This is a genomic window from Janthinobacterium algoris, assembly GCF_051380935.1.
In the GTDB taxonomy this organism is placed as follows: Bacteria; Pseudomonadota; Gammaproteobacteria; order Burkholderiales; family Burkholderiaceae_D; genus Janthinobacterium.
The window spans coordinates 1-56401 of sequence record NZ_JBNYXZ010000028.1 but is presented as its reverse complement, the minus strand read 5'-3'; the positions used below and the strand labels follow the sequence as shown (position 1 = coordinate 56401).

Below are 56401 nucleotides of genomic sequence, written 5' to 3'. Positions count from 1 at the left end.
CCAGTCGCGCTGGTAGTGTTCGTCCACGGGGCGCTGCAGGTTGCGTTGGGCGGCGCCCGCATATACGTCGCAGTTACGGCAATGCACGTTGGCTGGCAGCTTGGGGCAGCTCTGGTCGCCGACCACGCCGATGTGGTTCCAGCAGTCGTCGATGGTGGCGGGGGACTCGGTGGCGCTGAGGTTTGTCATGCTTGCCCCTTAGTTGGACGCCTGGCGGCGCTGGTAGATGCGCGCCGCGCGCGCCTTCAGGGTGGCGGCGGCCGTGTGGTTGCCATTGCGTTCGGCCAGCAGCGAGAGGTGGCACAGCGCCTCGTAATGGTCCGGCTGCAGGTAGATGCAGCGGCGCCAGTAATCGTCGGCCAGGTCCATCTTGCCGGCCAGTTCATTGATGATGCCCAGCATGAAATACGCTTCCGCCGCCTCGGGCACGCGGGCCAGGTGGGCGTGGCATTTTTCACCGGCCTCGCGCAACTGGCCACGGTCGGCCAGCAGGCGCGCCTCGGCCAGTAAATCGGCTTGCGCGGCCGGTGCCGGCGGGGGCGATGGCACGGACACGGGACGCGTGCGCAAGGCCGCCGGCGCAATGGGAGTGGCTGGAGCGGCAGTGCGCCTTGGCGCGGGCGGCACGCTGCGCAAGGCCGGCAACGGTGCTACTTGCACGGTGCTGGCCGGCGCCGCCGTTTCCTTTTTCAGGGCAAAGGCCTGGCGGAACTGCAGCGTCGCAAAGCCGTTCTGGCAGAACGAGGGCACTTCCGCATAGCCGGCCAGCAGCATGCCGTCGTCGGCCAGCAGGGCGGATAGGTTATCGATAGCAGCGCGCGTGGTCGGCTTGTCGAAGTAAATCAGCAGGTTGCGGCAAAAGATGACGTCGTAGTGGCGGCTGAAGGTGGCGGTATCGAACTGCAGCAAATTGCCCTGCCTGAAAGTCACCTGTTCGCGCAAGGCGTCGATGATGCGGTAGGCGTCGTCGGCCACGTGCGTGAAATAGCGTTCGCGGAAGGCCACGTCCTGCGCGCGGAAGGCGTTGCGGCCATAGATGCCGGCCTGCGCCCGCTCGATGCAGCCGGGGCTCAGGTCATACGCGTCGATGTTGAACGCCTGTTTCGGCACACCGCCGTCGCGCAGCGCCATGGCCATCGAATACGGTTCCTCGCCGCCCGCGCACGGGATCGACAAGATGCGCGTGGCGCGCCCGCGCGCCCAGCGTTCCTGCACCAGTTCGACGGTGGCGTAGAACGCCTGCGGGTCGCGGAACAGCCACGATTCCGGCACCACCACCAGTTCGATCAGCTGCGTCATTTCGGCCGCCGTGAGCGCCTGCAGATAGGCTGCACTATCGGTAAAGCCAGTCTGCTCCATGCGCTGGCCGACGGCCCGCTCGGCCACGGCTTTGGAGACGGACAGGCCGGTCGCGCGGCGCAGCAGGGCTTGTGCCGTCATGCTGCGCTCGCGTCTTGAAACAGCAGCGCGCGCACGTCGGACGTCAGCAGGTGCTGCAGTTCGACCAGTTGCACGATGCCGTCGGCGTCGCTGGCCACCTGGCCCAGGAAGGGCGCCGTCGCCACGCCGCTGTCTTCAAGCTGCTGCAGGTCGATGTCGGCGATGCCGCGCACCTGCGAGGCGAGCAGCCCCAGCGCATGCGTGGCGCCGCCTGCTGTGCGGTAGTCGACGATGACGATGCGCGTGTCGAACTGCGCGGCGGCGGCTGGCAGCCCGGCCAGGCGCGACAGGTCGATCACGGGCACGGGCGTGCCGTGCAAGTCCATCAGGCCGGCCACATAGTCTGGCGTGAGAGGCAACTGCTTCAGTTCCAGCAGCGGCAGCACGCGCACGATGCCGGCCAGGGGCAGTCCATAGCGGTCGCGTCCGATGTGAAAGAGCAGCACTTTCATGGCATCAGATGTTCACGGCGAAGGTCGAGACGCTCGACTGCAGGTCGCCCGCCGCATATTGCAGCTGGTGCACCGCCTCGCTGGTGGCTTTCAAGGATTCCACCGTTTGCTGGGTGGCGTCGTTGAGCTGCATCATGGTGTCGGAGATTTGCGACGCGCCTATCGCTTGCGACTGCATGCCTTGCAGCACGGCGTCAAATTGCGGCGTGAGCTTTTGCACCTGGTCCATCACGGACGACAACTGCTCGGCCACTTGCCGCACTTCGCCCACGCTGCGGCGAATTTCCTCCGAGAATTTGTCCATGCCCATCACGCTGGCCGAGACCGCCGACTGCATTTCCTTGAGCATTTGCTCGATATCCCAGGTGGAGACGGAGGTCTGGTCGGCCAGGCGGCGAATTTCCGTGGCCACCACGGAAAAGCCGCGGCCTGCCTCGCCCGCTTTTTCCGCCTCGATGGCGGCGTTCAGCGAGAGGATATTGGTCTGGTCGGCCACCTTGGTGATGGTGATCAGTACGCTATTGATATTGCTGGCTTTTTCCGACAGGGCGGCCAGCTTGGCGTTGATGGAATCGGTGGCCGAGACCATGTGCTGCATGGTGGAATCCATGCGCTTGAGGTTGTTTTGCGCTTCGGCTGTCGCATTCGTCGTGTAGTCGGCCACGGCGGTGGCGTCTTCCATGGTTTTCAGCAACTGGCTCGTGTTGGCCGAGATTTCCTTGGTGGTGCTGAGAATTTCCACGCTGGTTTGCGCCTGTTCGATGCCCGTGGCTTCCTGCTGGCGTGCCGAGGCGGCGATTTCCGTGGCGGACGTCGTCACCTGGATGCCGGCCTTTTGCACATTGTTGAGCAGGCTGCGCAGGTTTTCGAACATCTTCGACAGGCCATTGCCCAGCTGGCCGATGGCGTCGCTGCCCGTGATGCCGACCTTGCCCGTCAGGTCGCCCGAGGCCGCTTTCGACACCACTTCCAGCAAGGAATCGACCTTGGCCCGCAGGCTATTCGTGGCGGCCAGTTCATTGGCCTGGTTGTCCTGGATGGTTTGCGCCATGCGGTTGAACTCTTCCGTCACCTTGCCCAGCTCATCGCGCGAGAGGATGGCGGCGCGCGCGCTTTGCTCACCCCCAGCGATGCGCCCGACGGCATCCGTCAGGTTGTTCAGCGGGCCGAGGATGGAACGGCCCAGCAGGTAGGAAATGCCCAGCGCCAGCACCACGCACAGCAAGCCGCCCAGGGCCAGGATCAGCAGCATGGTTTCCTGCAATTTTATCGAAGTGGCCGTGCGTTCGGCCAACAAACGGGTTTCTTCGGCGGCCGCATCCTCGAGCATCTTGTTGGCTTGCTTGACGGCCGGGTAGCCAGTCGGCGGCATGGTGCGCGCCACCGATTCCGTGGCCCCAGGCGCATTGCCCAGCGCGCGGCGCTTCTCGATCAGGGGGGTGATCCATTCCTTGACCCAGGTGGTGGTCAACTGGTCGATCTTGCGGAAGCGTTCCGACTGCGGTTTGTTATCGGCCGTCATGCTGATGGCTTTTTGCATATGCTGCGTCATCACCGCCATCTCGTCCGTTTCCGGGTTCAGCGATGCTTCGTTGCCGGTCAGGATGTAACCGCGCGTTTCCACCTGGATTTGCAGGATGGAACTGTGAATCTTGTCGATCTCGATCAGTACTTCCATGGTGTGCCGATCCCATGCATTGGCTTCCGACAGGCGCGAAAAGCTGTTGTAGGCCACGCCCAGCAGAATCAGGATGATGGCCACGATGGAGCCGAAGCCCAGGTACAGTTTATTCTTGATACTCAGGTCTTTGAACATGGGAGGGCTCCGGAAGCGGGGAAGTCAGCATAATTGCACTGTAGCATTTTGCCATGCCGACAGCAAAATGGGGGTGATCTGGGCGCGCGCAGGGGCGTAAATCGCTGACTTGTGCGTTTCAGACGTAAAAAAAGCCGCCCGTGGGCGGCTTGGGCTGGCGCGGGAAGCAGTGCCTCCCTGTCACGAATTACTTCTGGCCGCGCTTTTCGCGGGCGATGGCGGCGATGCGCATGCGCAAGGCGTTCAGCTTGATGAAGCCGCCGGCATCGGCCTGGTTGTAGGCGCCGCCATCTTCGTCGAAGGTGGCGATGTTCATGTCGAACAGCGAGTCCGTTTTCGAATCGCGCGAGACGACGATGACATTGCCCTTGTACAGCTTGATGCGTACCCAGCCGTTTACGGTTTCCTGCGTATGGTCGATCAGGGTTTGCAGGGCAACGCGCTCGGGCGCCCACCAGTAGCCGTTGTAGATCATCGACGCGTAGCGCGGCATCAAATCATCTTTCAGATGGGCCACTTCGCGGTCCAGGGTGATCGATTCGATGGCGCGGTGGGCTTTCAACATGATGGTGCCGCCCGGGGTTTCATAGCAGCCGCGCGATTTCATGCCGACGTAGCGGTTTTCCACCAGGTCCAGGCGTCCCACGCCATGCTTGCCGCCCACCTTGTTCAGTTCGGCCAGCACGGTGGCGGGCGACATGCGCACGCCGTTGATGGCGACGATATCGCCTTTTTCGTATTCGATGTCCAGGTATTGCGCTTCGTCCGGCGCCTTTTCAGGGCTGACGGTCCAGCGCCACATGCTTTCTTCCGCCTCGGCGCTGGGGTTTTCCAGGTGGCGGCCTTCAAAGCTGATGTGCAGCAAGTTGGCGTCCATCGAGTACGGCGCGCCGCCGTTCTTGTGCTTCATGTCGATGTCGATGCCGGCGTCTTCCGCGTATTTCAGCAGTTTTTCGCGCGACAGCAGATCCCACTCGCGCCATGGAGCGATGATTTTCACGCCTGGCTTCAGGGCATAGGCGCCCAGTTCGAAGCGCACCTGGTCGTTGCCCTTGCCGGTCGCGCCGTGCGAGATGGCGTCGGCGCCCGTGGCGTTGGCGATTTCGATCAGGCGCTTGGCGATCAGCGGACGGGCGATCGAGGTGCCCAGCAGGTATTCGCCTTCATATACGGTGTTGGCGCGGAACATCGGGAAGACGAAATCGCGCACGAATTCTTCGCGTACGTCTTCGATATGGATGTTTTCCGGCTTGATGCCGAATTTGATGGCCTTGGCGCGCGCTGGTTCCAGTTCTTCGCCCTGGCCCAGGTCGGCCGTGAAGGTGACGATTTCACACTGGTAGTTATCTTGCAGCCACTTCAGGATGACGGAGGTGTCGAGTCCGCCGGAATAGGCCAGGACTACTTTTTTAATGTCGCTCATATTGCTTCCAGTTGTCGTTGTCGATGTATGTGTTGCGATGCTGCCAGAATGGTTGCAGTACCCGGCGAATTATTGGATTTTACCGAGTAACAGGTATTCGATTAAAGCTTTTTGTACGTGCAGACGGTTTTCCGCTTCGTCCCACACCACCGATTGCGGGCCGTCGATCACTTCGGCGGCCACTTCCTCGCCGCGGTGGGCGGGCAGGCAGTGCATGAACAGCGCGTCGGGCGCGGCGCGGGCCATCTTCGCGCCATCGACGATCCAGCCGTCGAAGGCGGCAATGCGGGCCGCGTTTTCCGCTTCGTAACCCATGCTGGTCCACACGTCCGTGTTGACCAGGTGCGCGCCCTCGCAGGCGTCGGACGGGTTGGCGAAGCAAGTATAGCGCTGCGTCTTGACTTGCGAAAGGTCGATGTCGTAGCCCTGCGGCGTCGACACGTTGACGTGGAAACCGAACACTTCGGCCGCCTGCAGCCACGAGTACAGCATGTTGTTGGCGTCGCCGATCCAGGCAACGACCTTTCCGGCGATCGAGCCGCGGTGTTCGATGTAGGTGAAGATGTCGGCAAACACCTGGCACGGGTGGTGTTCATTGGTCAGGCCGTTGATCACCGGCACGCGCGAGTTGGCGGCGAAACGCTCGATGATCTCCTGGCCGAAGGTACGCACCATGATGATGTCGCACATGCGCGACATGACCTGGCCCGCGTCTTCCACCGGCTCACCGCGGCCCAATTGGGAATCGCGCGTGTTCAGGTAGATGGCGGCACCGCCCAGCTGGTGCATGCCGGCTTCGAACGACAAGCGCGTGCGGGTGGAGTTCTTTTCAAAGACCATCACCAGGGTGCGGTCGATCAGTGGATGGTAGATTTCGTAATTTTTGAACTTGCGCTTGATCAGATGGGCGCGTTCGATCACATATTCATACTCTTCCAATGTGAAATCGGAGAACTGGAGGTAGTGCTTGATCGGTTTTTTTGTCGACATAATGACCACTTGAAGATGCGCAGGCCGCCGGCGGCGTGCCTTTCCCGCCGGGTTGCATCAGCGTACAACATCTCGTCTGATGACTGCCTCGCCCGGCGCGCTGCTGTGTTGATCGGTGCCCGTGCCTGTTTGTCGCACGGGTCGATGCGGTTTGCCAAGTTATAAATCATGCAATGGCAGGGACTTCAGCTATTCAATTATAAGGGTTTTGCTTTTAGATTGGAAAGACTGGCCGGACGGGTACTTGTGTAGACAAGTGGCGCGTCCAGCCAGGGTCTTGCCGGCTCAATAGATGTTGGCCGGGGTGCTTGCATCGATCTGCGGCGCCACCAGCGGCAGATCGAGCGTGAAACGCGTACCGGCGGGGCTGCTGGCCACCTGGATGGTGCCGCCCAGCAGGGCCGTGACGATGTTGTAGCTGATTGACAAACCCAAGCCGCTGCCGCCCTGGCCCAGCTTGGTAGTAAAGAAGGGGTCGAAGATGCGCGACAAATGCTGTTCGGCGATGCCGCCGCCATTGTCGGCGAAGACGACCTGCACGCGCGCCCCATCGAGCGTTGCCGACAGGCGCATACAGCCCGTGCCGGCACTGCCATCATTGGGCGCGGTGGTAAACGCGTGCAGCAGGACGTTGTTGATCAGATTGGTGATCACCTGGCCGAACGGGCCAGGATAGCTGTCCATGGCGATGCCGAAATCGATGTCCATCTCGATGCCATGGCCTGAGCTGCGGATGCGGTTCATGACGGTGGCGATGATTTCATTGCTCACCTGTTGCAAGTCAAACTGGCGCCGCTGTTCGGTGGTGCGGTCAACGGCCACCTGCTTGAAGCTGTTGACCAGGTCGGCCGCGCTATGCAGGCCGCGCATCACCAGCGCCGAGGCCTTGCCCGCATCCTCGATGTAGGCGGCCAGGTCCGAGCGGCGCAGGCCGGGACCGTTCATCAGGCGCTCCACGTCTTCCGTCTTTTGCTGCATGGTGCTGGCGATCAACAGGCTGTTGCCGATGGGGGTATTGAGTTCATGCGCCACGCCCGCCATCAGCGAGCCGAGGGCGGCCAGTTTTTCCTGCGACACAAGTTGTGCCTGGGCATCTTGCAATTGCCGGTAGGCGTTGGCATTGTCGAGCGCGATGGCGCCATACGCGCACAGGGTGCGGAAGATAAGGCGCTCGCGCTCGCCGTAGGCATGGGCATGGCAAGCCTGCACCGTCATCACGCCCAGCACGCGCTCGCCCACCATCAGCGGTACGTACAGCACGCTCTGGTTATGCAGGGTGCCCGGCACGGTGTAGGCGTGGCGCTTGGGCGGCACCTGGTCGATATACACTTCGCGCCGGCCCAGCAGGCAGCGCACGGAGTAAGCGCGTGGATTGCTCAGAGGAATGGCGTTGTCGGACAGGGGCCGGCCCGCTTCCATGCCATGCGCGCGGCGCAGCGCCGTGCCTGCCGCATCGAGCATGTAGACGGCGAAGGTGTTGACTGGCAGCAAGGCATGCACATGGCGGTCGAGCACCTGGAACACGGCACTGGCGTCGAGGTGGGTGGTGATTTCCTGGCCGATGGCCGACAGCCGTTCCAGGGTGTCGCTGGTTTGTTGCAGCACTTCGGCGCGGCGCGCTTCGGAGGCGGCCAGTTCGCGGTGGTGATAGCCTTCCGAGCGCGCATGTTCCGTCTGGTGGTAGACCTGCATGGCTGTGGCGCGGTTGCTCGCTTGCTGGGTGTGGCTTTTTTCGCGCGCCATGCCTGCGTCGAGGGCAATATCGTAGGCGCGCGCATAGTCGCCCGCATGCGCGTATTCGCGCGCCAACGCATCGAGCAGTTCGCCGGGCGGCGAATAGCCTTCGATGGAAGCGGCTACCTGCAGCGCCTGGTGCAGGAAATGCAGGGACGGATTGCGTTCCAGCATGCCTGCTGGCGGCGGCAGCTCGTGGCGTGCATGCAGCATGGACAAGACGCGCAACGCCGCCACCTGGTGCATGGCGTCGCCCCGCGCGGTGGCCAGCTGGCAAGCCCGCTCGGCCGCCTGCAGCGCCTCGTCCGGGCGGTCCAGGTAGGAGAGCGCGTGGGCGCTGCCGCGCTGCGCCATGCTGCGGAAATCGGCCTGGCCCAACGCTTCGGCGCGCTGCGCCAGGCGGCTGAAGGCATCGAGCGCCGTGTCGTAATCGCCCTTGTCCAGGCTCAGTTCGCCCAGGTGGAACAGCGCGTTGGCATAGGTGCGCGCACCCGCCACGGGGGCCAGGATGTGCAGGGCTTCGCGCAGCAAGTCTTCGGCATCGGCCAGGCGTCCCAGCTTGCGCATGGTTTCAGCCGTATGCGTCTGGCAGGCGCCGATGCTGCGCGGCCAGCCGGTGGGGCGCGCCAGGTCCAGCGCGCACTGCATCCATTCGAGGGCGGATTCGTTGTCGTTGAGGCTGGCGAAACAGTCGCCGATATTGATCGCGGCCGTGATGGCGCCGCGCAGCTGGCCGCTTTCCAGCGCCGCTTCATAGCTTTGCATGTAGTGGCCGGCGGCCGTGCCCAGGTCGCGCGAGGTGTGCGCCAGCAAGCCGCGAAAGTCATGCACCCAGGTGGCCAGCGGCGCGGGCAGCTTGCCGCTGGCGCTGTCGGTCTGGAAGTGCTTGCCCCAGCGCGCCTGGGCGGCTGGCGCATCGCGCAAGACGGCCCAGCGCGCCATGGCCGCGTCGGCCAGGCTGGCGCGCATCGCGTCGCCGGCGCCGCGCGCTTGCTCCGCCGCGGCCAGCAGCTCGGCATCGCAACGCGCATGGTCGCCCCGGTCGACGGCAATCGACGACAGCAGCCAGTGGGCGTCGGCGCAGCCGGCGCCGTCGCCGTACGCGCACACGATGGCGTGCGCCGCCATGGCCAGGCTTTCCGCGGAGTCGAGCGCACCCTGCAGCCAGGCCAGTTCCGCCTGCACCAGTTGCAAACGTGCGCGCGCCTGTTCCAGTGCTGCCGCTTCCAGGCCGGCCAGCGGCAGCAGCAGATGCGCTTCCTCGCTCAGCTGAATTGCTCTGGTGCAATCACGCTGGCGCAAATGCCAGGACAGCAACAGCAGCAACGGTACGCGCCCGGCGCCGCGCAACGGCAGCAATGCGCTTTCCCACTGCGCTACCTCATGTTCGAGCGCGAACATTTTCATTCAAGCATTCTCCCCCGCAAACAGTGGCGCCAGCCTGCGACCGCACAGGCCATGCGTCATCGCATTGTAAGCTGCATTCAGGGGAATTGTTCAGTGCGCCGGTCAGAATTATTCATCCGGCATGGCGCCACAGGCGGGGGGCATTTGCCCCCGGCGCTCTTTGGTGGGACGGCGATTAGCGCGACACCAGGCGGATGCTGGCGCTGCCGTTCACGGTGCTGGCGTTGCGCATGTCGGCAGGCATGCGCAAGCCGGGCAGGAACTGGGCGTCATCGATTACCACATGTCCGCCCTCATTGCTGAAGACGAAAGTCGAGCCCCGTTTGGTGATAAATTGGCCGGGACCGGTGGGGTAGATTTCCACGCTGGGTTTTTCCTGCCATTCGCGGTCATCGATCAGGCGGCCAAAAAAATGGTTCTCCTGCTGGTGGACTTCCAGGCGTTGTCCATTCGATAGGCGGTATTGCTGTTCGATGTCGAAGGCTTGCTGTGCCGTGACGTGATAGTAGGCGCCAGAGGTGACGCGCACGCTGTCTGTGCTGTGCGGTGCAATGGCAGTCTGGGCCTGGGCGGTGCCGCCGGCAAGCGCGAAGAGGGCAAGGAGGATGGGGAGGGGGAGGAAGCGTTTGGTATGCATGGCATTCACCTTCGATCAGGATGACAGGATTGGTTAGCGTTAGATCGTGTGGTCGCTGGCAGGTTTCCGGCAGGGACTGGTGTCAAGTTAGCAAACGCGCCTGGCCATCGCCAGCGACAGGCGATGGAATACAGGTTTTACGCGACGAAGTGCATAAAACGGCAGATGAACGGTTTTGGGATTAAAGTCGGAATGCAAGCTCGGCAGCGAAATTAAATTTCGTCTGCCGCTTGTCTTTCGGTGCTATATCTGAATGAAAGAAAGATTTTTCAATACAGCGTTTGCGCCGATTCGTGCAGCAACTGGCCATACAGGGTATGGCGCATCTTGGCGATCTTGCCTTCAGACATGGCTTGCAGGATGGCACATTGCGGCTCGATCAGGTGGCGGCAGTTATAAAACTTGCAGCCGCCCAGGTAGGGCTGGAATTCGCGGAAGGCGCGCTCCAGCATGCCTTCGCTCAGATGGTACAGGCCGAATTCCTGGAAGCCGGGCGAATCGATAATGGAGCTGTTCGCGCCCAGTTCGTCGAGTTTGTACAGGCGCGTAAAAGTCGTCGTGTGCTTGCCCGTGTCGAGTGCGGCCGAGATTTCGCGCACGGCGATGTCGGCGTCCGGCACCAGCAGGTTGATCAGCGACGACTTGCCCATGCCCGACTGACCGATCAGGATCGACGACTGGCCCGCCAGCAGCGGCGCCAGGGTGGCCACGGCGTGTTCCGGCTCGGCGCGCGCCGACACTTCATCGACGGGATAACCCATCGAGGAATACGGCAGCAGGCGTTCGCGGGCGCGCTCCAGCGAGGCGGTCACGTCCGTCTTGTTGAGGATGATGCGCGCTTCGATGCCGGCCGCGTCGGCCGCCACCAGCGAGCGCGAAATCAGGTCGTCGGCGAAGCCCGGTTCCGTCGCCACGACGATGAACAGCTGCGTCAAATTGGCCGCCAGCAGCTTCGATTTATACTGGTCCGAGCGGTACAGCAGGGTCTTGCGTTCCTCGATGCGGTCGATGACGGCCTGGTCGTTGGACGTGCGCGTCAGGTGCACGATGTCGCCCACGGCCACATTGGTTTTCTTGCCGCGCGTCACGCATTGCAGCTTGGCGCCTTCCACGTCGGCCAGGTAATGGCGGCCGTGGGCGGCGATGATGACGCCCGTCAACTTGCCTTCGCTCATGGCGTCACCTGGCTGCTCTGGAAGATGAGGTCTGCCTTGGCGGCGCAGATGAAGTCGTTTTCGGACAGGCCGCCGGCGCCCTGGTTGACCGAGTGCGTGTCGTAGCGCACGGCGCAGGTTTGGTAAGTAATGATGAGCTCCGGATGGTGGTCTTGCGTATGGGTCATATAGGCCAGGGCGTTCACGAACGCCAGGGTCTGGTAGTAATTCTTGAAGCCGAAGTCGCGGCACAGTTTGCCATTTTGCAAGCTCCACTGGGGCAGCAAGGCGTGCAGGATGGCGATGTCAGTGTCGCCGAGCGCCTGCTGGCGTGGTGCGCAGGACAGTTGGGACAGGTTTTGCGAAGTCGATGGCGTATTCATGTGGCAGCCCCTTTCAGGTGGCGGATGCGCACGCTGGCCGGTGGATGCGAGTCATAGAAGGCCGAGTGCAGCGGGTCGGGCGTCAGGGTCGACGCATTGTCTTCATACATTTTGACGAGCGCCGAGACCAGGTCGTCCGCTTGCGTGTGCGTGGCGGCAAAGGCGTCGGCCTCGAATTCGTGCTTGCGTGAGCTGAGCGAGGTCAACGGTCCCAGCAGGAAAGTAAAGACCGGCAACACCAGCATGAACAGCAGCAGTGCCAGCGCGTCCGTCGGCTGGCCCGTCAGCGCCAGGGCGACAGGATCGACGCCCAGGCCCGCGTAAAACCATGGCTGCGTCTTCAGGAAGCCCAGCAGCGCCAGAAAGCCCAGCGAGATGACGAACATCATGGCGATGCGCTTGACGATGTGCTTGAGCTTGAAATGGCCCAGTTCATGCGCCAGCACGGCTTCTATTTCCTGCGGCGCCAGGCGCGACAGCAGGGTGTCGAAGAAGACGATGCGCTTGTTGGCGCCAAAACCCGAGAAATAGGCATTGCCGTGGGCGCTGCGCTTCGAGCCATCCATGACGAACAAGCCTTTCGAGGCGAAACCGACGCGCTGCATCAAGCCTTCGATGCGGCTTTTCAAGGATTCGTCGGCCAGCGGCGTGAATTTGTTGAACAGGGGTTGAATAAAGTTCGGGAAGATGATCATCATCAGCAAGGAGAATGCGCTCCAGACGATCCAGGCGTAGAACCACCACAGGTCGCCACTTTTCGCCATCAAGACAAGAATGACCCAGAGTAATGGCAGTCCCAGCACCGCCGTGATGCCTATGTTCTTGAGCAAGTCCGTGAAAAACAAGTCCTTGCTCATCATGTTGAAGCCGAAGCGCTGTTCCAGCACGAACTGCTGGTAGTACTCGAAGGGCAGGTCGATCAGGCCGGAAATGGCGGCAAAGGCGGCGATCAGGCCGATCTGGTACAGCATGGGCGAGCCCGCTCCCATCCATTCATGCAAGTACAACGCCAGCCATTGCAAGCCGCCCAGCAAAGTAAAACCGATCAGCACGGCATAGTTGATCAACAGGGTCAGCAAGCCGAACTTGGTCTTGGCTACCGTGTAGTCGGCCGCCTTCTGATGCGCGGCCAGCGGGATCTTTTCCACGAATTCGGGCGGGACCGCGGCGCGGTGTGCCAGCACGTGGCGGATCTGCCGCGAAGCGAGCCAGAAGCGCACGGCGAGGGTCAAAACGAGGACGGATACAAACAAAATCGAAAACGCGAGTGAATACATTCTGTGCCTGTGAGAAAATGGCCGACTATTTAGTTTGATTAGGCCAAGAGAGAATTATGTCACAAGCGACCGACTTAACTGCAGCCACCTCTGCACCCACCTCCGCATCCACCGCTGCACCCGTTGTTCCGGCACGTCCAAATGAGATGAACCTGGTCTGGGTCGACATGGAAATGACGGGCCTGGAACCCGATACCGACCGCATCATCGAGGTGGCGGTAGTGGTGACGGATATGCATTTGAACCTGCTGGCCGAAGGCCCCGTGTTTGTGATCCATCAATCGGATGAAACGCTGAACAAGATGGATGCCTGGAACAAGGGCACGCATGGCCGCTCCGGCCTGATCGACAAGGTTAAAGCGTCGACGGTGACGGAAGCGCAGGCGGAAGCGGAATTGATCGCGTTCCTGAAGAAATACGTACCAGCAGGCAAATCGCCCATGTGCGGCAATACCATCGGCCAGGACCGCCGCTTCATGGTGCGTGGCATGCCGAAGCTGGAAGCGTTCTTCCACTATCGCAATGTTGATGTATCGACATTGAAAGAGCTGTGCAAGCGCTGGAAGCCGGAAATCGCCACCGGTTTCAAGAAACACCAGAAACACACGGCCCTGGCCGACATCCTGGAATCGATTGAAGAGCTGAAATACTACCGCGAGCATTTTATTAAATTATAAAATCCTCGCCTGTGTTGAAGGCGAGGGCGGACCAAACGCCATCCTCGCCTTGCCATTCCAGCGCAAACGGCCCCGTTTGCCGCAAGTCCGTGATCCACACTGTTTCGCCTGGCTGGCGGAAATATTCCGCACACCGTCCGAACGGCTGACCCAGCCGACACAGCACCAATCCCTCGCCCGCCACCGCGCACCATTGTTCATTGATGTCGATCAAGGCCACGGTCGGGTCGCCATAGAATTCGCCAAGCTCTTGCCGCCATCCATCGGCCGCCGTCATGCTGGCCTGTTCATATTCATGTTGGACTATATATTCGGCGCTGCGCGCCAGTTCGCGGCGACTCATGCTGTCTCCACGGTGGGCCAGACGGTTTCCTGGTCGGCGCGCGCCTCGGCGATCAGCCATTCGCAGAACGCATGCACGAGCGGGCGCGTTTCCGCCTGGGGTGAGCGCAGCAAATAATAGCAGTGGGGGCCGCGCACCGCGTGTTCGAATACGCGCACCAGGCGGCCCGAGCGCAGGTCGTCGCCGATCAGGGGGCTGGCGGCGATGGCCACGCCCTGGCCGCTGGCGGCCGCGTCCAGGCATAAATACGTGTGCGAAAAGCGCGCGCCGCTGTTGCCGCTATTGCCGCTGTAATGCACGCCGCAGCTGTGCAGCCAGCGCGTCCAGTCGATTTCGCCGGGCAGGTGCACTTCCGGTTCGTCGTGCAGCAGCGGGTAGCGCAGCAGGTCGGCGGGCTGGCGCAGGCTGGCCGCGTTGGCGCGAAAGCCGGGACTGCAGACGGCGGAAAACCATTCTTCCATCAATAAATCGACTTTCAAGCCCGGATAACGGCCCGGCCCCAGGCGGATGGCCACGTCCACGCCATCGCGTGCCAGGTCGACCGGATGCATCGAGGCCAGCACGCGCAATTCGATCTGCGGATAACGGTCGCGCAGCCGGCCCAGGCGCGGCATCAGCCAGCGCGAGACGAGCGAGCTGGTGGCCGTTACCGTCACCACCTTGTCATCGCCTTGGCGCCGTGCTTGCTCGGACACCTCGGCCAGCTGGTTGAGGATGGGCCCCAGCGAGGCCGCATAGCGCTGGCCGGCGCTGGTGAGCACCACGCCTCGCGGCAGGCGCTGGAAGAGCACGACGCCCAGCCACGCTTCCAACTGTTTCACGTGGTGGCCGATGGCGCCGGCCGAAACATGCAATTCTTCGCCCGCGCGCTGGAAGCCTTCATGGCGGGCAGCCGCCTCAAAGGCATGCAGGGCGGCGAGTGGGGGCAAGGGACGTGACATGGCACTCTTCAAGAGAATTGAGCCTCAGTATTATTTGGCCTATCCGTGAAGAATATTGGTTTGTTTCATTTTGCGCAAGCGAATATGATGCCGTCTATGCGTGAAGTGACCCGCAATATGATTAATGCAGGATTTTTCGCGCAAGCATCCCAAGCCAGGAACGAGATCGCCCGCAGAGGCGCTCCGGACAGCCCGCCTTGTTCTTCGTTCTACCCGATTTATTTGAAGAGGTTAGTCATGTCTGATCGCCGCGCTGTTGCGCTGGTGTTGCTGTCGGCCGCCGGTTTCGGCAGTTCCGCAGTGTTTGCCAAGGCGGCATATGCGTCCGGGGTCAACCCGTCGACCATGCTGGCCTTGCGTTTCGTCATCGCCGCCATGTTGCTGCTGCCGCTTGTGTGGCTGGGCGGCTGGCGTTTGCCGCGCGGCCGCCTGCTGGCCGGCTACATGTTGATGGGTCTGATGTATACGGCCCAGTCGCAAGGCTATTTCAATGCCCTGCTGTATGCCAGCAGCGGCCTGTGCGGCATGCTGCTGTATGTGTATCCCGTGCTGGTGACGATATTGGCACTGGCGCTGGGCTGGGAAAAGCTGGACCGGCGCATGCTGGTGCTGATGGCGCTGGCGATTGCCGGCATGGGCATCACCCTGGGCGGCAAGCTGCAGGGCCAGCCCATCGGTATCGCGCTGGCATTGATGGCCGCCGGCGTGTACGCCGTGTACATCCTGTTTGGCAACAGCCTGTCAAAAAGCCGCGAGAATATTCACCCATTGGCCGCTTGCGTGGTGATCCTGGGCACGGCCGGCTTGTCGAATAGCGCGATAGCCTTGTGGCAAGGTGTGTCCTTGCCGGGCACGGCAACGGGCTGGCTGGCCGTCAGCGCCATCGCCCTGTTTTCGACGGCCATCGCCATTGCCGCCTTCTTTGCCGGCGTGGCGCAAATCGGTGCGGCCAAGGCGTCCATCATTTCCACGTTTGAACCTGTCATCACGATGGCTTTCGGCGTGACCTTGCTGAAAGAATCCGTCAGCGGCACGCAATTGCTGGGCGGTGCCATGGTGCTGGCCGCCGTGGTCTTGCTGGCGCAGCGCCCCGCGCCTAAGGCGGCAGCCATGCCGGCCGTGCAGGCCAGCGCCTGACCTTTTTTCCTGAACTGATCGGCAATACCGATCGGTCTCCTTTGCGCCGCGACGGGTTTCCTGTCGCGGCGCTTTTTTTTCGCGTAATTTTTTTCACATAAATAAGCCTTGATTGCGAATGATTCTCATTTATAATTGACGTCAAGATTCCCCCACCACCAGCCAGCCCATGCCAGCCAGTGTTCGCCTTGAAAGGAGACACCGTGTTGAGCACGTTCCCCATTTGCAATACCCAGCTGGTCGCCAGCGAATTTGCCCGCCTGCGCCGCGAGAAAAAAGCCCGCCACCGTGACATCGCCGAGGAACTGGGCATTGCCGAAGGCGAGCTGATTGCCGCGCACGCCGGCTTGTCGCTGGACGATGGCGCCTTGCTGGGCGCCGAGCGCCTGCAGGCTGACTGGCCCGCCATCATCGCCGCGCTGGAACCGCTGGGCGAAGTCATGGCGTTGACGCGCAACGCCTCGTGCGTGCATGAAAAGACGGGCGTCTATCGAAAAGCCAGCCACAACAACCATGTCGGCCTGGTGCTCGGTGGCGAAATCGACCTGCGCGTGTTTTACCGCCAGTGGGCGCATGGCTTTGCCGTACGCGAGGTGAACGAAAAAGGGGGCGAGCACGAAGTGCAGCGCAGCCTGCAATTTTTCGATGCGGCCGGCCATGCCGTGCACAAGATTTTCCTCAAGCCGCAAAGCGACATTGCCGCCTACGACGCGCTGGTGAGGCATTTTGCCGACGCGAACCAGGCGGCCGGCATCGCCGTGACGGCGCCGGTGGCCCCGCCAGCGGAACTGCCCGACGCGCAGATCGATGTGGCCGGCTTTCGCGCCGCCTGGGCCGACTTGCGCGACACGCATGAATTTTTCACCGTGCTGAAAAAATATTCGGTCTCGCGCCTGCAAGGCCTGCGCCTGGCCGAGGCACGCTTCGTGCAGCAGCTCGACAAATCCTGCGTGCTCGACCTGCTCAACAGCGCCGCCCTTGAAAAAGTGTCCATCATGGCCTTCGTCGGCAATGCCGGCATGATCCAGATCCATTCTGGCCCCGTGCACAAGATCGCCGTAATGGGGCCATGGATCAATGTCCTCGACACGCGCTTCAACCTGCACTTGCGCGAAGACCATATCGCCAGCGCCTGGGTGGTCAGAAAGCCCACCGTCGATGGCTTGGTGACGTCCGTGGAACTGTTCGACGCCAGGGGCGACACCATCGTCATGTTCTTCGGCGAACGCAAGCCGGGCGTGCATGAGTTGTGCGAATGGCGCCACATCGTCGAGCGCGTGGTGCAGGAGGGCGAACTATGCGCCGCATGATCGCCGCCAGCGTGGCGCGCCGCATCGCGCTGAAAAAAATGGGGGCGGGAGCCTTGGCGCTGGCTGCGCCGATGCAGGTGCTGGCCGCCGTCAGCGAGGCCGGCAAGCCGGTGGTCAAGGCGCGGCGCATCGTCAGCGTGGGTGGCGCCCTGACGGAAATCGTCTATGCGCTCGAGGCGCAGGGCGAACTGGTGGGCGTCGATACCACCTCGCTGTATCCGATCGTGGCGCAACAGCTGCCGCAGGTGGGCTATGCGCGCACCTTGTCGGCCGAGGGCGTGCTGTCGCTGGCGCCCACGCAGCTGATCGCCACCGAGGAAGCGGGGCCGCAAGCGGTGCTGCGCCAGGTGCGCGACGCGGGCGTGCCGGTGGCGGTGCTGAACGCGAGTAACAAATTCGAAGGCTTGCTTGAACGCGTGAAACAGGTGGGCCAGATCACGGGCCGGCCCGATCCTGCCGCGCGTCTGGCGCACGTCTTGCAGCAGCAGTGGGACGGCGCCCTGGCCAGGGTGCGCCAGCGCAGCCGATCACCGGTACAATCAGCCGTGCGCGTGCTCTTCATCCTGGCGCATGCGCCGAACCAGGTGATGGTGGGCGGGCGCGAGACGGGTGCCGACGCCATGCTCGCGTATGCGGGCGCCGTCAATGTGATGGGCGGACAGGGTGGAGTTTCCGGTTACAAACCCCTTACGCCGGAAGCCGTGATCGCCGCGCGACCCGATATCGTGCTCGTCACGGACCAGGGCTTGAAGGCTTCGGGCGGCGTGGACGGCATCCTCAAATTGCCAGGCCTGGCGCAGACGCCGGCCGGGCGCAGGCACCGCATCGTGTCGCAGGAAGCCATGCTGCTGCTGGGCTTTGGCCCGCGCATGCCGCAGGCGCTGGCCGAACTCGATGCCGCCTTCGCCAAAGCCATGGCGGCATGAACGCGCGCGTGATGACGCCGGCAGTGTCCTGGCGCTGGCCACGCTGGAGCGCCGGCGGGCTGCTGGCCGCGGCACTGGCTTGCGGCTTGCTCATCGCCGTGCAGGCGGGCGCCGTGCCGGTGAGCCTGGCCGACTGGCTGGCGCCTTGGCAAGCGGGCGATGAGTCGCTGTCCGGCGGCGCGTATGTGCTGTGGCATATCCGTTTGCCGCGTGCCCTGTTCTCCATCCTGATCGGCGCCGCGCTGGCGCTGGCCGGCGGCCTGACGCAAGGGCTGTTTCGCAATCCGCTGGCCGACCCGGGGCTGCTGGGCGTGAGCAGCGGCGCCGCCTGCGCGGGGGCGGCCACCATCGTCTTTGCCGCCAGCCTGCACGTGGCGCCCGAGCTGCGCGTGTGGCTGCTGCCGGGGGCCGCGTTCGCCGGCGCCATGCTCATTTGCGTGCTGCTCGACCGCGTCGCCCGCTGGGCCACGCCCGGCTCCATCGTCGGCCTGCTGCTGACGGGCGTGGCGCTGAACGCCATCACGGTGGCCGTCATGGGCTTGTGCATCTACCTGGCCAGCGACGACCAGTTACGCACCCTGACCTTCTGGACCCTCGGTTCGCTGTCGGCCGGCAGTTGGCGCCAGGTGGCGGCTTTGCTGCTGGTGCTGGCCGGCGCGCTGTGGGCCACGCGTTTCCTGATGCGCTCATTGAACGCGCTGGCGCTGGGCGAGGCGCAAGCGTTGCACGTGGGCATCGACGTGGGCCGGCTGCGCACGCAGGTCATCGTATTGGTGGCCGTGCTGACGGGCTTTGCCGTCGCCTGGTGCGGCGGCATCGGTTTCATCGGCTTGATCGCGCCGCACCTGGTGCGCACCTGGCTGGGGGCCGATCAGCGCCGCGTGCTGCCGCTGGCGATGCTGATGGGCGGCTTGCTGCTGCTGTTGGCCGACACCCTGGCGCGCACGGTCGCCATCCCGGCGGAAGTCCCCGTCGGTATCTTCACGGCCTTGCTGGGCGGACCCTTCTTCCTGATGCTGTTGCGGCGTTTTCGCCACGCCACCGCCTAGAGATGAACATGACACCCTTGCTGGAACTCTCCTTCGCCACCACCAAGTTGGGCCAGCAGTATTTCGGCCCCTTCAACGTGCAGGTGCGTCCGGGCGAACGCATCGCCATGCTTGGCCCCAGCGGCGCGGGCAAGTCGACCCTGCTCAAACTGATGGCGCGCGAACTGCATCCGCAGGCGGGCAAGGTGGTATTTGCCGGCCGGCCGCTGGCGCAGTGGCCGGTGGCCGAACTGGCCCTGCGGCGCGCCGTCCTGCCACAGGCATCGAGCGTGGCCTTCGGACTGCAGTGCGCGCTGGTGATCGGCCTGGGGCGGGTGGCGCGCCTGGTCGACCCGCAACTGGAGCAGATCGTGCAGGAGGCGGCCACCCTGGCGCATGCCGCGCATCTGCTGGGCCGTCGTTTGGACACCCTGTCCGGCGGCGAACAGGCCAGGGTGCAGCTGGCACGCATCTTCGCGCAGATGTGGGACGTACAGGATGGACTGATACTCGTCGACGAACCGCTGGCGGCGCTCGATCCCGGCCTGCAGTTCGATTTGCTCGATAGCCTGCAGCAGTTTTGCGCCGCGCGCGGCCACGCCGTCATCGCCATCCTGCACGACATCAATCACGCCTTGCTGGGCTTCGAGCGGCTGCTGCTGGTGCGCTCCGGCCAGCTGGTCGCCGATATCGCCAGCGATGCCGGCGCCGTGCCCGCGCTGGCCGCGCTGTACTGCATCGCCCTGACGACGGCGACCAACAGCGACGGCGACGTGTGCGTCATCCCTGCCAGAAGTGCGGTCCGCAAGGCAGCCTGACGGACTCACTCACCAGACGTCCGCCGCGCGCGGCCGCGCCATCTGGCCGCTGCCCAGCAGCCACACCATCAGGGCCTCGGCTTGTTCACGCGTGGCGGCCACTTCCTGCACGATGCCAAAGGCCTTCATGGCGCCGGCCGCCATCGCCTGCAGGCGCGCGCGCTGTTCCGCGTCCGCCTCGACCGATACCAGGCCCCGGCAAAGGGCGGCCAGCGCTACCTTGTTGTGCTTGAGCCACAGGCCGCGCCGCTTGCGGTCGATGTGGGCTTCATCGCTGCGCTCCTCTTCGAACAGCATGACGAACGGTTCGCCATGGCGCAGCAGGGCGTCCATGTCGTTTTCCCACAGCGGGGCATAGCCGTCGACGGCCGTTTCAGGGCGAAAGCGCACGATGGGAAAGTCGTTGACGTCGTGGATGGAGAAGTGTGCGGGATGCGGTTTCATGGTGTGTTTCCTTGCGATGTGGTTGAAAATGCTTGCCAGCCGCCGCCCAGCGCCTTGTAGACCTGGACCAGCGACAGCGAAGCGGTGGCGCGGCTGTCGACCAGCGCCGCTTCGTTGTTCAATAAAGTGTTTTGCACATGCAGCACATTGATCAAGTCCGTGCCGCCCTGGCGGTATTGCAGTTCCGCGCTGCCCAGCGCCCGCCGACCCTGTTTGACGGCTTCATCGAGGCTGGCCTGGCGGCGGGCGTTGGCCTGGTAGCCCGAGAGCGCGTCTTCCACCTCGTGCCAGGCGGCCAGCACCGTCTGGCGGTAGGCGATGGCCGCTTCCTGCTGCTGCGCCTCGCGCAATTGCAGATTGCCGCGCAGGCGGCCGCCGTCGAACAGGGGCATGCTGAAGCCGGGGCCGAAGGCAAAGCGTTTGGCGTCCCAGCCGATGTCGGACAGTTGCATCGCCTGCAGGCCGACGCTGCCCGAGAGCATGATGCGTGGATAAAAATCGCCTTGCGCCACGCCGACGCTGGCCGTGGCCGTGTGCAGCTGCGCTTCGGCGCGGCGGATGTCGGGACGCCGTTCTGCCAGGCTGCTCGGCACGCCCAGTTGCACCTGCATGGCCACGGCCGGAATATCCTTGCCGACCGCCAGTTCCGCCTGCAGGGACTGCGGCGGCAGCGCCAGCAAGAGGGCGAGGGCATTGCCCAGGCGCGCTTCGCGCTGCTGCAGCGGCGGCAGGCGCGCTTCGATGCTGGCCACGTGGGCGGCCGCTTCAGCCTCGTCGAGCTGCGTCGCCGCGCCTTCGCGCAGGCGAATGCGGGTCAGGTCCAGGGTATGGCGGGCGATATCGAGCAGTTGCTGCGTGATGGCCAGCGTTTGCTGCGCGCCGCGCAATTCGATGTAGTCGCGCGCCGTTTCGGCCAGCACGGCCAGCAGCACGCCGCGCTGCGTTTCCAGGGCCACGTCGACCCGCGCGTCAGCCGCTTCCACCTCGCGTCGCACGCGGCCCCACAGGTCCAGCTCCCAGGCCGCATCGAGATTGCCTTGCCACAGGCTGTAGGCCGACTGGCCGTTGTTGCGCGACGGGTCGCTCAAGCCTTGTTCGCTGTTGCGTGCGCGGCCATAGCCGCCATTTGCGCCCAGGGACGGGCCTTGCGCGGCGCCGGCCACGCCGCGCGCGGCGCGGCTTTGTTGCAGGCGGCTGCTTGCCGCCTGCACGTCGAGGTTGGCGCCGGCGGCGCGCTGCAGCAAGGACGACAGGGTCGCGTCGCCAAAGCTGTCCCACCAGCGCTGCTCGATGGCGCCATCCTGTGCCGCCGCAAAACGGGCATCCTCCGCCTGGCGCCATTGCTGTCCCAGATCGTTGGCCGGGTGCTGGAAATCGCTGCCGACGCTGCCGCAGCCGGCCAGGCCCAGGGCCGTGACGAGTATCAGTGCTTTCATCGCGCGCTCACCTGTTGCAGATGTTGACGGCGCATGGCCGTATCGATGCGCACTTCGGCCGACATGCCCACGCGCAGACGGCTGTCGCCGTCCTGGCCCGGATCGAGCGCGATCCTGACGGGGATGCGCTGCACCACCTTGGTGAAGTTGCCGGTGGCGTTTTCCGGCGCAATGGCGGCAAACGTCACGCCCGTGGCCGGCGCGATGCTGTGCACCGTGCCGTGCAGGAGCATGCCCGGATAGGCGTCGATGGCGATGCTGGCGCGCTGGCCCTGGCGCACGTGGGTCAGCTGGGTTTCCTGCAGGTTGGCGACGACAAAGCTGCGGTTCAAGGGCACCACGGCCATCAGGCTGGCGCCGGGAGCTACCAGGGCGCCGATGCGCACCGCACGGCGTCCCACGATGCCGTCGATGGGCGCGCGCAGCTGCGTATGCGATAAATCAAGTTCGGCCCGTTGCAGGCTGGCGCTGGCGCGCAGCAAGGCCGCTTCGGCCGCGCCTTGCTGCGCTTGCAAAATTTCCGTCTGCTTGCGGGTGGAGACCAGGGCGGCGCGGTTTTGCGCCAGGCGCGCGCGGCTCACGTCGAAGCGCGATTGCGCCTGCTGCGCGTTTTGCACGCTGCCCGCGCCCTGGCCGGCCAAGTGCTGCGAACGGGCCAGTTCCTGCTGCGCCAGTTTGTCTTCCGCCTGGTTGGCGTCGACCAGGGTGGTGGCTTGCTCGATTACCGATTGCTGGCGCTGCAAGGTGGCGCGGGCATAGACCAACTGCGCTTCGGCGCCGGCTACCTCGGCGCGGGCCGAGGCGGCGGCGGTCTGGTAATCTCGGTCGTCGATGCGCGCCAGCAGCTGACCCGCCTTGACAGTCTGGTTGTCTTCCACCAGCACTTCCCGCACGATGCCGCCCACCTTTGGGGAGAGCACGGTGTAGTCGGCGCTGACAAAAGCGTCGTCGGTGGTTTGTTCGTCGCCCCGGGCGAATAGCAGTTGCCAGGCGCAAAAGGCGAGGGCACAGGCCAGCAGGGCCAGGCCGAGAATAAAAGCGCGCGAGCGCAGGATGGGGACAGTCATGGTGAGGCTCTTTCGTAAAAATGAAAACTCAAGAAGTAAGGCTCAAGCAGCGCGCGGCGGATAGACGCGCGTCGGCAAGATGGGGATGATCAGGATCATGGCCAGCGCGATGGCGGCCACGATGAGGTACAGGTCGGACGAGGTCAGGGTGACGACTTGCGCATGCATGCGCGCACTCAGGCCAGGACCCAGGCCCGCCACATCCACGGCGCCAGGCAGGTTGCCCAGGCGTTCAGTGAGCACCGTCGAATGAAAATGGTTGCGGCGTGTGATCAGCGCATCAAGCACGCCGGTGGCGACGACGGCCGACATGCCCTTGATGGTGTTGAACCAGGCCGAGGCGAAAGGACCGTCTTGCGGGGCCAGGCCCGTCGTGGCTAGCAGCAGCAAGGGAATCACGGCCATGGGTTGCGCAAAGATCTGCACCGCTTGCAGCAGGTAGAAGTGCGTACGTATCCAGTCGGGCGACATGCGCGCACCCAGCACGCAGGACAGGGCCAGCAGGGCCAGGCCGATGGCCAGTACCCAGCGGCAGTCGACGGCGCGGATATTGCACAGGGCGGCCACCAGCGGCAGGGCGATCAACTGCGGCAGCGCCACCATCAGCATCACGGGCGCCGTTTGCAGTGGACGGTAAGCGTGCACCTGCGCCAGGTAAGACGAGGGGATCAAGATCACGGCCAGCAGCACGAACAGCACGCCGCCCAGGGTCAGCAGTGCGTGGCTGAGGTTGCGCCGCGACAGCAACTGCAGCTTGAAAAATGGCAGCGGATGCGACCACTCGTTGATGAAAAACAGCACCAGCAGCAGGAGGCCGCCGCCCAGCAGCACGCAAATCAGCGGCGAGGCGAACCACGCCAGGCGCTCGCCCTGCAGCATGCCGACCACCAGCATGCTGATGGCGGGCAGGCCAAGCAGCAGGCCGCGCCAGTCGAACTGGCGCAAGCGCTCCAGGCGCAGCGGGTCTTGCGGCAAGCCCCAGGACACCATCAGCAGGGCGATGATGCTGCCCGGGACGACTTGCCAGAACGCCCATTGCCAGCCCAGGTACTCGGTCCAGAAGGCGGCCAGCGGCGTGCCCAGGCTAGGGCCGAAAGTGGCGCTCAGCGCATAGCCTCCCAGGCCATACAGCTTGATATTCGGCGGCAGGAAGCGCAGCGCCACTGTCATCAACATGGGCGGCAGGGCGCCGCCAGCCGCGCCCTGCACCACGCGCAGTATGATCAGCACGGAGAGATTCGGCGCGAACGGGCATAGCACGCCGGCGGCCATACAGACGATGATGGCGGCGGCCGTCAGCCGGCGCAGCGAGAAGGTGACGGAGCACCATGGCGCAAACGCCATGGCCGATACCGAGGCGGCCGCATACAGGGCCACGAGCCAGCTGGCATCATCGCGCGCGATACCCATGGCGCCGCGGATATCGGCCAGCGCGACCTTGGTGATGTTTTCATTCAGGCCAGACACCAGCACGGCCAGCAGAACGCCGGCCAGGCCCGTGGCCAGGCGCGGGCCGAAGATGGCGGGTGCAGGTGGCGTGGCCGGTGGTGGGGAAGGGGGCGGCACCGTCGTCGGGACGGCGCCGGGTAGCATTACAGCAGACACAGGGAACTCCGTGGATGAGAATCAGTCCACGCAGTATAGGTAGCCGTTAATCTTGTGAAAATTGATCATTGATGAAGTCTGACTTGCGTCAGACGCAATGATGATTGGTGGCGAACCCTATGGGCCTGACCCCGTGCACAGCTCCTTGATCATGCGGCGCAGCCAGCGGTGCGCATGGTCGTGGTCGAGGCGCGGGTGCCAGGCCTGGAACACGTCGACGCTGTCGACGGGGATGGGCAGCTGGAAGGTGCGCAGCTTCAAGCCCAAGCGCTCGACGATGGGCAGCAGGGGTGTGGGCATCAGCGGCAGCAGCAGGCGCGAATCGGCCACGGCGAAAATGGCCGACTGAAAATTGGGCGTGATCAGCGACACCCTGCGCGTGTAGCCCCGCTCGGCCAGGGCCGTATCGAACGGGCCGCGCGCCAGGCCGCGCCGCGAGACGCTGATATGTTCGTATTCGGTAAAGCTGTCGAGGTTGATGGGGCTGTCGAAGATCGGGTGGTCGCTGCGGGCGATGCCGACAAAGCCGCTGGAAAACAGATGCTGCAGCTTGATGTCGGGCGCAAAGGCGCGCCGCGCGCTGATGTACAGGTCGATGCGACCTGACTGCAGGGCGTCGTTTTCTGTGGCGCCATCGCCTTCGGGCACGAAGCGCAGCACCGTGTTCGGCGCATGGCTGGCCAGCAGGTCGCGCAGTTTGCCGCCGTAGGCGCCGACAAACACGTCGTTGGCGCACAGGCTGAAGGTGCGTTGCAGCGTGCGCAGGTCGATTTCTCGGCCGGAAGTGAAGACAGCGTGCGCCTGCTCCACCACGCCGCGCACCTGCTCGCGCAATTCCAGCGCGCGCGGGGTGGGCATCAAGCCGCGCCCGGAGCGCACGAAAACGGGGTCGCCGATGGCGTCTCGAATGCGCGCCAGGGTGCGGCTCATGGCTGGTGCGCTCAAGTTCATGCGCCGCGCGGCAGCCACGGCGCTGCCTTCCTCGAGCAGGATGTCGAGGGCGACGAGCAGGTTCAGGTCAGGAAGTTTCATGCGGCGATTATAGCCCGTGGGCCAACGCCAGCGCTGCGCCGGCAGGACGCCGGCGCAGAGGGAGATGCAATTGCGCGATTACTCGGCTGCCGGCTCGGCGCCGCAGCATTTCTTGAACTTCTTGCCGCTGCCGCAAGGGCAGTCGTCGTTGCGGCCCACTTTCGGTTCTTCGCGCTTCATGGTTTGCACGGGAGCCTTGCGGCGCGGTACCCAGAAACGGTGGATGGCCGGCAGGTTTGCTTCCAGTTCCTGCGCCAGCTTGTGCGCCTTGACCGGGTCTTCCACCAGTTTCAGTTCTTCTTCCTTGATTTCGTCGGCGCCCAGCAGGTAGATCGGCTGCATCAGCTCGGCCACTTCGGAATCCCAGATTTCACTCCACGAGCCAGGACGCAGTTCCATGCCGTCCCAGAAGCCCCAGCACCAGGCTTCGGCGTCGATCAGGGTCTGGCCTTCGTAGTCGTGCTCGACGAACAGGGCTTCGAATTCCTTCGGCGCCACTTCAAACGTCACCAGCACTTCGTTCATGAAGCGCATGATCAGGTTGACGATACGCTCTTCTTCCTTGCTGTTCTTGAATTTCGGCGCATCTTCCGCATCTTCGCCCCAGACGCGCGGCAACCACTCGGCCGGCATGATCGGTTCCGGGCCGATGGCGACGGCCGTCAGATAGCCGTGCAGCATATCCATGGTCATCGCGTCCTCGGAGCAGCGCTCCGACAACAGGAATTGGTCTAATTCGTCGAATTCTTTTTCTGATAATGGCTGTTCGAGTTGCATGGCTTGCTCTTTGATTAAGTGTAAGGCATCAGTATACGCTTTGCTGCAGCTTGCCGCCGAAGTGTTTGCACCGGCGGCGCGCGCGCGCCTTACAATGTCGCTTATGCACAATGAAAACCAGCCGCACGAGGACGACCGGCCCGTCCATCCCTTTTCCGCCCTGAGCCCCGATTGCGTACTCGACGCCCTCGATAGCGTGGGGCTGCGCGGCGATGGCCGCCTGCTGGCGCTCAACAGCTATGAAAACCGCGTCTACCAGGTGGGCATCGAAGACAGCGCGCCCCTGGTGGCCAAGTTTTACCGCCCCGAGCGCTGGAGCGACGCCGCCATCCTGGAAGAACACGCATTCGTGTCCGAGCTGGTCGAGCGCGAAATCCAGGTCGTGCCGGCGCTGGAGATCAATGGCAGCACCTTGCACCAGTACCAGGGCTTCCGCTTTGCCGTCTTCCCCCGCCACGGTGGACGCGCGCCCGAGCTGGACGACCCGGCGACGCTGGAATGGACAGGGCGCTTCATCGGCCGTATCCACGCCGTCGGCGCGCTGTCCACGTACAAGGAACGCCCGGCGCTCGATCACCAGACGTTTGGCGTCGAGCCGCGCGAATTCTTGCTGGAGGGCAATTTCCTGCCGCCCGAACTGCTGGCCGCCTATTCCAGCGTGGCGCAGCAGGCGCTCGATGGCGTCAAGCGCTGCTATGACCGCGCGGGCGACGTGGCCGTGCTGCGCACGCATGGCGACTGCCATGGCGGCAACGTGCTGTGGACGGATGCCGGCCCCCATTTCGTCGATTTTGACGATAGCCGCATGGGCCCGGCCATCCAGGACCTGTGGATGATGCTGTCGGGCGAGCGGGGCGACATGGTGCGCCAGATGAGCGACATCCTGGCCGGCTACGAGGATTTTTGCGATTTCGACCCGCGCCAGCTGTACCTGGTCGAAGCGTTGCGCACCCTGCGCCTGATCCATTATTCGGCCTGGCTGGCGCGCCGCTGGGACGACCCCGCCTTCCCCGTCGCCTTCCCGTGGTTTAACACGCAGCGCTATTGGCAGGACCGTATCCTGGAGTTGCGCGAGCAGGTGGCCTTGATGGATGAGGCGCCATTGTGGCCTGTTTGACCTGAACCCCCGAAAAGCGTGGTAAAAGTCGCTCTTCTTGCCGCGCTGATTTGTGCATGCCTGTTCGATAATGGTGCTAATAAATTCCTATAAGCAATGGAATTCACCCGAATAAGCGAGAAATCATGCAAGCACAGCAAAATCAGCGCCAGGCCGTTTCCCTCACCGTCGCGTATTCCGCCGACGACGAGTTCGACCAGGACAGCATGGTCTCGCTGCATGATTTCAAGGATCTGGAGCGCAAGGCCGAGGCGCCGGCGCCGGTTCTTGCCACCCTTGCCACCCCTGCCACTCCTGCCGCTTCTTCCATCTCTATGCCCGAGCCGCAAGCCGAGGTGGCAGTTGAAGCCGACAGCAAGGCGCCGGCTGCCGAACGCCAGAAAATGGAATTGAAAGCGATCCACGAAGCGATTGCCCGCGTGGAAGCGGAAGCGAAGGCTACCTGCGCCGCCGAAAGCCGCGCGCTGGCCGAGGCGCGCGTGCGCTCGCTGGCCGAGGACCGCGCCGCCATCGACGCGGCCGCCGCTGCCGCCGCACAGCAAAATGCGCAGGCGGCTGAAGAAGCAATTGCCGCCAACCGCGAACGTCTCGATACCATGCGCGCCGCCGCGCAAGCCAGCGTGGCCCGGCTCGAAGCGGTCAAGCAGGAGACGGCCGAACTGCGTGCCCGCGTGGAGTCCGACAATGCCATCCGTCTGGCCGCCGAACAGCGTTCGCGCGCCGAACAGGAAAACCGCTTGCGCGCCAGCGAGCAGGTGGCCGTGCAGTCGGAGCTGGCCGAGCAGGCCGCCCGCGCCGCCGAGGAATTGCAAGTGCAGACGGAGCAGGCGCGCCTGCAAGCCGTCGAGCGCGTCGCCGCCGTGCAGGCGGCCAAGGAAGAAATGGTGGGCATCGCCTCGGCCGACGCGCGCGTCGCCGTGCTGGCGCGTGAACGCGAGCGTCATGCGCACGGTGCGCGCCAGACGGCGCAGATGCTGGCCGAAGCGGAAAGCGAAGCGCTGGACTTGACGGTGCAGCGCGAGCGCGCCGACCAGATCGCGCTGGAATCGGCTTTCAACCGCGCCGCCGCCGAAGTGCGCGCGCTGGAAGAAGCGCGCGCGCTGGCGCACCTGGAACAGGAACGTGAAGCCATCGCGCTGGCGCAGGCGGAATCGGAGCGCCATGCCGCGCAATCCCTGCGTTTGCGCCTGCAAACGGAAAAGGAATTGCGCGACGCGGCCATTCACCGCGAGCGCCTGGAAATGGTCGCGGTCGCCAGCGCGCAGGCGCGCCGCGATGCCGACGTGCGCATCCTGGCCGCCACCGAGGCGCGCATCGAGGTGGACCGCCAGTTGCGTGCCGTGGCGCTGGCCCGCGTGGCCGCCGAACAGGATGCGGAAATCTCCGCTCACGCCAAGCTGGAGGCGGAAACGGCAGCCCTCGAAGAAACCAAGGCCCGCGAAGCGGCCGAGCAGGCCGCCGCCGTGGCAGCCGTCCGCGAACTGGAAGAGCAGCAGCGCGCCGCCAGCCTGGCGCACGAACGCGCCGATCTGGCGCGCCAGGCGTCGGAACTGGCCGCCAGCCAGAATGACGCCGAGCAGGCTGCGGTCGATGCCGGCAAGGCTACATTGGCTGTGCAAGAACAGGCATCGCAACTGGCACAGGAAAAAGCGCAGCAGGCGCAGCACCTGCTGCAAGCCGAGCAGGGGCGCATGGCCGCCGAACAAGCCGCCCTCGTCGCCTTGAAAGAGAAACTGAAAGCGGAAGCGCTGGCGTTCAACACGGCGCAGGAACGCATCGCCGCCGAAGGCGCGCAAGCCGAACTGCTGCGCCGCCAGCACGCCGCCGAACAGGCTTTGCGGGAAGCGGCGCAAAAAGAAGCGGACGCCATCCGTATCCTGATGGACCAGGCGCTGGTCGAAGGCGAGCAGAAAGCCGCTGCCGCGCAAGCCGTGCAGGCGCAGGCACGCCTGGCCGTGGAACTAGGGCAAGTGCATAGCGAGCGCGCCCGCGTGGAAGAAGAAAAAGCCCTGGCAGCCGATGCGCTGCTGGCATCCGAGCGCGATTTTATCGCTGCCGAACGCGAGTCGCTGGCCTTGATCGCGCAAAAACTGGTGCAGCAGCGCCAGACCAGCGGTGCCGAAGAACGCGCCTCGCAAGCCATCGCCGGCCGCCTGGAAGCGGAAAAGCAGGCGACGGCAGCCGCTGAAACGCGCGCCACCCTGGAACAGCAAGCGCTCGACGCCATGCGCCAGCGCGAACAACTGGAACGGGCCGCGCAGCAGGCTGCCAGCGAGAAGCTCGCCGCGCAGCAAGCCTTGCTGGCCAGTGCCCAGGCCCACGCAGCCCTGCAGCGCAAGGCGGCTGAAACCACGCGCGCGATGGCGGTCGCCAAGCAGCAGTTGCTGGAACTGGACACGGCCCGCGCGCAGCAGCAAGAGCGCGAATTGGCGGCCCTGCGCGCCAGCCTGGAACAACCGCAAACCGTCTTTTCCAGCTCGCTGACCGCCGCCCGCGCGAAAGCCGAACAAGTCAGCTCGGCCAGCCTGACGCGCGAAGTGATCGAGCGCTTGACGCAGCCTAACGAGGCAGGTGCCGTCTGGCGTTCGCGCTAGGCAGGATACCGAACCAAACCTACTGCGCGGCGCGCTTTGCGCCCGGCGATGCTCACCGTACTAGAGTACGGTTGCGCTTCTCGGCCACAAATCACTGCCGCTCGCTACGGTTTTGTTCGGTATCGTTACTTTAGTGGAAGAGCGAGATTTTTTACGTTTTTCCATCAGAACTTTCTCCCCACCCCCACCAAAATTACATCCGCATCGCGGTGGTAATCCGTCACGACGCGGTTCCACGCCACTTGCGCCACCCAGCGGCGGTCGACGTGGTAGCGGGCCGTGGCCGACAGCAAGCCTGTCAGGCGCGTGCTGTGGCCCTGGGTGTCGCGCCCATCCCACGCCAGGTAGGGACCACCCCCCATGCCGAATTCCACCGTTTCATTCAGTGAGCGGATCAGCCACAACTGGGCGGCCGTGCCGCGCCGGTGCGCCAGCGCCGTGCTGCCTTCGTCGAGGGCGGTGACCGTCCAGTCCACGTATTTTCCCGCCGCGCGCCGGTATTCCAGGGTGAACGGGCGCGAGGACTCGGAGCGCAAGCTGTTGACGATGGTGTGGCCGGTCGATAGCGTCAATGTGTCGTCGTGCGCCCAGTTCTGCAAGTGCAGCTTGGCGCCCGGCACGCCGTCGTAGCGGTAGCCGGCGCCCACCAGCAGGTGCGTGGTGTTGTCCTTGCCGCTGGGGCGGATGCGGTTGATTTGCGCTTGCGCATACCAGCGGTTGTCGAATTGCCAGCGCGCCTGCAGGCTGACGATGGAACCCCAGCCGTGGTCATTGTCGAAATTGTGCGGCGCCTCGTCCGTCTTGGCTGTGTCGAAGAAAAAATAGCGGCCGATGCCCGCACCCAGCATCAGGCCCTGATCCACTTTTTTCGTGCGCAGCCAGACCTGGCCCGCCATGCCGTCGCGGTGATGGTCTTCCGGATGCCCCTCGTTGATATACGACAGGCTGACCGCGTTGTAATTGCCCACCGGCTGCGTGTAGCTGACGGCGGCGACAAAGGTGCGCTCATTGGTCGAGTTGACTCTCAGGGCGCCGGCCATGCCGGACAAGTCCTGTGCCTGGATGGACAGGGGAAGCGAGGCGGCCAACAAGGCCAGGAAAGAGTGGCGGATGCGCATGAAATTTCCGGTGATGATGCAGGCTGAAGGTCGGCTGGCTGGGTGTCATGCGATAGCGCAATAATCGCGCACATTTACTACATTGGTGAAATGTCTCAGTCAGAACTAATTGCTCTAGTGTATAAGAAAGTGAGAATGTGTGAGGTGCGCCATCCGCGCCATGCATTTCTTGCTGGCAGTGGATCGGTGGCTGGAGGGGAGGGGAAGCGCCGGCCTGGAAGGGCTGGCCGGCGCGGGACTGCTGGACTTGCGGTCTTATTACTGTCTTATTACTGGCTCAATACGACTTTATCGGCAAAATATTCCGTCTCGCCGAAGCATTGCGTCGGCACGCCCTTGTGCTGGCTGTAGGTGACAAGGATGCGTTTGCCGGCAGCGGCTGACAATTGCTTCGCCACCTCATCGTCGCGCACGCTGAACTGGAATTTTTCAGGGATGGTGCCCGGCAATGCCGTCAGCAGCAATTCGCCCTCCCATGTCTTGCAGATCCAGCCCCGTTTGGAGAACTTCTGCAGGTAGCCCGCCCGTTCGCCTTCCGAGTACGAGAAGCTGAGGGCCATCCAGGTGTAGGCGGCGATCAGCAGGAAGCCGGCCACGAGGAAGATGACGAAGGCGAAGGTGACTTTTTTGGTCGTAGGGGTCATGGTTGGGTTGTCTAGGTAAAAGGATTAGTCCTTGCGGCCGGCTTTCCAGTTCAAGCCGAAATTGTAGCGCTCGTCCATGGCCTGGTGCGCCGTGATTTTACCTTGGCCGCCGAAGTATTCCACCAATTTTGTCACCTGCAGGTTGCCGCCGTGGTTTTCCAGCATGGCGATGGCGCACATGGCGTGCTGGCTGTCGCTGTCGAGGCGTACTTCCACGGTCGGCTGGCCGGGAATCTCGATCGTCACCATGCCATCCGTCGCGGCCCAGTTCGGCACGCCTTCGTAGATGAAAGCGTAGACGAGCACGCGCTTGATCTGGTCGAAATGGGTGCCGTTGATGAAGATGTTTTCGCCGCTGCTGATGCTGCCCGTGCGGTCGTCGCCTTCCAGATGGATGTAGGGTGGACGGTCGTACGCGCCCCAGCTGTTGCCCAGCGCCTGTACGGCGCTTTTGCTGCCATTGCTCATTTCAAACAGGCAGCCGATATCGAGGTCGATGCCGCCCGAACGTCCGGCCGGCTTGTTGAACAGCTTGCCGAGGAAACCCGTGTCCAGCTTCGAAGCGGGTGCCTGGCCTTGCGCCGCGTTCTGGTTCCAGTTCAGGTTGACACGGATGCGGCCATAGCCGCCGCTATCGCGCTTGTCGAGCGAAATCTTGTCGCCGCGCTTTTCCAGGCGGATCTTCGACAGCGAGATTTTATTCGCCGCTGGTGGTGGGGGCGCTACTGGCGTGGACACGGGAGCAGGGGACGAAGAAGCCGCCTCGCTGCCGCCAAAGTGTTTCAGCAGCGCCGCCAGGCCGCCTGCAAAGCCCTGGCCCACGGCGCCGAAGCGCCAGCTGCCGTCGCGGCGATACAGTTCGCCGATGATGACGGCTTTCTCGTCCTGGAAGTCATTACCCGTGAAGGCAAACGTGGCCGCCTGGCCCAGCGCCATGCTGGAGTTGCCCAGCGCGCGCATGCTGCCCTGTTCCGTCGCTGCCGTAAACACCAGCTTGTCGATCGAGGCGGGCAGGCGGGAAAGGTCCAGCTGGAAGGTGGAGCGGGGGCCGTTCAAGTCCACCGTGATGGCGTTGTCCGGCGCGCTTTTCTGGTTGAAGAACACCATGTAGCGGTCGTCCGACAGCTTGCCTGCCGCATCGACGCCGAAGCAGCTGACGTCCACTTCCATCGAGCCGGAAGCGATATCGAGCGTGACTGCAAATGGGCCATTCAAGCCCAGGTCAGCCAGTTTACCTTTTTGTCCGCGTGTGAAATTGGTCATGGTCGTGCAGTCCCTTCGTCGCTGGAGAGTTGAGTATTTAAGGAGTGATGCAAATGGGGGGTGGGCGCCGCAGCGCCGTCGGCCGCATGGCGGATGCCGAACAGGCGCGCCTGTTCGATGATGCGCTGCGCCCAGCTTGAGTGGGTCGCCACTTCGCACATCGATTCCTGCATGCGAAACACGGCCGGGCTGTCCGGGTCGATGATGCGCAGCGCCAGTTCGATGTCCGACTGCGCCACTTGGTAGTGGCGCTCGATCTGCGGCACCTGGTCCGGGTGGATGGCCGTCTTGGCGATCATGCCGTGCGCCATGTCCTGCGCCACTTCGGCGTCCAGCCAGCTGCCCTGGGACAGGTGCTCGAAGACGGGTGCCGTCAGCTGGAAGCCGTGCGGTTTGAAGATGGTGACCAGGCGGCCGATGACCTGCCCCAGCGGCGTCTGGTAAATGGTGCCGCTGGTGGGACGGCGCAGGCCCAATAGGGCCAACAGATCGTTGCCGCCAATGCGCAGGGCCAGGATGCGGCGCCGCACTTCCGGCGCCGACAGCATGAGGCGGAACTGCTTCATTTCCTCGTCGTCGAACACTTCCGCCGTTTCCAGGGTTGGCATCAGCAAATGGTGCGTGTGGCGCACCAGCTCGAAATACGCGGCGAAGTTGTGGCGCGTGGACTTGGGCAGCACGAAGCCGCTCAATTTTTCGGCGCCGGGCATGGCCAGCACGCGCGCCAACACCTCGAGATTGCGCACGCGTACGAAGCGCAAGGTATCCGATTCGTCGCACATGTTTTGCAGCGCCAGCGACAGGTTGAACAACGCGTAGCTGAGATCTCGCTCGGCGATGGCGTCCTCGGTGCACAGGATCACCGAGCGTAAATGGCTGAATTTGTCGCCATTGGCGATCGCCAGCAAGTCCTTGTGCGTGGTCGGCACATACATGGAGGCGCCCAGCGCCGCCTTGTGTTCACTTTGTGGGTGTAGGGAGTTGTTATCCATCGACTGCGCTCCTGATAAGGGCGACCGCCTGGTAGGGCAGCGCCGGTTCTACGGTGACCGGTATGGCTTTTTCCTGTGCCAGAAGCAGCAAATGTGCCACGTCCGGCGCATTTGTGTCGCGCACGATCAGGCGCTCGGGCACGCGGCGCAGCAGTACGCGTGTCGCTTCGCCTATACCTGGCTTGATCAGGTTGATGTCGCTGATGCCGTATTGCTGCTGCGCCTGGGCCATGTAGGCTTGCGAACGGGCCGCCATGGTTGGCGCATCGCTCGCTTCGGCCAGCGGGATGCCGCTGCTGGCGGCAATCGCCATGGCGTCGGCCACCAAGCCATCGGCGAAATCGCGCGACTGGTCGTGCTGCTCGAACTGCGCGTAGTACACGCAGCCATGGAAGTCGTCCGGGCCGATGCTGTCATTGAGCACGGAGCGGCTGACCAGGCCCGAGACGGTGGCATTCAAAATGCTCGACGGGATCAGGTAGTCGCCGGACGAGGCGGCGCAGGCGGCCGTGCCGGCCAGGTCGGACAGCACGAACAGGCCGCCGTCAATCGCCGTGCCCTGCGCCGCATTGAAATCATTGACGGTCTGGCGCAGTTCGCGCGAAATCACGCCCTTGCCCGTCCAGCCATCGATGAAGACGATGGAAGCGTCGCTGTGTCCCTGCGCCAGGATGTGCTTGAGGGCCTGCGCGTCGATGCCGCGGTCGCGGATGATGGAGACCGAATAATGGCAGCATGCGCGCTGGAAGACCTGGCGCAGCAAATGACCGAGGATGACGCCCACGGGCGTGCCCGCGCGCGCCAGCGAGACCAGTGTGATGGGGCCAGTGCGGCGTGCCGCGATCAGGGCCGCCAGGCGTAGGCAGTCGCGCGCCATCTGCAGGCGGTTGGCTGCAAACGCGCTCTGGAACAGGGCCAGGTAGGCGGGTGAGGGCAGGCATTCCGGCGACAGCATTTCGCTGTAGTGGCGCTGGCCCGACTGGATCAAGCGCTCTTTTTCGGTCAGGTCGAGGATGGGTTCGAGCATCATCGGCGTGAGCAGAAACTGCACGTCTTCCTGGCGGTAGCTGCCGCTGAAATGCTGCGTGCCTTCGGTCATAGCGCCGCCACCGTGAGTGCCGCCAGCTGGGTGCCGTTGGGAATGATGGCGTAGTCGCAGGCCGCCATGAAACGCGCGTCCGAACGGCTGTCTCCCATGCCGAAGCTGACGATGGGGCCATGTTCGGCTTCCAGCTCCGCGCGCAGGTAGGCCACGGCGCGCGCCTTGTTCAGGGTCTTCGGCAGCACGGCCAGGTTGTTGCCGTTGCGGTGGATGAAGTAGTCGGCCCCTTCGCTGGCGATCCACTGCTGCAGTACCTGTTCTTCGATGTCGGCCAGGCGTTCGCCGCGTGCTTCATGGTCCTTGACGACGATGTAGAACGGCGTGTTGTAGTCTTCGATCAGGCGCGCGCGCGAGGGCATGCCCGCCTTGATTTGAAAATCGTCGATGATGCGCATGGCGTCCTGCAGGCCGGGCAGCGCCGTCTGCATGTCGTTCTGCATCAGCGCCAGCCAGCCCGCGTCGAGCGCACCGCCCGGCTGCAGCACGATGCCGCCGTAATCGAGCACGCTGTAGCTGGTAAACGGCAGGTCGACGCGGCGGAAGGCGTCGCCATTTCTCGCCGTGGCGGGAATCAGGGTCATGCCGCTTTGCGCAAACTCAAAGAAGGCGCGCTGGCGCGCCGTCGTAAACGAGCAGGCATCACCATTTTTCAGGTACGCGGCTGCTTGCAGGTCGGTCTCGCCCGGGCATTTTTTCGGGGTCTGGAACAGTGTGTCGTCCAGGTCAACAAACAGGAATTTCTTCAATTTTGGTCTCTGACTGAAAGTGGAACAGGCGGCCATTCAATTGGCCGGCGAGTTGCATGAGGGCCGGACTGGCCGGGGTTTCATGGCAGATGAAAACGTGCTGGTACTGGCCAGGTGCCACGTTGTACAGATAATTGGCGATGCCTTCGCCGTAATTGTCGTCGCAGCAGACGATGTGGCCGACGGAACCCCATGACAAAATGGGCGAGCGCGTGGTCGATTGCACCACCACGTTCTTGCCCAGCGCTTCGAGTTCGCGCGCGAGCAAGAACGAGGGGTGCATGAATTCGCCCGTGCCCAGTACCAGCACGGAGTCGCCGGCGCCGATTTCCTGCGCCAGTTGCACTGCCAGGCCTTGCGGCGGCGTGAGGGCGCGTCCCACGCCGATGCGCCCGAAGGCGGCGCTGGCACCCCGTTCTTCATTCGCCTCGAAGCGCTGCGCGCTGGCGGCCACGGGCGCCGGCGCATCGCCGGCCTGGAAGGCGTAGTGGCCGGAGAGCGCCGCGCCTATGCTGGTGGGTAGACCGAAACGCTGCGTCAGGCCCGCGTTGGCGGCCTGGCCCATGAAATTGGTGATCACGCCCAGGTGCAGTTTTTCCAGTTGCGGATAGCGCGCGCGGCACACTTGCACCAGGTTGGCGAAGGTGTTGCCGGTCGACGCTTCATCGTCGATCAGCACCAGGCTGCGGGCTGTGGAAAACAGGGCGCTGGCGGCGACGGACAAATGCAAAAACTGGCGCGGCGCGTGGCTGTGGGATTCCTCGAATTCGAAGAAGGGCACGCTGCCCACGCGGTAGCGCGAGCTGTGCAAAAACAGCGCCTTGCCATTCGGGTTGGCGCGCAGCCAGGCCTCGAACACGCCCTGGCCCAGGCCGACGGCCGTTTCCGCCATGGCGATGAAGACCACGGGGCCGGGCAGGCTGGGTGGAATCTGCGCCGCCAGATCGTTGTGGATGGCTTGCATGGCGCGCGGCGTGACGGGCCAGTGCTTGCCCAGCACCTTCGAGAGGAACAGGAAGCCGCGCTTGGCGTTGGCGCGCGCGGCAAAACCGATCAGCCAGTCGAGCGGAAAGCGCGCCTCGTCCACCTTCAAGGTCAGCTCGCCCGTGGGCATCTGTTTCTTGATGATGTTCATGGCAGCTCCACGGCGTAGGCGGCTTCGCCCACGCGCATGCCTGCACGGATGGTGGGCACTGTGAGTTTGTCGTAGCCCTGGTCGAAACCGGCCAGCGCCAGGTAGGGCAGGTTGGGACCGGCCGCGCATGCCATGCCGATGCCGCCCGACATGCGCGGGTTGATCTCCAGCAAGGCCAGGCCGTTGGCGCCCTCGCGGAACTGGATGTTGAACACGCCGTTCAGGCGGTAGTCGCGCGCCAGTTTTTCGCAGGCTGCCAGCAGGTCGGCGCGCAGTTCGATCAGCTGCCCGCTGCCGCCCACGTGCAGCTTCTTGCGCGGCACGGCGCAAATGAGCTTGCCCTGGTCGGCGACGCAGTCGGCGCTGTATTCGTGGCCATCGAGGTATTCCATCAGCAGCAGGGTCTTGAACGTTTCCATCTGCGCCAGGCCGCTGCGCAGTTCTTGCGCATTGATCTGGTAGGCGGCGCCGGCCAGCAGCAACTGGGCGCTGGTGCGCTCTTCATCGAGCACGGCAAAGCCCAGGCCATACACGGATTCGGCAGGCTTGATGCACAGTTTGCGATGCAGCGGGCGCAGCTCGGCGTAGGCGGCGTCGTATTCTTCGATGGTGGTGACGGCACGGTAGTTGGCCGGACGCGCCATGGGCAAATCGAGGCCGTCGCAGAAGCGCGCCTTGTCGTGCATCAAAGCCAGGGTGTCTTCACTGGCCACGCTCAGCACGCGCGTGCCGAGGGCGGCGAAGCGCGCGCTGGCGCTGCCGATCAGGCCCGCTTCCTTGCCGGGCCAGAAAATCGTGATACCCCGGTCGCGGCAAAATTCCAGGCACCACTCGACGTAATTGAGGCCTGTCAGTCCCGACGGTTCGACCGCATATTCGTGGGCTGACAAAAAGGCCGCCGCATGCGCGTTCGTATTGCTGCACACGATGTGATAGCGGGGCGCACCGCTTGTCGCGGCCATATCGGCCTCGCGGATCAGGCGCATGGCCGTGCCGACCGAGGAAAATGTTTTGTTGAACCAGACTCTTTGCATGTACGGGGACCGGGTGGAAATAGGGGAAGCCGCGCGCAGGTGCGCGCGCGGGCAGTGTAGCCAGAAAAACTTAACCTGGCCTTAGAGAAAGGGGATCAGCCGGCCTTGCCGCTGGCCGTCCATTTCAAAAAGGCGTCGCGGTTGCGCGAGCAGATGAAGACCTTGCCCGAACCGGAAAAGCGCAGCACGATGCCTTCGCCGCTGGTCACGCTGTTGACGATATTGCCTAAGAAACCGCCGATGCCGCCGCCGCTGGCGCCGCCGCCCGTGGTGACGGAAATCTCGTATTTCAGGCTATTGTCCCAGCACACCACGTGGGAATTGTCGATCACGACATCTTTGCCCGGCTCGACGTCGAGCTGGAACATGGAGCCGAAGCCGGACACCACCACTTGTCCCGTGCCGGCCGTCTCCATGACGAAGAAGCCGCCCGACTGGGCGAACAGCGCGTTGCCGATGCTTTGTGTGCGCACTTTCATTTCCGTGCCCGCAGTGGCGGCGACAAAGGCGCCGTCGTTGAGCAGGTACTGGCGCGCGCCCACGTCGACCACTTCGATGGCGCCCGGCAGGGTAGGCGAGAGCAGGCAGTCGCCGTTGCCGCGCACCGCTTCAATATGCTGCTGGAAGAACGATTCGCCATTCGCGAAGCGGCGCATGATGGCGCTGCCCAAGCCGCCCGTCATCTTGCCTTTCAAGTCCAGCGCCGTCTCCATCATCACCATCGCATCGGATTCGCAATAGATGGTTTCGCCCTGCTTCATGCTGACGTGGAGGAATGGATCGACGTCGCCGGTGACACTAAATACTGGCATGATAAATCTCCAAAAAAAAAGCCGCCTGGGTACGTCCAGGCGGCTGTGTTTAGCGCATGAAACGTTTAAGCATTGACACCGAAAGAACGGGCGAGGGGGCCGAGGCCGCCGTTGAAGCCCTGGCCGATCGCCTTGAACTTCCATTCGCCGTTGTAGCGGTAGATTTCGCCAAAGATCATCGCCGTTTCCGTCGAGCTGTCTTCGGACAGGTCGTAGCGGGCGATTTCTTTTTCGCCATCCGCGTTCAGGCAGCGGATGAAGGCTTTCGAGACCATGCCGAAGTTCTGGCGGCGCGCGTCGGCGTCGTGAATGGTGACGGTGACGCTGATGCGATCGATGTCGGCCGGCACGCGCGACAGGTCGATTTCGATGCGTTCATCGTCGCCGTCGCCTTCGCCCGTGGTGTTGTCGCCCGTGTGGACGACGGAACCGTCGGTCGATTTCAGGTTGTTGTAGAAGATAAAGTCAGAGTCGCCACGGACTTTGCCGTCGCTTTTCAGGAGGAAAGCGCTGCCGTCAAGGTCGAAGGTGGCGCCGTCCGTGGAACGAGGATCCCAGCCGAGGCCGACGATGATCTTCTTCAGGTTCGGTGCTTCCTTGCTCAGGTTGACGTTGCCGCCTTTTTGCAAACTGATTGCCATGTGGTGCTCCTTTTCATTAAATAACTCAAACATGCCTTCATGGGATGAGCGCAAGGCGCTCGTGCCATTACCCTCTTAAATGGGGGCGGAACCCCCGATTTCAAGCTTGTGCCGCGTGCCGTTTGCGATAACGCAGCGATGACCACAGCGAGACCAGGATGAAGGCCACACCCGACAGGCCCGTGAACCACTCCGGGATATGGTACTTGACGGACGCCAGCATGATCAAGGCCAGGATGCCGATCGCATAATGGGCGCCATGCTCGAGGTAGACGAATTCGTCCAGGGTGCCCTTGTGCACCAGGAAGACCGTCATCGAGCGCACGAACATGGCGCCGATGGCCAGGCCCAGCATGATGATGACGACGTCATTGGTGATGGCAAAAGCGCCGATCACGCCGTCAAAGCTGAACGAGGCGTCCAGTACTTCCAGGTACAGGAAGCCGCCGATGCTGCCGCGCGCCACCGTTTTCACCAAGTCGCCATTGCCGTTCCTGGCTGGCGCGGCGCCTTCTTCTGCGTCATCCTGCAAATCCGGCTCGCCTTCTTCCAGCAAGCCGCTGATCCAGTTCACGCCGATGTAGACGGCGATGCCGACGACGCCCGAGGCCAGCACGCTGTATTTTTCATCCACTGGCCCCATGGCCACGCAGGCGGCGACGGCGCCCATGGTGATCAGCACGGCCAGGCTTTCGGTGCCCAGCGCGTTGACTTTTTCCTCTGCCCAACCTAACCAATGCAATTCCTTCTCATCGTCAAACAGGAAGTTCAGGAATACCAGCAGCAAAAAGGCGCCGCCGAAGGCCGCCACTTGCGCATGGTTGTCCGTCAGGTGCTTGGCATACACGTCCGGCGTGGTGGTGGCCATGGTCCATACATCGACCAGGCCCAGGCCCGTGGCGACGGAAACGATGACCAGCGGAAACAGTAGCCGCATGCCGAAGACGGCCACGAGGATGCCCACCGTCAAGAATAGTTTTTGCCAGAATTCATTCCAGTGACGCAAGACCGAAGCATTCACCACGGCATTGTCGAACGATAGCGACACTTCCATAATGCCCAGCACGCCTGTGATCCACAGCGCCTGGATCATGCCTGACATGCCGCCATGGCTGTAACCCCACCAGCCTGACACTGCCATCAGGATAAAAGTGACTAAAAAGGAAATTCTGAAATGCCGCATGAGGACCCCGTTGCAAGTGTGAGAGACGTTTGATTATCCGCGCCGCTGTGCGCGCCGCACTCAGTGTTGATATACGTCCATTGTTGTATATGCCATGATTTTATATTAGTTGCCGCCGGGGGCGGCGTTTTATAGGCTGACGACAGACAGTTCTGCTGGCGCGGATGATCTGCGATAATTGCGGCGCGCCCATCTGGCGGCCGCAGTTTCTCGCACACTTTACAGACATATAAGAAGGAATACTCCGTGGATATCGCTTACCTCGTCACGCCCCTGATCACCTGGATCCTGGTCGGACCGATCAAATTCCTGATCAACAGTGTCCGCACGCGGCAATGGGCATTTGGCCTGGTCGGCAATGGCGGCTTTCCCAGCAACCACAGCGCCGTCGTTTCCAGCATGGCAACCCTGATCGCCCTGCGCGAAGGCATCGGCCACCCGGCCTTCGGCGTGGCCGTCACTCTGGCGTTCATCGTCATCATCGACGCCAACAGCCTGCGCCAGCACGTGGGCAAGCAGGCGGCGGCCATCAACCGCCTGGCCGGGGAAGTGGCCAGCGCCGCGCACAAGACCTTGCGCGAGCGCATGGGCCATACCTTGGTGGAAATTGCTGGCGGCCTGTGCACGGGCGTGGCCATCGGTTTCCTGATCAACTACGTCTTTGCCCGCTAAGCGTCCTTTCCCCTGAAACGCAAAACCCCGCCCAAAGCGGGGTTTTGCGTTTCAGGGCGTAAAAACTACGTTTCATCCATTGATTAAAGCATTACAGGAAACCGTCGATTGACATGCCCGGACGCGCTCATGGATACTTTGGCGCTTGTGGTTTTAATAAAAATAAATGCCTGCCATCGCCTGCAGCCCTATCCGGGCCGCCGGGACGGTCGCGGCGCTATCTATCCGGAGAATTATCCATGTTGCGCAAAACCCTGTTTGTTCTGGCAATTGCTTCTGCCCTGGCCGCCTGCGGCAAAGAGTCCAAAGATCCTGGCAAAGGCGCTGGCAAGGGCGCCAAGGAACAGGCGGGCGCCGCCGTCAATTTGCTGGTCTCCCCGGAAGACCTGCTGACCATACAAAGCAATGCGCTGGCGTCGGGGCCCGTCATCACCGGTTCCGTGCAGCCCGAGCGCAACGCGGACTTGCGTGCCGAAGTGTCGGCCGTGGTGATCCAGGTCATGAAGGAAAACGGTGAAGTCGTCAAGCGGGGCGATGTGTTGGTGCGCCTGGATGAAACGTCCATCCGCGACAGCCTCAATTCGGCCGAGGAAGCCAGCCGTGCCGCCAGCCAGGTGCTGGAACAGTCCGAACGCATGTTCCAGCGCATGAAAACCTTGCGCGCCTCGGGCATGACCTCGACGCAGGCGCTGGAAGACGCGGAAATCCGTCGTAACAATGCGCAAAGCGATTTGTCCGCCGCGAAGAGTCGCGCCGCCCAGGCCCGTCAGCAGTTGCAGCGCACCCTCGTGCGCGCGCCGTTCGACGGCATCGTGAGCGAGCGCAAGGTATCGAATGGCGATACGGCGCAAATCGGCAAGGAATTGATCAAGGTCATCGATCCGACCAGCATGCGCCTCGAAGGCCTGGTGTCGGCCGACAAGATCGGCGTCGTCAAGGTGGGCCAGCCCGTGCTGTTCCGCATCAATGGTTATCCAGGCCAGGATTTCTCGGGCAAGGTGCGTCGCGTCGATCCGGCCGCCAACGCCGTCACGCGCCAGGTGGCCGTGCTGGTCGATTTCAATGACAAGGAACAACCGCGCGTGGCCGGCCTGTATGCGGAAGGGCGCATCGAGACGGACAGCATCAGCGCGCTGATGATACCCGACTCGGCCCTGGTGAAGGCGGGCGACGTCATGTACACGTGGAAAGTCAAGGACAAGGCTTTGCATAAAGTCACACTGCGCATCGGCGCGCGCGACGTGCGCACGGGCCAGTGGGAAGTGCAAAGCGGCCTGGCCAGCGGCGATACCGTGCTGCGCACGCCGGGCTCGACCTTCAAGGATGGGCAGAAAGTGGAATTGACGGCGGGCAAGGCCGTGCCAGCGGCCGCCGTGGCCAGCAGCAGCACCGCTGTTGCCGGTAAAGGAAACTAAGCCATGTTCCTTTCCGATTTCAGTATCAAGCGGCCCACCGCCACCATCGTCCTGATCCTGGCCATGATGTGCGTCGGTTTGCTGGCGCTCAAGAAACTGCGCGTCAACCAGAATCCCGACGTTGAAGTGCCCTTCATCGTGGTCAGCATCCCTTACCCTGGCGCATCGCCCGATACGGTCGAGCGCGAAGTAGTGAACCGCCTGGAAAAATCCTTGCAAAGCATTTCCGGCGTGACCGAGGTCAACAGCGACTCGAATGAAGGTTCGGCCAGCATTTTCCTGAAGTTTTCCTTCAATACCAACCTGATCGAGGCGTCCGACAATATCCGCAATGCGATTGCCGCCGTGCGCTACAAGTTGCCGACGGAAATGCGCGAGCCTATCCTGCAACGCATCGACCCGGCTGCCGAACCGATCATGCAACTGGCCCTGTCGTCGAATACGCAAAGCCACGCGGAAATTTCGCGCCTGGCCGAAGACGTGCTGTCGGACCGCTTCCGCACCGTCGATGGCGTGGCGCTGGTCAATGTGGGCGGTTCGCTGAAGCGCGAACTGTCCGTGCTGCTGCGGGCGGAAAAATTGCGTGAATACAATGTGTCCGTTAGCGACGTCGTGACCGCCTTGCGCAACCAGAACACGAATGCGCCCGTGGGCAAGGTGCGCGGCATCCTGGACGAGAAAAGCATCCGCCTGGTGGGCCGCATCGAGTCGCCAAGCGACTTCGAGAAAGTGGTGATCAAGCGCCGCGGCGAGGAAATCGTGCGCCTGGCGCAAGTGGCCACCATTGAAGATGGCTTTGCCGAAGTCAACAGCCTGAGCATGCGCAGCGGCAAGCCCAACGTGGGTATTTCGATCACCCGCGTGCGCGACGCCTCCACCGTCAGCGTGGCCAACAAGATCCGCGACATGGTGGCGGAAATCAACAAGACTTTGCCGAAAGGCACGATCCTGCAAGTGACGCGCGACGGCGGCGAAAACGCCCAGCATAGCCTGAACAATGTGATCGAATCGCTGGTGCTGGGTGCCGTGCTGACGATTTTCGTCGTCTATGCCTTCCTGAACTCGTGGCGTTCGACCTTGATCACGGCGCTGAGCCTGCCCACGTCCGTGATTGCCGCCTTCATTGCCGTGTGGCTGTGCGGCTTTACCCTGAACTTCATGACACTGCTGGGCCTGTCGCTGGCCATCGGCGTGCTGATCGATGATGCCATCGTGGTGCGTGAAAACATCGTGCGCCACATGCAGATGGGCAAGGACCGCCGCACGGCCGCGCTGGAAGGCACGGCCGAGATCGGCATGGCCGTAGCCGCCACGACCTTCTCCATCATCGCCGTCTTCATTCCCGTGGCTTTCATGCCGGGTATTTCCGGCGAATGGTTCCGTCCGTTTGCCTTGACGGTGACGTGCTCGGTGCTGGTCAGTCTGGGCATCTCGTTTACGCTCGACCCTATGCTGTCGGCTTACTGGGGCGACCCGGTCGAGGAACACTCGGCGCCGAAAAAAGGCATTGGCCGCGTGCTGGAAAAATTCAACCACTGGTTTGACCATCAGGCCGACCGCTACAGCCGCGTGATCGCCTGGGCTCTGCATCACCGCCGCTGGATGGCTGTTATCGCCTTCGGCAGCCTGGTGGGCGCCATCGCCCTGCACGCTACGCATGGCGGCACGAGTTTCCTGCCGGCATCCGATTCGGGCAATCTGATGATCAATGTGCGCACGCCATCGTCGAGCAGCATCGAGTATTCGCGTTTGAAACTGGAAGCGGCGGCCGTACTGGCGCGGTCCTTGCCTGAAACCAAGGATACCAACAGCTCCATCAATGCCGGTGGCGGGCGTGTGTATGTCGACATCGGCAAGCGCAACACCCGCAAGCGCTCGGCCAAGGAAATCGCCGTTGAACTGCGCGAGAAAATGTCGCGCCTGGTGGGTGCCGAATACGTGGTACAGGATGACTTGAGCAACGGTTCGCAAAAACCGATCCAGGTGGAATTCACGGGTCCGGATTCGCGTAAACTCATGGCCATCACGAATGCCTACATGGACAAGCTGCGCGCCATTCCCGGTGCCGTCGACGTGGGCCTGTCCGAGCAAGACCCGAAGAACGAGTTGCAGATCGAGCTCAACCGTGGCCTGGCCAATTCGATGGGCATTTCCGTCAATGATGCGGCGCAATCGTTGCGCGTGGCGTTCGCCGGCGTGGAAGTGGGCGACTGGGTCGATCCGACGGGCGAAACGCGCGACGTGGCCGTGCGCCTGCATCCCGATGACCGCGTGGCATCGGAAAACATCGAGCGCCTGCCGATCAGCGTGACGGGCACGTCGCAAATGGTACCGCTCGACCAGATCGCCACCATCACCATGGGCAAGGGACCGTCCGGCATCGAGCACAAGAATGGCAAGCGCACGATCACCGTGTCGGCCAATGCGCAGGGCCGCTCGAATGGCGAAGTGACGAGCGACGCCATGAAACTGGCCAACTCCATCGACTTCCCGCCCGGCTACGGCTTGGCGCTCGGTGGCGCGGGCCAGGACCAGCAAGAGCTGTTCACGGAAATGCTGATCGCACTGGTGATGGGCATCGGTCTGATGTATTTGATCCTGGTGATGCAGTTTGGTTCATTTACCGCGCCGGTGGCCGTGATGATGTCCTTGCCGCTGAGTCTGATCGGCGTGGTGGTGGCGCTGGTGATCACCAACAACACCCTCAACTTGATGAGCTTTATCGGCATCATTATGCTGATGGGCCTGGTCGCCAAGAACGCCATCCTGCTGCTGGACGCGGCGCGCAAGCGCGAAGAAGAGGGGCATGGCCGCGAAGACGCGCTGATGTATGCGGGCCGCATGCGGCTGCGTCCCATCCTGATGACGACGTTTGCGCTGATCGCCGGCATGTTCCCCGTGGCGCTGGGCTTGGGCGAGGGCGGCGAGTTCTACCGTCCATTGGCGATCGCCATCATCGGCGGCACCATCACCTCGACGATCCTGACCCTGCTGGTCGTGCCGACCTTCTATGACAGCATCGAAATCGCCCGCGACGGCGCCGTGGCCAAGTTCCACCGCCGCGCCGCGCGCATGCCCGTGGCCGTGGCCATGATATTGACTTTGCTTGAGTGCGTACTGACCCTGCTGTTGCTGCGCTTCGTCTACCGCATGCTGAAGAAAGCCGTGCTGTTCCTGATGGGACGCCGCACGCCGAAAGCGGCGTCGGTCAGCCTGCAAAAATAGTACCGGGCCAAGGCCAGCTTGCGCTGCGCCGAGGTAGTTCAAGAGCCTTCTGCGGAAGGCTCTTTTTTTGCCTGGACTTAGCCGTACTTAGCTGCTGCGCGGCGGCGGGGGCGTTCCCGCACCGGTGCCCGTACCCGGCGTGGCAGGTGGCGGGGATATGGCCAGGTGGGCCAGGACAGGATGCCCTGGCCGCGTAAGGACAGCTTATTTGGCGGCAGGGACCTTGCTCACTTCCACTTCCCAATCCACGCCCGACTCGATGTGATGCTTGGCAGCAAAGTCACCCTGGCTGATGGCGATAGCCACGTCGAGCAGGCTGTTCAGGTAGACCAGGGGTTTGCCCTTGGCGACGCCGCCAAAGGTGTGCTCGAATGGCGCCGTGACCTTGGCCACTTGCTTGCCCTTGTGCAAAATGCGCACTTGCAACGGGTCGTGCAGTTTTACCTGCAATGCGTCGAGCAGGGATTTCGGGATATTCGTCCACACATTGCCATACTTGACGTCTAGCACGGGCACGATGCCACGAATGGTATTGCCGTCGCGCACCGGTCGTTGATACGCGATCTTGACCACGGATTCGCTCGGCAATTGCGGGCCCACCTGTTCATAGCTGATGGCGCCCGAGGCCAGGCGCGCACCGACATACGCGTACACGTCGCGGCCATGGAAGGTGTACGACTCGGCGGAGCCAGCCAGGCGGTTGACCTTTTCATCGATTTCGCGCAGTTCGGCCACGCCATCGCGCTCGGCGATCAGGGTGAACAGGCCGTTGTCCGGCCCCACGAAGTAGCGTCCACCCTTGGTTTTCAGCACCACCGACTTGCGGTTGGTCCCCACGCCCGGATCGATGACGGAAACAAACACCGTGCCTTGCGGCCAGTAATTGGCCGTCTGGTACAGGCGGTAGGCGCCCAGCCAGATGTCGTAGTCGGGAATCTGGTGCGTCAGGTCCGAGATGGTGAGTGTGGGGTCGACGCCATAGGCGACGCCATGCATGGCGGACACGGCGCCGTCGGCCGTGCCGAAGTCCGTCATCAGTACCAGCGGTGCGGCAGCCTGGGCGCTGGACAGCAGGAGAGCGCTCAGGCAGGCGCCGGCGACGAGGTGAGAGATGCGTTTGATGATCATATGCTCTTTCCGTGACGTTAAAACGTGTAGTTCAGCTTGGCGTAGAAATACGCGCCATTGACGCCGATGGGGTTGATGAAATTGTAGGGCAGGGCGCCGCCATACGTGGCGTTATTTGTCTGGCGTACGCGCTGCGGGTAACGGTCGAGGATATTGTTGCCACCCACGCTAACCGTCAGTTGCTTGCTCAGTTCTAATTGGCCTTCCAGGTCCAGCGACCAGACGGCGCCAAAGCGCTGCGCGGGAATGCCATCGATCAGCGGCGCATCGCTGTCATACGAAAAGTCTTTCAACTCGCCGAAGCGCGTGGCGCGCGCCTGCACGCCCCAGCCGGCCGCTTGCCAGTCGGCACCGAGGATCAATTTGCTGGTGGGTGACGCATGTTTGATGCGGAACAAACTCGTCTCCGTCAGCAAGGTCAGAATTGGATCGATATTGGTCAGCGCAGCGGAACTTTGGCGCACCTTGTCGAGACTGGTCTTGTTCAGGTTCAGTGCCGCGTTCAGGTTCAGCTTGCCTGACGTGAAGGCCAGGTCATGATTCAGTATCACGTCCAGGCCTTTTGTGCGCGTGTCGAGCAGGTTGGCCAGGTAGGCCACGGACTGGATATCGCTGCGGCCATTGGCGGCCAGGTAGGCGGTGACGGCGTCGCTTTGCAAGTCACTCGAGCGCGTGATGCGGTCGCGGATGCGGATCACGTAGGCGTCTACCGTCACGCTGGTGGCGGCGGCCGGTTTCCAGGCCAGGCCCAGCGATACGTTGGTCGACTTTTCCGGCTTCAGCTGTTGCGCGCCGAAGCTGCGCGCCAGCGGGTCGCTGGCCGGCAGCAGGGCCGCCGTTTGCAGGGCCGTGCCATCGGCGTTGAAGTTTAATGTGGCAAAGCGGAAACCCGTCTGCACGAGGGCCGGTGCGCGGAAGCTGTTCGACAGCGAGCCGCGCACGAGGAAATGCTCCGTCACTTTATAGCGCGTGGACAGCTTGCCCGTGCTGGCGCTGCCGAAGTCGCTGTAGTCGGAATAGCGGGCGGCGGCGCCCACCAGCAGGCGCGGCGTGAGGTCGCTTTCCACGTCCGCATACACGGAGCGGATCTGCCGGCTGCCGTCATAAGCGTCCGATGGCCGCAAGCCCGGCCCCGCTTGCGCGCCCGGTGGCGCATCGGTGAAACTGCCGGCCGCATACGAGGCGGCGTCGCCGGCCGAGCTGGTGTAGGTTTCGCCCATCCATTCGGCGCCCACCGCCAGGCTCAAAGGCGCGGGCAAGCCGATGTCGATGCTGCGCGTGGCATCGAGGTTCAAGGCGTTCTGGCGGAAGTCGAAGCCGGCCAGCTTGAAGCGCGTGGGGCTGGCCGCGCCCAGCGAGGCGTTGACGGAGTGGCTCACGCCGTAGTCAAAGCGGTCGCTGCCGTGGCGCGCGCTGGCGTCCCAGTTCCACTCGCCCAAGCTGCCGCGCACACCGGCCACGATGCTGAGGTCGCGCTTGTCGCCGTTGGTGACGGGGCGGTAGCCGTTCGGATACAGGGCCAGTACGTTCGACGGGTCGCCTGGATAGCGGAAGTAGGCACTGCCGTCGGATGTGCGCTCGTTGAGGGTGGCAAACGAATACAGGTCCAGGCCGTTGGCCAGGGTGAGCTGGGTGTTGTAGAACAGGTAGTGGTTGCGCTGGCGCGAGTCACCCGACTTGAATACAACCTTGCCGTCTAGCGCCTGGTCGGCTGGCGTGAAGTTGTAGGAAGTCCAGCCAGCGTCGCTGGGGCCGGCCCGTTCCGTGGGCGAGCGGCGCCGCGTTTCCGCGCCGAAGCGGAAGTAGCCGGCCTCGCCCAGCGGCACGCCATAGTCGGCGTTGACGATGACGGTCTGGCCATCCGTCAGGGTTTGATCTGTCGGGTCGAAATGCGTGTGGTTGGCGCCATAGCTGACGGAAGCGGCGCCGCCCGTGCGGGCTTTTTTCAGCACGATGTTGATGACGCCCGCCACGGCGTCGCTGCCGTATTGGGCGCCCGCGCCGTCGCGCAGGATTTCGATGTGGTCGATGGCGTTCGGGGGAATGGCGTTGATGTCGACCGGCACGGTGCCGGCAAAGCTGCTTTCCGTGTCGAGCACGGCGCTCGTGTGGCGGCGCTTGCCGTTGATCAGCACCAGCACCTGGTCGGGCGCCAGTCCCCGCAACTGGATGCCGCGCACGGAGTCCGACGCGCCGCTCGATTCGATGCGGGGGAAGTTGATCGAGGGCGACAGGTTTTGCAGGGCAGCGCCCACGTCGCCCGTCGACAGCGCATTGCTCACTTCGCGCGTGCCGAAGCGGTCGATGGGCACGCTGCTGTCGAAGACGGTGCGGTTGCGCGCGCGCGAACCGACGATGGTGACCTGGTCGATGCTGGCGGTGGCCGTTTCAGCGCTGGTGCCCGTGCCTGTGCTGGTAGTGGCTTGCACATCTTGTGCCCAGGCGGACGGTGCGCCCAGCATGGCGCAGGCCAGCACGATGGCGCGCAGCGGCGTGGCGGGAGTGGCAGATACAGGATAGAAGTGGCGTGGATGCACGGCGTGGTCCTTTGGGCTCGATTAGTGTTAGTGCGGAAACAGTTGTCATGAGCTTAAGGGAGGCGGTGGTGCGCGCTAACGATTCTTTCTGGATATGCTTATGCTGTTGTTTTTATGCCGCCAGGAGCGCCGCAGGGGAGGCGTGATGTAGGGAATGTGTGATGTCGATAGCGTCCATGCATGCCCCCGTAGCATCAGGATTTCGGCACGGCAGGCATATCGGGCTGGGCCGTGACGGGGGGGCGGCTGCTTCCAGCGGGGCGACGAAGTTGCACAGGTCCAGCTGCAGCTTGCCGTGCCTGCCCAGGGCGGGGTTGAAAGCGTACGGGGTGACGCCGCAGTTGGGCACGTCGGCCGCCTTGTCGATGGACAGGATGGCCTGCTCGTCGCAGCGTTCCAACAGGTAGCGCAAGCAACAGACGATGACCTGGTGGCCCCCGTTCTCCCCCGATATTCGCGGGTGACGGTGTCGAGCACGCTGCGCAGGTGCAGGATGACGTCGCACCAGCTTTCGCCGCCCGGTGGACGTACGTAAAACTTGCCCACATGCTGGCGCTGCTCGTGCAATTCCGGGTATTTGCTGGCGATGCCGTGCGCGGTCAGGCGGTCGAAGATGCCGAACTCCTTTTCACGCAAGCGCTCGTCGGCCACCACGGAGGCCAGGCTGCCCGCATCAATGCGTTCCAGCATGGCTTGCGCCGTCTGCTGCGCCCGCACGTAGGGAGAGTACAGCACGAAGGTCGGTTGTTGTTCAAGGGGAAGGGTGGCGAACCAGTCGCCCAGGGCTTGCGCCTGGCGCGCGCCCAGGCCGGAGAGGGGGACGTCGACATCGCGCTCGGCGATGGCGATCAATGACTGCTTTTCCGCTTCGGCGGCATCGCGCGCCACGTTACCGGTACTTTGGCCGTGACGCACGATCCAGATTTGTTGCGGACCTTTCTGCTCCATCGGCGCGCCGCTCGATGGTTTCTTAGGCGGCGTGTTCCGCTTCGTCCAGGTCGGGCGCGTCGTCGCTGTTGTAGACGGCCAGGTCGGTTTGCCCCATGACACGGCTGGTGACGGTGCCGGCCGTGATCGAGCCGCTCACGTTCAGGGCCGTGCGGCCCATGTCGATCAGTGGTTCGACGGAGATCAGCAAGCCGGCCAGGGCGACGGGCAAGTCCATGGCCGACAGCACGATCAGGGCGGCAAACGTGGCGCCGCCGCCCACGCCGGCCACGCCGACGGAACCGATGGTGATGATGGCCAGCAAGGGCAGCAGGAAGCTGATCGTGAATGGATCGACGCCGACGGTGGGGGCGATCATCACGGCTAACATGGCCGGATAGATGCCGGCGCAGCCGTTCTGGCCGATCGTCGAACCGAACGAGGCGGCGAAGTTGGCGATGCCTTCCGGCGTGCCCAGGCGTTGGGTTTGCGTCTGCACGCTCATCGGGATCGAACCGGCGCTGGTGCGCGAGGTGAAGGCGAAAGCCAGCACGGGGAAGACTTTTTTCACGAAGCGCAACGGATTCAGGCCGACGCCGGCGATGATGGCCAGGTGCACCAGGAACATCAGTATCAGCGCGCTGTACGAGGCGACGACGAAGTTAATCAATTTCAAGATGTCCGCGTAGCTCGATGAGGCCACCACTGCAAACATCAACGCGAACACGCCGTACGGCGTCAGGCGCAGCACCAGGGTGACCATGCGCATGACGATGGCGTGCGCCACTTTCATGAAGCTTTCGAAGGACGCGAAGATTTCCGGCTTTTTCGCGGCGATGCCCGTGGCCGAGATGCCGATGAAGATGGAGAACACCACCACGGCGATGGTCGAGGTCTTGCGCGCGCCCGTCATGTCGAGGAAGGGGTTGGTCGGCACGAAGCTGACCAGCAGTTTCGGCAAGGACAGGGCCTTCGCCGTTTCCAACGAACCTTGCAACTGCACGCCGCGCGCCACTTCGGCGGCGCTCGACGTCAGGCCCACGGCCGTCAGGCCGAACAGCTTGGCCATCAAAATGCCCAGCGCGGCGGCGATCATGGTGGTGATGAGCAGGGTGCCGATGGTCAGCGCGCTGATCTTGCCCAGGGAACTGGCGTCCTTGAGTTTCAGGATGGCGGAAATGATGGAGACCATGATCAGCGGCATGATGATCATTTGCAGCAGCTTCACATAGCCGCTGCCGACGATGTCGATGTATTCATTGGTGCCCGCGATGATGGGCGAGCCGGCGCCATACAACGCTTGCGCCGCCGCACCCAGCAGCACGCCCAGGCCCAGGCCCGTGAAGACGCGTACGGTAAACGTCGCGTGTTTGCGTTGCTGGTGGAACATGAAAGCGAAGACGAGCAACGCCACGAGCAGGTTCAGAATGATGTTAATTGCCATGAAGGGGCCTTATCTTGGTTTTATTCGAGACTGCACGCAGCACATAAAACTGTACTACAACTGACAGCTGCCCCAGCCCGGGGCGAAAGGGCAAGTACTGTACAGTACTATGGGGGCGTTTTGCGCAATACCGCTGCGAATATTACGCTATATAAATATGCTTCACAGGCATAAGCGCAGGTATAGGTCTGCCGGATGATTGTGAAAAAGAAAATTTCATGCCAGCATTGCACGTTTGTTCGCTAATCTGGTGCACTATTTTTTAAGGAAAAAGATGAATGCTTTAACGGAAGCTCAAGTACTCGATGCGGAAGAGCGCTTGCGCCTGGCCATGATGGCCTCCGATGTGGCCGCGCTGAATGCCTTGCTGGCCGATGACTTGCTGTTTACCAATCACCTGGGTCATCTGTTGAGCAAGCATGCGGATCTGGCAGCGCACGAGCAGCGCTTGCTGACCATCACCGATCTGCGCGCGTCCGAGCGCCATGTGCGCATCAACGGCAACGTGGCCGTGGTCTCCGTGCGCATGCAACTGACGGGCAGTTATCACGACGTGGAAACGCATGGCGACTTCCGTTTTACGCGCGTCTGGGCGCACAATGCGGCCGGCGCGCTGCAAGTGATCGCCGCCCATTCCGGCGTCGTGGCATAGGGGTGAGGTAGTGGATCATCGTTCCAAAGGGCAGCTGTTTGAAGCTGTCATCGCCGCCGGCCCGGCCACCCTGGCCATTATGGCCGGCTATCCCGTGCTGTTGTATAACCTGGTGCGCACCTGGGCCGATGCCCCCGGCGCCAATGCCCTGGCGACCTTGCTGCTGACGGGCGGCCTGTGGGCCTTGCTGGAATTCTGGCGCATCGCCCTGGCGACGGTGGCGCGCAAGGCGTATGCCTTCAACTGGCGCTTCTGGCTGGCCATCGCCGGTTTTCTCGCCTGCTTCGTGCGCTTCGTGCCGGACATGCCGGCCGGACTGATGCTGGTATTGATGGTGCTGCCTGCGCTGGCGTGGATACATTTCATCTTGCTGCAGATCAAGCGCCCGCGCGGCGCCTGAGTTTCGCACAAGCATTGCAAGCCGTGGCAAGATCGTCATGCCACGGCCCCTGGACATCGATATAATCATTCCCGCATGCATGGTAAACGGCATGCCTGGCGTAACTTCTCTTATTTTGAAAGAATTTCGATGAAAGCTCTCTTTTTGCTCCTGTTCATATCGGGCGCGGCCCTGGCCGATGATGCTGCCATGTTGCAATGCCGTTCGCTGGCCGATATCGCCAGCCGCGTGAAATGCTATGACGCCATCCCATTGGGCGCCGCCGCGCCCGTCGCCCCCGTTACTGCGGTGCCGACCGCGCAGCAGCGCGAGCAAAGCTTTGGCATGGAAACGGTCAAGGCGCCCAAGGCAGCCGAGCCGGAAGAAAACAAGTCGATCAGCAGCAGCATCGCCGGCAAGTTCGATGGCTGGAGCGGCAACGAACTGATCAAATTGAGCAATGGCCAGGTCTGGCGCATCGTCGATGGCAGCTCCGCCGTGCTGGCGCCGCAGAACGATCCCAAGGTAACGGTCGAACGCAATTTCATCGGCACCTTCTTCCTGAAGATCGAAGGCACGAACAACTCGCCCAAGGTGCGCCGCGTGCAATAAGCTGCGCCAGTCCCAGTCCCAGTCCCAGTCCCAGTCTCAGTCCTCGGCGTCAAGCCAGACGATGCGGCCATTTCCCGCCTCATGCAGATGCGCCAGCAGGGCGGTGGCCGCCGTTTCAGGCAGGCTGAAGTCGAACAGCACATCGTCGCCATGCGCCACGTTCAGCAAGGTGGCGCCGGCGCCATCGAGTTCGCGGCGCAGCATGCCTTCCATCGCATACGGCACCGTGCAGCGCAGGGCTCGCTGGCGCACGATGGCCGTCTTTTCCGCCTGCAGCAGCGCTTGCGCCACGCTGTCCGTGTAGGCGCGCACCAGGCCGCCCGCGCCCAGCTTGATCCCGCCAAAGTAACGCACCACGGTCGCCAGCACGCCTTCCAGGTCCTGGTGGCGCAGCACGTCGAGCATGGGCCGCCCGGCCGTGCCGCTCGGTTCGCCATCATCGACGGCCGCCGACTGCCCGCCCGCCAGCAGGGCCCAGCACACATGACAGGCGCCCGGATGCTGCGCCTTCAAGTCATTGACCACCTGCTGCGCGCTGGCGCGGTCCGTCATCGGCTGCACACAACCGATGAAACGGCTTTTCTTAATGATCAGTTCGCTGTGGACGGCGGTGGCAATGGTAAACGGCATGGCGGGTGCGAGGGCGGGCAAAGCAGCATGATAGAGGAAATGCGTGCCAGGCACGAATCAGCCCCTGCTCACGCGGCGGACGCGGACACCAGTTCGCGCAGCGCCGCGTCGCGCACCTGCAGTATGTCGAACAGTCCCAGCGCGTGCAGGGCAGGCAGGGCGTCGAGGATGTCATGCTCGGCGATGGCCCGCCCCGCGCTGCTGCCCGTGTCGTCTAGCCATAGCCTCGCATTTGCGAGGAAGGCCCCCACCGTGCCCTTGCGTACGGTGACGCCATTGAACTGGCCCTGGTTTTTGTTGATCGGGTAATACGTCTTCTGCGCGCATGGTGGAGTCCTGAACGATGGAAAGACTACACTGTATGATGGTGGGATTGTCTTGCCTGCGTTGTTTATGTCATTCGATACGTCAAATCCGCCAATCTTGTCGCCGTCGCCGTTGCGTGCCGTGCGCATTGCCCAGCCGCAGGAACGGGTGACGGCCGCGCACAGCCATGCCAGCGGCCAGCTTTTCGGTGCCATGCGGGGCTTGCTCTCTGTTGCCGCCGACAGCGGGCAGTGGGTGGTGCCGGCCAGCCATTGCGTGTGGATGCCGCCCCATCACGTCCATGCGCTGCGTTCGCATGGTCCGTTTGCGGGCTGGAGCGTGTATGTGGACGAGGCCAGTTGCGGTAGCTTGCCCGCCGCGCCTTGCGTCATGCGCGTCTCGGGCTTGCTGCGCGAGGCGGTGCGCCGCGCCAGCACCTGGGACGATGGCGCGCTCGATGCGCTAGACGTGCGGCAGGCCCGGGTGGCAGGCGTGATCCTCGACGAGATCGCCGCCGCGCCCCACGAGCCCTTCGGCCTGCCCTTGCCGACGGACCCGCGCCTGCTGCGCGTGGCGCGCGCTGTGCTCGATGACCTGGCCGACGAGCGCGGCGTGGAAGCGCTGGCCGCCTGGGCCGGTGTGTCGCCGCGCACCCTGGCGCGCCGTTTCACGAGCGAGACCGGCTTTACGCCCTCGGCCTGGCGCCAGCGCGCGCGCATCCTGCGCGCCCTGGAACTATTGGCCGCCAGCCAGCCAGCCAGCCAGCCCGTCACGACAATTGCCTTGGACCTGGGCTACGACAACGTCAGCGCCTTCATCGCCATGTTCAAGCGGGTGATGGGGGTGACGCCGGGCAGGTATGGGGGTGGGGGCGGCAGTCAATCGAGCAATATCGGTGCTTGATAAAGCGCACCTTGCTGTTGATAGAGGCGGCCAAGGCTGAAATCGTGTGCGAATGGCGGACTTGATCCCTATCCCTCGTCCTTCCTGATTTTGTGCTGTTCCGATGTTTACGTTTGACGGCTTGTCTTTTGATCGTTTGAGAGAGGGTAAGTCTCAATCCAGGTTTGTTTTTTATTTGGTTAATTCATATTTTTTTTTGGAAAATTATCGTATTTAATTGAGCTCAGTGAAGTATTTTCCTGCGGCGATAGGATAGTGAGTGTGTGGAAGCTATCAAGTGATGTTGTATTTTTAAAAAATGGTAGTGTTGAAATAATAATTGATAGTGTGTTTTATTTTAGTTAGAATATATTTATTAATATAAATATAAGGAAATGTATACTATGAATTTCTTGAGAGTTGCGGCGATTTTTTTGGCACTGACATACGCTTCTGCCAATGCTCAAACAATTGTCACATATGATATAAAAAATGGGCATGTAAAGAATGCAGGGAACTGGAATAATAATTACGATGGAACGCTAACGCGAGTTCATCCCACATTGGATTGGATTTATGATTACAGTGGCGGTAAAGGATCGTTGAATGATGGAATAGTTCCGAGCGGCGTTGAGAGTACCCAGTTCATCTATTCCCCTGAAAAACCGATAATTACTTTGCACTTGTCGGGTCAGAGTATTATTCATGAGATGAATTTTTATAGTATGTTGCACGCAGGAAATGTCTCTGCTGGAAATTTGTCGGGCGCAAAGATCAGCTTTGGCGATCAGTCGCTATACTTGAATGCGACTAACTGGGGACCAAAATGCAGCAGTTACCTGTCAAGACCCGTCTGGTTATAAACACGCTTAACAAATAAATCCGGCTTCTTTGCCTGCCATTCTTTGAGCGCCTGGATGGGAGTTTGATGATTTAAGGCGCGCTGCGGAATGTTGT

The 56401-nt window shown here is 62.9% G+C and carries 52 protein-coding genes and 1 pseudogene (1 of these 53 cut by a window edge); 16 read left to right on the top strand and 37 right to left on the bottom strand.

Annotated features, from left to right (window positions below; translation table 11 throughout):
- The 11 genes from ACQ4W7_RS27705 to ACQ4W7_RS27655 all read right to left on the bottom strand — a co-directional run.
- Nucleotides 1-189 carry the start of a chemotaxis protein CheW gene (locus ACQ4W7_RS27705; RefSeq protein ID WP_436534894.1) on the bottom strand. Its footprint begins 498 nt before the window's first position, so the window shows 189 of its 687 coding nt (coding positions 1-189); its start codon is at nt 187-189; the stop codon falls past the left edge of the window.
- Nucleotides 190-198: 9 nt separating this feature from the next.
- A complete protein-coding gene (locus ACQ4W7_RS27700; protein WP_436534892.1) occupies nt 199-1440 on the bottom strand; it encodes a CheR family methyltransferase in 1242 nt (413 codons plus the stop codon).
- Nucleotides 1437-1892: a chemotaxis protein CheW gene (locus ACQ4W7_RS27695; protein ID WP_436534890.1), complete on the bottom strand. Its 456-nt coding sequence runs from the start codon at nt 1890-1892 to the stop codon at nt 1437-1439. Before ACQ4W7_RS27695 ends, ACQ4W7_RS27700 begins: the two co-directional genes overlap by 4 nt.
- Nucleotides 1893-1896: 4 nt before the next feature.
- Nucleotides 1897-3708 carry a methyl-accepting chemotaxis protein gene (locus tag ACQ4W7_RS27690; RefSeq protein WP_436534888.1) on the bottom strand — a complete coding sequence of 604 codons (1812 nt, stop codon included), beginning with the start codon at nt 3706-3708 and terminating at the stop codon, nt 1897-1899.
- Between the two features lie 187 nt (nt 3709-3895).
- Complete coding sequence (locus ACQ4W7_RS27685; RefSeq protein WP_426074836.1) at nt 3896-5131, bottom strand: argininosuccinate synthase; 1236 nt, start codon at nt 5129-5131, stop codon at nt 3896-3898.
- Nucleotides 5132-5200: 69 nt separating this feature from the next.
- Nucleotides 5201-6121 carry an ornithine carbamoyltransferase gene (argF, locus tag ACQ4W7_RS27680; RefSeq protein ID WP_426074835.1) on the bottom strand — a complete coding sequence of 307 codons (921 nt, stop codon included), beginning with the start codon at nt 6119-6121 and terminating at the stop codon, nt 5201-5203.
- Between the two features lie 285 nt (nt 6122-6406).
- Nucleotides 6407-9262 carry an ATP-binding protein gene (locus ACQ4W7_RS27675; RefSeq protein WP_426074834.1) on the bottom strand — a complete coding sequence of 952 codons (2856 nt, stop codon included), beginning with the start codon at nt 9260-9262 and terminating at the stop codon, nt 6407-6409.
- A 175-nt stretch (nt 9263-9437) separates the two neighbouring features.
- A complete protein-coding gene (locus ACQ4W7_RS27670) occupies nt 9438-9899 on the bottom strand; it encodes a hypothetical protein (RefSeq protein WP_426074833.1) in 462 nt (153 codons plus the stop codon).
- A 269-nt stretch (nt 9900-10168) separates the two neighbouring features.
- Nucleotides 10169-11074 carry a ribosome small subunit-dependent GTPase A gene (rsgA, locus tag ACQ4W7_RS27665; RefSeq protein WP_426074832.1) on the bottom strand — a complete coding sequence of 302 codons (906 nt, stop codon included), beginning with the start codon at nt 11072-11074 and terminating at the stop codon, nt 10169-10171.
- Nucleotides 11071-11436: a 4a-hydroxytetrahydrobiopterin dehydratase gene (locus ACQ4W7_RS27660; RefSeq protein ID WP_426074831.1), complete on the bottom strand. Its 366-nt coding sequence runs from the start codon at nt 11434-11436 to the stop codon at nt 11071-11073. Before ACQ4W7_RS27660 ends, rsgA begins: the two co-directional genes overlap by 4 nt.
- The gene (locus ACQ4W7_RS27655; RefSeq protein ID WP_426074830.1) at nt 11433-12713 is read right to left on the bottom strand and encodes a M48 family metallopeptidase; all 1281 of its coding nucleotides are present in this window, start codon (nt 12711-12713) and stop codon (nt 11433-11435) included. The genes ACQ4W7_RS27660 and ACQ4W7_RS27655 overlap by 4 nt, the downstream gene beginning before the upstream one ends.
- Nucleotides 12714-12769: 56 nt before the next feature.
- Here ACQ4W7_RS27655 and orn point away from each other — a divergent pair, with 56 nt between their 5' ends.
- Entirely contained in the window at nt 12770-13390 is a 621-nt protein-coding gene (gene orn / locus ACQ4W7_RS27650) for an oligoribonuclease (protein WP_436534884.1), read from the top strand.
- Here orn and ACQ4W7_RS27645 read toward each other — a convergent pair.
- Nucleotides 13380-13733: a hypothetical protein gene (locus ACQ4W7_RS27645; RefSeq protein WP_436534882.1), complete on the bottom strand. Its 354-nt coding sequence runs from the start codon at nt 13731-13733 to the stop codon at nt 13380-13382. The two genes, orn and ACQ4W7_RS27645, sit on opposite strands and share 11 nt — an antisense overlap.
- Nucleotides 13730-14674, bottom strand: a complete 945-nt coding sequence (gene gcvA / locus ACQ4W7_RS27640) for a transcriptional regulator GcvA (RefSeq protein WP_436534880.1) — start codon at nt 14672-14674, stop codon at nt 13730-13732. The genes ACQ4W7_RS27645 and gcvA overlap by 4 nt, the downstream gene beginning before the upstream one ends.
- Nucleotides 14675-14911: 237 nt before the next feature.
- Here gcvA and ACQ4W7_RS27635 point away from each other — a divergent pair, with 237 nt between their 5' ends.
- From ACQ4W7_RS27635 to ACQ4W7_RS27615, 5 genes are all read left to right on the top strand, one after another.
- A complete protein-coding gene (locus ACQ4W7_RS27635) occupies nt 14912-15811 on the top strand; it encodes a DMT family transporter (RefSeq protein WP_436534878.1) in 900 nt (299 codons plus the stop codon).
- A 206-nt stretch (nt 15812-16017) separates the two neighbouring features.
- Entirely contained in the window at nt 16018-17121 is a 1104-nt protein-coding gene (locus tag ACQ4W7_RS27630) for a hemin-degrading factor (RefSeq protein WP_436534905.1), read from the top strand.
- Nucleotides 17109-18047: a heme/hemin ABC transporter substrate-binding protein gene (locus ACQ4W7_RS27625; RefSeq protein ID WP_436534876.1), complete on the top strand. Its 939-nt coding sequence runs from the start codon at nt 17109-17111 to the stop codon at nt 18045-18047. Before ACQ4W7_RS27630 ends, ACQ4W7_RS27625 begins: the two co-directional genes overlap by 13 nt.
- Nucleotides 18044-19096: a FecCD family ABC transporter permease gene (locus tag ACQ4W7_RS27620; protein WP_436534874.1), complete on the top strand. Its 1053-nt coding sequence runs from the start codon at nt 18044-18046 to the stop codon at nt 19094-19096. Before ACQ4W7_RS27625 ends, ACQ4W7_RS27620 begins: the two co-directional genes overlap by 4 nt.
- An 8-nt stretch (nt 19097-19104) precedes the next feature.
- Entirely contained in the window at nt 19105-19893 is a 789-nt protein-coding gene (locus tag ACQ4W7_RS27615) for an ATP-binding cassette domain-containing protein (RefSeq protein ID WP_436534872.1), read from the top strand.
- 9 nt (nt 19894-19902) lie between these two features.
- Here ACQ4W7_RS27615 and ACQ4W7_RS27610 read toward each other — a convergent pair whose 3' ends face one another.
- The 6 genes from ACQ4W7_RS27610 to ACQ4W7_RS27585 all read right to left on the bottom strand — a co-directional run bounded on the left by ACQ4W7_RS27610 (nt 19903) and on the right by ACQ4W7_RS27585 (nt 26254).
- Nucleotides 19903-20337, bottom strand: a complete 435-nt coding sequence (locus ACQ4W7_RS27610) for a hypothetical protein (protein WP_426074821.1) — start codon at nt 20335-20337, stop codon at nt 19903-19905.
- On the bottom strand, nt 20334-21773 hold the full coding sequence (locus ACQ4W7_RS27605; protein WP_436534870.1) for an efflux transporter outer membrane subunit: 1440 nt from the start codon (nt 21771-21773) through the stop codon (nt 20334-20336). Before ACQ4W7_RS27605 ends, ACQ4W7_RS27610 begins: the two co-directional genes overlap by 4 nt.
- Nucleotides 21770-22840 carry an HlyD family secretion protein gene (locus ACQ4W7_RS27600; protein WP_426074819.1) on the bottom strand — a complete coding sequence of 357 codons (1071 nt, stop codon included), beginning with the start codon at nt 22838-22840 and terminating at the stop codon, nt 21770-21772. The genes ACQ4W7_RS27605 and ACQ4W7_RS27600 overlap by 4 nt, the downstream gene beginning before the upstream one ends.
- A gap of 42 nt (nt 22841-22882) precedes the next feature.
- A complete protein-coding gene (locus ACQ4W7_RS27595) occupies nt 22883-24445 on the bottom strand; it encodes an MFS transporter (RefSeq protein WP_426074818.1) in 1563 nt (520 codons plus the stop codon).
- A gap of 117 nt (nt 24446-24562) precedes the next feature.
- Nucleotides 24563-25477, bottom strand: coding sequence for a LysR family transcriptional regulator (locus ACQ4W7_RS27590; RefSeq protein ID WP_426074817.1), 915 nt, complete (start codon nt 25475-25477; stop codon nt 24563-24565).
- Between the two features lie 78 nt (nt 25478-25555).
- The gene (locus ACQ4W7_RS27585) at nt 25556-26254 is read right to left on the bottom strand and encodes a UPF0149 family protein (RefSeq protein WP_071078834.1); all 699 of its coding nucleotides are present in this window, start codon (nt 26252-26254) and stop codon (nt 25556-25558) included.
- A 103-nt stretch (nt 26255-26357) separates the two neighbouring features.
- Between ACQ4W7_RS27585 and ACQ4W7_RS27580 the strand changes: the two genes are divergently transcribed.
- Both ACQ4W7_RS27580 and ACQ4W7_RS27575 read left to right on the top strand, forming a co-directional pair.
- Nucleotides 26358-27371, top strand: a complete 1014-nt coding sequence (locus tag ACQ4W7_RS27580; RefSeq protein WP_436524964.1) for a serine/threonine protein kinase — start codon at nt 26358-26360, stop codon at nt 27369-27371.
- 125 nt (nt 27372-27496) lie between these two features.
- Nucleotides 27497-29965 (top strand): coiled-coil domain-containing protein, encoded by a 2469-nt coding sequence (locus ACQ4W7_RS27575; protein WP_436534867.1) that lies wholly within the window; start codon nt 27497-27499, stop codon nt 29963-29965.
- Nucleotides 29966-30129: 164 nt separating this feature from the next.
- Here ACQ4W7_RS27575 and ACQ4W7_RS27570 read toward each other — a convergent pair whose 3' ends face one another.
- The 11 genes from ACQ4W7_RS27570 to ACQ4W7_RS27520 form a co-directional block, all read right to left on the bottom strand.
- Nucleotides 30130-31083, bottom strand: coding sequence for a hypothetical protein (locus ACQ4W7_RS27570; RefSeq protein ID WP_436534865.1), 954 nt, complete (start codon nt 31081-31083; stop codon nt 30130-30132).
- Between the two features lie 269 nt (nt 31084-31352).
- A complete protein-coding gene (locus ACQ4W7_RS27565) occupies nt 31353-31727 on the bottom strand; it encodes a DUF8785 domain-containing protein (protein ID WP_436534863.1) in 375 nt (124 codons plus the stop codon).
- A gap of 24 nt (nt 31728-31751) precedes the next feature.
- Entirely contained in the window at nt 31752-32990 is a 1239-nt protein-coding gene (locus tag ACQ4W7_RS27560; protein ID WP_436534861.1) for a TerD family protein, read from the bottom strand.
- A complete protein-coding gene (locus ACQ4W7_RS27555; protein ID WP_426074811.1) occupies nt 32987-33982 on the bottom strand; it encodes an HpcH/HpaI aldolase/citrate lyase family protein in 996 nt (331 codons plus the stop codon). Before ACQ4W7_RS27555 ends, ACQ4W7_RS27560 begins: the two co-directional genes overlap by 4 nt.
- Entirely contained in the window at nt 33975-35081 is a 1107-nt protein-coding gene (locus ACQ4W7_RS27550) for a cysteine protease StiP family protein (RefSeq protein ID WP_436534859.1), read from the bottom strand. Before ACQ4W7_RS27550 ends, ACQ4W7_RS27555 begins: the two co-directional genes overlap by 8 nt.
- Nucleotides 35078-35830 carry an HAD family hydrolase gene (locus ACQ4W7_RS27545; RefSeq protein ID WP_426074809.1) on the bottom strand — a complete coding sequence of 251 codons (753 nt, stop codon included), beginning with the start codon at nt 35828-35830 and terminating at the stop codon, nt 35078-35080. Before ACQ4W7_RS27545 ends, ACQ4W7_RS27550 begins: the two co-directional genes overlap by 4 nt.
- On the bottom strand, nt 35808-36965 hold the full coding sequence (locus ACQ4W7_RS27540; RefSeq protein ID WP_436534857.1) for a phosphoribosyltransferase domain-containing protein: 1158 nt from the start codon (nt 36963-36965) through the stop codon (nt 35808-35810). The genes ACQ4W7_RS27545 and ACQ4W7_RS27540 overlap by 23 nt, the downstream gene beginning before the upstream one ends.
- Nucleotides 36962-37999 carry an ATP-grasp domain-containing protein gene (locus tag ACQ4W7_RS27535; RefSeq protein WP_426074807.1) on the bottom strand — a complete coding sequence of 346 codons (1038 nt, stop codon included), beginning with the start codon at nt 37997-37999 and terminating at the stop codon, nt 36962-36964. The genes ACQ4W7_RS27540 and ACQ4W7_RS27535 overlap by 4 nt, the downstream gene beginning before the upstream one ends.
- Nucleotides 38000-38094: 95 nt before the next feature.
- Nucleotides 38095-38811, bottom strand: coding sequence for a TIGR00266 family protein (locus tag ACQ4W7_RS27530; protein WP_426074806.1), 717 nt, complete (start codon nt 38809-38811; stop codon nt 38095-38097).
- A gap of 65 nt (nt 38812-38876) precedes the next feature.
- Entirely contained in the window at nt 38877-39452 is a 576-nt protein-coding gene (locus tag ACQ4W7_RS27525) for a TerD family protein (protein ID WP_426074805.1), read from the bottom strand.
- 100 nt (nt 39453-39552) lie between these two features.
- Complete coding sequence (locus ACQ4W7_RS27520) at nt 39553-40635, bottom strand: DUF475 domain-containing protein (protein ID WP_426074804.1); 1083 nt, start codon at nt 40633-40635, stop codon at nt 39553-39555.
- A gap of 246 nt (nt 40636-40881) precedes the next feature.
- Between ACQ4W7_RS27520 and ACQ4W7_RS27515 the strand changes: the two genes are divergently transcribed.
- The 3 genes from ACQ4W7_RS27515 (at nt 40882) to ACQ4W7_RS27505 (ending at nt 45947) form a co-directional block, all read left to right on the top strand.
- Complete coding sequence (locus ACQ4W7_RS27515; protein ID WP_426074803.1) at nt 40882-41307, top strand: divergent PAP2 family protein; 426 nt, start codon at nt 40882-40884, stop codon at nt 41305-41307.
- Between the two features lie 239 nt (nt 41308-41546).
- The gene (locus tag ACQ4W7_RS27510) at nt 41547-42722 is read left to right on the top strand and encodes an efflux RND transporter periplasmic adaptor subunit (RefSeq protein WP_426074802.1); all 1176 of its coding nucleotides are present in this window, start codon (nt 41547-41549) and stop codon (nt 42720-42722) included.
- A gap of 3 nt (nt 42723-42725) precedes the next feature.
- Complete coding sequence (locus ACQ4W7_RS27505) at nt 42726-45947, top strand: efflux RND transporter permease subunit (RefSeq protein WP_426074801.1); 3222 nt, start codon at nt 42726-42728, stop codon at nt 45945-45947.
- A 204-nt stretch (nt 45948-46151) separates the two neighbouring features.
- Here the strand turns inward: ACQ4W7_RS27505 and ACQ4W7_RS27500 are convergent, their stop codons facing one another.
- The 4 genes from ACQ4W7_RS27500 to ACQ4W7_RS27485 form a co-directional block, all read right to left on the bottom strand.
- Nucleotides 46152-47075 carry an SAM hydrolase/SAM-dependent halogenase family protein gene (locus ACQ4W7_RS27500; protein WP_436534853.1) on the bottom strand — a complete coding sequence of 308 codons (924 nt, stop codon included), beginning with the start codon at nt 47073-47075 and terminating at the stop codon, nt 46152-46154.
- Nucleotides 47076-47092: 17 nt separating this feature from the next.
- Entirely contained in the window at nt 47093-49612 is a 2520-nt protein-coding gene (locus tag ACQ4W7_RS27495) for a TonB-dependent receptor plug domain-containing protein (protein WP_436534851.1), read from the bottom strand.
- A 75-nt stretch (nt 49613-49687) separates the two neighbouring features.
- Nucleotides 49688-50527, bottom strand: coding sequence for a histidine phosphatase family protein (locus tag ACQ4W7_RS27490; RefSeq protein ID WP_436534849.1), 840 nt, complete (start codon nt 50525-50527; stop codon nt 49688-49690).
- Between the two features lie 55 nt (nt 50528-50582).
- Entirely contained in the window at nt 50583-51983 is a 1401-nt protein-coding gene (locus tag ACQ4W7_RS27485) for an L-cystine transporter (RefSeq protein ID WP_436534847.1), read from the bottom strand.
- A 274-nt stretch (nt 51984-52257) separates the two neighbouring features.
- Between ACQ4W7_RS27485 and ACQ4W7_RS27480 the strand changes: the two genes are divergently transcribed.
- The 3 genes from ACQ4W7_RS27480 (at nt 52258) to ACQ4W7_RS27470 (ending at nt 53626) form a co-directional block, all read left to right on the top strand.
- Nucleotides 52258-52635, top strand: a complete 378-nt coding sequence (locus tag ACQ4W7_RS27480; RefSeq protein WP_426074796.1) for a nuclear transport factor 2 family protein — start codon at nt 52258-52260, stop codon at nt 52633-52635.
- Nucleotides 52636-52645: 10 nt separating this feature from the next.
- A complete protein-coding gene (locus tag ACQ4W7_RS27475; RefSeq protein ID WP_426074795.1) occupies nt 52646-53035 on the top strand; it encodes a hypothetical protein in 390 nt (129 codons plus the stop codon).
- A 129-nt stretch (nt 53036-53164) separates the two neighbouring features.
- The gene (locus ACQ4W7_RS27470; protein ID WP_426074794.1) at nt 53165-53626 is read left to right on the top strand and encodes a hypothetical protein; all 462 of its coding nucleotides are present in this window, start codon (nt 53165-53167) and stop codon (nt 53624-53626) included.
- A 36-nt stretch (nt 53627-53662) separates the two neighbouring features.
- Here ACQ4W7_RS27470 and ACQ4W7_RS27465 read toward each other — a convergent pair whose 3' ends face one another.
- A complete protein-coding gene (locus tag ACQ4W7_RS27465; protein ID WP_436534844.1) occupies nt 53663-54256 on the bottom strand; it encodes an IMPACT family protein in 594 nt (197 codons plus the stop codon).
- 68 nt (nt 54257-54324) lie between these two features.
- Complete coding sequence (locus ACQ4W7_RS27460) at nt 54325-54777, bottom strand: hypothetical protein (RefSeq protein WP_436534907.1); 453 nt, start codon at nt 54775-54777, stop codon at nt 54325-54327.
- Here ACQ4W7_RS27460 and ACQ4W7_RS27455 point away from each other — a divergent pair.
- Nucleotides 54704-55465, top strand: a complete 762-nt coding sequence (locus ACQ4W7_RS27455; RefSeq protein WP_436534842.1) for an AraC family transcriptional regulator — start codon at nt 54704-54706, stop codon at nt 55463-55465. The genes ACQ4W7_RS27460 and ACQ4W7_RS27455 overlap by 74 nt on opposite strands.
- Before the next feature lie 383 nt (nt 55466-55848).
- Nucleotides 55849-56307: a hypothetical protein gene (locus ACQ4W7_RS27450; RefSeq protein ID WP_436534840.1), complete on the top strand. Its 459-nt coding sequence runs from the start codon at nt 55849-55851 to the stop codon at nt 56305-56307.
- Here ACQ4W7_RS27450 and ACQ4W7_RS27445 read toward each other — a convergent pair.
- Nucleotides 56280-56401 (bottom strand): annotated as a pseudogene (locus tag ACQ4W7_RS27445) (IS481 family transposase); the annotation flags it as partial. The gene ACQ4W7_RS27450 and the pseudogene ACQ4W7_RS27445 sit on opposite strands and share 28 nt — an antisense overlap.

Bases quoted from the DNA above. Each gene is read 5' to 3' on its own strand.
- argF (WP_426074835.1), bottom strand. From the start codon at position 6,121: ATGTCGACAAAAAAACCGATCAAGCACTACCTCCAGTTCTCCGATTTC.
- ACQ4W7_RS27510 (WP_426074802.1), top strand. From the start codon at position 41,547: ATGTTGCGCAAAACCCTGTTTGTTCTGGCAATTGCTTCTGCCCTGGCC.
- ACQ4W7_RS27480 (WP_426074796.1), top strand. From the start codon at position 52,258: ATGAATGCTTTAACGGAAGCTCAAGTACTCGATGCGGAAGAGCGCTTG.
- ACQ4W7_RS27535 (WP_426074807.1), bottom strand. From the start codon at position 37,999: ATGCAAAGAGTCTGGTTCAACAAAACATTTTCCTCGGTCGGCACGGCC.
- ACQ4W7_RS27450 (WP_436534840.1), top strand. From the start codon at position 55,849: ATGAATTTCTTGAGAGTTGCGGCGATTTTTTTGGCACTGACATACGCT.
- ACQ4W7_RS27655 (WP_426074830.1), bottom strand. From the start codon at position 12,713: ATGTATTCACTCGCGTTTTCGATTTTGTTTGTATCCGTCCTCGTTTTG.
- ACQ4W7_RS27570 (WP_436534865.1), bottom strand. From the start codon at position 31,083: ATGCGCATCCGCCACTCTTTCCTGGCCTTGTTGGCCGCCTCGCTTCCC.
- ACQ4W7_RS27695 (WP_436534890.1), bottom strand. From the start codon at position 1,892: ATGAAAGTGCTGCTCTTTCACATCGGACGCGACCGCTATGGACTGCCC.
- ACQ4W7_RS27500 (WP_436534853.1), bottom strand. From the start codon at position 47,075: ATGATCATCAAACGCATCTCTCACCTCGTCGCCGGCGCCTGCCTGAGC.
- ACQ4W7_RS27605 (WP_436534870.1), bottom strand. From the start codon at position 21,773: ATGAAAGCACTGATACTCGTCACGGCCCTGGGCCTGGCCGGCTGCGGC.
- ACQ4W7_RS27550 (WP_436534859.1), bottom strand. From the start codon at position 35,081: ATGACCGAAGGCACGCAGCATTTCAGCGGCAGCTACCGCCAGGAAGAC.
- ACQ4W7_RS27585 (WP_071078834.1), bottom strand. From the start codon at position 26,254: ATGCAACTCGAACAGCCATTATCAGAAAAAGAATTCGACGAATTAGAC.
- gcvA (WP_436534880.1), bottom strand. From the start codon at position 14,674: ATGTCACGTCCCTTGCCCCCACTCGCCGCCCTGCATGCCTTTGAGGCG.
- ACQ4W7_RS27580 (WP_436524964.1), top strand. From the start codon at position 26,358: ATGCACAATGAAAACCAGCCGCACGAGGACGACCGGCCCGTCCATCCC.
- ACQ4W7_RS27690 (WP_436534888.1), bottom strand. From the start codon at position 3,708: ATGTTCAAAGACCTGAGTATCAAGAATAAACTGTACCTGGGCTTCGGC.
- orn (WP_436534884.1), top strand. From the start codon at position 12,770: ATGTCACAAGCGACCGACTTAACTGCAGCCACCTCTGCACCCACCTCC.
- ACQ4W7_RS27625 (WP_436534876.1), top strand. From the start codon at position 17,109: ATGCGCCGCATGATCGCCGCCAGCGTGGCGCGCCGCATCGCGCTGAAA.
- ACQ4W7_RS27590 (WP_426074817.1), bottom strand. From the start codon at position 25,477: ATGAAACTTCCTGACCTGAACCTGCTCGTCGCCCTCGACATCCTGCTC.
- ACQ4W7_RS27600 (WP_426074819.1), bottom strand. From the start codon at position 22,840: ATGACTGTCCCCATCCTGCGCTCGCGCGCTTTTATTCTCGGCCTGGCC.
- ACQ4W7_RS27700 (WP_436534892.1), bottom strand. From the start codon at position 1,440: ATGACGGCACAAGCCCTGCTGCGCCGCGCGACCGGCCTGTCCGTCTCC.
- ACQ4W7_RS27670 (WP_426074833.1), bottom strand. From the start codon at position 9,899: ATGCATACCAAACGCTTCCTCCCCCTCCCCATCCTCCTTGCCCTCTTC.
- ACQ4W7_RS27620 (WP_436534874.1), top strand. From the start codon at position 18,044: ATGAACGCGCGCGTGATGACGCCGGCAGTGTCCTGGCGCTGGCCACGC.
- ACQ4W7_RS27520 (WP_426074804.1), bottom strand. From the start codon at position 40,635: ATGCGGCATTTCAGAATTTCCTTTTTAGTCACTTTTATCCTGATGGCA.
- ACQ4W7_RS27460 (WP_436534907.1), bottom strand. From the start codon at position 54,777: ATGGCACCGAAAAGCTGGCCGCTGGCATGGCTGTGCGCGGCCGTCACC.
- ACQ4W7_RS27615 (WP_436534872.1), top strand. From the start codon at position 19,105: ATGACACCCTTGCTGGAACTCTCCTTCGCCACCACCAAGTTGGGCCAG.
- ACQ4W7_RS27565 (WP_436534863.1), bottom strand. From the start codon at position 31,727: ATGACCCCTACGACCAAAAAAGTCACCTTCGCCTTCGTCATCTTCCTC.
- ACQ4W7_RS27675 (WP_426074834.1), bottom strand. From the start codon at position 9,262: ATGAAAATGTTCGCGCTCGAACATGAGGTAGCGCAGTGGGAAAGCGCA.
- ACQ4W7_RS27635 (WP_436534878.1), top strand. From the start codon at position 14,912: ATGTCTGATCGCCGCGCTGTTGCGCTGGTGTTGCTGTCGGCCGCCGGT.
- ACQ4W7_RS27525 (WP_426074805.1), bottom strand. From the start codon at position 39,452: ATGGCAATCAGTTTGCAAAAAGGCGGCAACGTCAACCTGAGCAAGGAA.
- ACQ4W7_RS27555 (WP_426074811.1), bottom strand. From the start codon at position 33,982: ATGGATAACAACTCCCTACACCCACAAAGTGAACACAAGGCGGCGCTG.
- ACQ4W7_RS27575 (WP_436534867.1), top strand. From the start codon at position 27,497: ATGCAAGCACAGCAAAATCAGCGCCAGGCCGTTTCCCTCACCGTCGCG.
- ACQ4W7_RS27465 (WP_436534844.1), bottom strand. From the start codon at position 54,256: ATGCCGTTTACCATTGCCACCGCCGTCCACAGCGAACTGATCATTAAG.
- ACQ4W7_RS27470 (WP_426074794.1), top strand. From the start codon at position 53,165: ATGAAAGCTCTCTTTTTGCTCCTGTTCATATCGGGCGCGGCCCTGGCC.
- rsgA (WP_426074832.1), bottom strand. From the start codon at position 11,074: ATGAGCGAAGGCAAGTTGACGGGCGTCATCATCGCCGCCCACGGCCGC.
- ACQ4W7_RS27530 (WP_426074806.1), bottom strand. From the start codon at position 38,811: ATGCCAGTATTTAGTGTCACCGGCGACGTCGATCCATTCCTCCACGTC.
- ACQ4W7_RS27645 (WP_436534882.1), bottom strand. From the start codon at position 13,733: ATGAGTCGCCGCGAACTGGCGCGCAGCGCCGAATATATAGTCCAACAT.
- ACQ4W7_RS27610 (WP_426074821.1), bottom strand. From the start codon at position 20,337: ATGAAACCGCATCCCGCACACTTCTCCATCCACGACGTCAACGACTTT.
- ACQ4W7_RS27685 (WP_426074836.1), bottom strand. From the start codon at position 5,131: ATGAGCGACATTAAAAAAGTAGTCCTGGCCTATTCCGGCGGACTCGAC.
- ACQ4W7_RS27485 (WP_436534847.1), bottom strand. From the start codon at position 51,983: ATGGCAATTAACATCATTCTGAACCTGCTCGTGGCGTTGCTCGTCTTC.
- ACQ4W7_RS27540 (WP_436534857.1), bottom strand. From the start codon at position 36,965: ATGAACATCATCAAGAAACAGATGCCCACGGGCGAGCTGACCTTGAAG.
- ACQ4W7_RS27505 (WP_426074801.1), top strand. From the start codon at position 42,726: ATGTTCCTTTCCGATTTCAGTATCAAGCGGCCCACCGCCACCATCGTC.
- ACQ4W7_RS27560 (WP_436534861.1), bottom strand. From the start codon at position 32,990: ATGACCAATTTCACACGCGGACAAAAAGGTAAACTGGCTGACCTGGGC.
- ACQ4W7_RS27660 (WP_426074831.1), bottom strand. From the start codon at position 11,436: ATGAATACGCCATCGACTTCGCAAAACCTGTCCCAACTGTCCTGCGCA.